The organism is Achromobacter sp. 10T422 (assembly GCF_056394065.1).
In genome coordinates, this window is record NZ_JBFTHD010000014.1 from 1 (window position 1) to 57,671 (window position 57,671).

Genomic DNA, 57,671 nt, shown 5'->3' on the forward strand with positions numbered 1-57,671 from the left:
TCGTTGCCACCGGCAAGATTCGTTGCCACCGGCAAGATTGATGTCGCTGATGTTGATACGACTGACACGCACACCTGGACCGTAAACAACGACGGCAAGGGTGCTTATGGTTCGTTCTCGGTCGATGGGTCGGGCAACTGGACGTACAACCTCGACAACGCCAACAAGGCTGTTCAAGGCCTGAAGTCCGGCGAGACCTTTACCGAAACGTTTACCGTGACCGTCAACGATGGCAACGGCGGAATCGTCGACAAACAAGTCACGGTCACCATCAATGGCACCGATGACGGCGCCATCATCAACCCGGCTCAACCCGGCGATGACAAGGGTTCGGTCACCGAAGACGGGACGCTCACGACCGGCGGCAAGCTGGAAGTCACCGATCCGGATGCGGGCCAAGCGGTCTTCCAAACGCAGACCAATGCCGCCGGTCAGCACGGCACCTTCTCCATCGATGCCGATGGCAAGTGGACCTACACCCTGACCAATAACGACCCGGCCGTTCAAGGCCTGGGCGCTGGCAAGACCTTGACCGAGACCTTCACCGTCACGACGGCTGATGGCACGACGGGCCAGGTCGTGGTCACGATCGTCGGYACSAAYGACATCCCSGTTCTGACKGGYAAGGCTGACGGYGCGGTTRCCGAAGACGGCACGCTCGTTGCCACCGGCAAGATTGATGTTGCTGATGTTGATACCACCGACACGCACACTTGGACCGTCAACAACGACGGCAAGGGTACGTATGGTTCGTTCTCGGTAGATGGTTCGGGCAACTGGACGTACAACCTCGACAACGCCAACAAGACCGTTCAAGGTCTGAAGTCCGGCGAATCGATCACCGAAACTTTCACCGTGACCGTCAACGACGGCAACGGCGGAATCGTCGACAAGGCGATCACGGTCACCATCAATGGCACCGATGACGGCGCCATCATCAACCCGGTTCAACCGGGTGATGACAAAGGTTCGGTCACCGAAGACGGCACGCTCACGACAGGCGGCAAGCTCGAAGTGACCGACCCGGATGCCGGTCAAGCCGTCTTCCAAACGCAGACCAACGCAGCCGGTCAGCACGGCACSTTCTCCATCGACGCCGATGGCAAGTGGAACTACACCCTGACCAACAACGACCCGGCCGTTCAAGGCCTGGGCGCTGGCAAGACCTTGACCGAGACCTTCACCGTCACGACGGCTGATGGCACGACAGGTCAAGTGGTCGTCACGATCGTCGGCACCAACGACATCCCCGTTCTGACTGGCAAGGCTGACGGTGCGGTTGCCGAAGACGGCACGCTSGTTGCCACCGGCAAGATCGACGTCACTGATGTCGACACGACCGATACCCATACCTGGACCGTCAACAATGATGGCAAGGGTACGTATGGCTCGTTCTCGGTCGATGGTTCGGGTAACTGGACCTACAACCTGGACAACGCCAACAAGACTGTTCAAGGCCTGAAGTCCGGCGAGACCTTTACCGAAACGTTTACCGTGACCGTCAACGACGGCAACGGCGGAATCGTCGACAAGCAAGTCACGGTCACCATCAACGGCACGGACGACGGCGCGACCATCAATCCGGCTCAACCGGGCGATGACAAGGGTTCGGTTACCGAAGACGGTACGCTCACGACCGGCGGCAAGCTGGAAGTGACCGACCCGGATGCGGGCCAGGCGGTCTTCCAAACGCAGACCAATGCTGCCGGCCAGCACGGCACGTTCTCCATCGACGCCGATGGCAAGTGGAACTACACCCTGACCAACAATGACCCGGCTGTTCAAGGCTTGGGCGCGGGCAAGACGCTGACCGAGACGTTCACCGTTACGACGGCGGATGGCACCACCGGTCAGGTGGTTGTCACCATCGTTGGTACGAATGATGTTCCGGTTCTGACCGGCAAGGCTGACGGCGCGGTCACGGAAGACGGCACGCTCGTCGCCACCGGCAAGATCGATGTCGCTGACATTGACACGACCGATACGCACACCTGGACCGTCAACAATGACGGCAAGGGTACGTATGGTTCGTTCTCCGTCGATGGTTCGGGCAACTGGACGTACAACCTGGACAACGCCAACAAGGCTGTTCAGGGCCTGAAGTCCGGCGACACCTTTACCGAAACCTTCACTGTGACGGTGAACGACGGCAACGGCGGAATCGTCGACAAGCAAGTCACGGTCACCATCAATGGCACCGATGACGGCGCCATCATCAACCCGGCTCAACCCGGCGATGACAAGGGTTCGGTCACCGAAGACGTGACGCTTACGACCGGCGGCAAGCTCGAAGTCACCGATCCCGACGCTGGCCAAGCGGTCTTCCAAACGCAAACCAATGCAGCCGGTCAGCACGGCACCTTCTCCATCGACGCCAATGGCAAGTGGGCCTACACACTGACCAACAACGATCCGGCCGTCCAAGGCCTGGGCGCGGGCAAGACCCTGACCGAGACCTTCACCGTCACGACGGCTGATGGCACCACCGGCCAAGTCGTCGTCACGATCGTCGGCACTAACGACATTCCGACCATTTCCGGCGCGGCGACGGGTGCGGTGACTGAAGACGTCGCAACGACCATCAATGGCCAACTGAAGGCCATCGACGTCGACATGACCGACACGCACACCTGGTCCGTCAACAACGACGGCAAGGGTACGTACGGCAACTTCTCGGTCGACGCGATCGGCAAGTGGACGTACAACCTGGACAACACCAGCACCAAGGTGCAAGCCCTGGCCGCCGGCCAGCAAGTGACCGACACCATCACCGTGACCGTCAACGACGGCCATGGCGGCACGGCTACGCAGGTCATTACGATCACCGTCACCGGCTCCAACGACCTGCCGTCCGTCACGGGCGCGGCAACGGGCAATGTCACCGAAGACCTGGCCAAGACGACTTCGGGCCAACTGACTGCCGTGGATGTTGACGCCACCGACAGCCACACCTGGTCGGTTCCGGGCGACGGCAAGGCCGCGTACGGTTCGTTCTCGGTCGATGCGACCGGCAAGTGGACGTACAACCTGGACAACGCCAGCACCAAGGTCCAAGCCCTGGCTGCCGGTCAGCAAGTAACCGACACCATCACCGTGACCGTCAACGACGGCCATGGCGGGACGGCGCAGCAGGTCATCACCGTGACCATCACGGGTGCCAACGACGCCCCCACCATCACGGGCGCATCGACCGGCGCAGTCGTTGAAGACGGCGTCAAGACGATCAATGGCCAACTGACTGCCGTTGACGTCGATACCACCGACACCCACACGTGGTCGGTTCCGGGCGACGGCAAGGGCACGTACGGTTCCTTCGTGGTCGATGCCACCGGCAAGTGGACGTACAACCTGGACAACGCCAGCGCCAAGGTCCAAGCCCTGGCTGCCGGTCAGCAAGTAACCGACACCATCACCGTGACCGTCGACGACGGCCATGGCGGGACGGCTCAGCAGGTCATCACCATCACCGTCACTGGCTCCAACGACGCCCCGACCATCTCGGGCGCGTCGACTGGCGCGGTTACGGAAGATGCCGCGCAGAGCAGCATCTCGGGCCAGCTGTCCAAGACCGACGTTGATGCCACGGACACGCATACTTGGTCCGTCAACAACGCGGGTAAGGGTACGTACGGCACCTTCGCCGTCGATGCCACCGGCAAGTGGACTTACAACCTGGACAACACCAGCACCAAGGTGCAAGCCCTGGCTGCCGGCCAGCAAGTGACCGACTCCATCACCGTGACCGTCGACGACGGCCACGGCGGGACGGCGCAGCAGGTGATTACCATCACCGTTACCGGCACGAACGATGCCCCGACCATCTCAGGTGCATCGACTGGAGCGGTTACGGAAGATGCGGCACAAAGCAGCATCTCGGGTCAGTTGTCCAAGACCGATGTTGACGCCACTGACACGCACACCTGGTCCGTCAACAACGCGGGCAAGGGTACGTACGGCACCTTCTCGGTCGACGCGACCGGCAAGTGGACTTACAACCTGGACAACACCAGCACCAAGGTGCAAGCCCTGGCTGCCGGCCAACAAGTGACCGACACCATCACCGTGACCGTCAACGACGGCCATGGCGGGACGGCGCAGCAGGTCATCACCATCACCGTCACCGGCTCCAACGACGCCCCGACCATTTCGGGCGCGTCGACTGGCGCGGTTACAGAAGATGCCACGCAGAGCAGCATCTCGGGCCAGCTGTCCAAGACCGACGTTGATGCCACCGACACGCACACCTGGTCCGTCAACAACGCTGGCAAGGGTACGTACGGCAACTTCTCGGTCGACGCGACCGGCAAGTGGACGTACAACCTGGACAACACCAGCACCAAGGTGCAAGCCCTGGCTGCCGGTCAGCAAGTGACCGACACCATCACCGTGACCGTCGACGACGGCCACGGCGGGACGGCGCAGCAAGTCATCACCATCACCGTCACTGGCTCCAACGATGCCCCGACCATTTCGGGCGCGGCGACTGGCGCGGTTACGGAAGATGCCGCACAAAGCAGCATCTCGGGCCAGCTGTCCAAAACCGACGTTGATGCCACGGACACGCATACTTGGTCGGTCAACAACGCCGGCAAGGGCCAATATGGTTCCTTCGCCGTCGATGCCACCGGCAAGTGGACGTACAACCTGGACAACACCAGCACCAAGGTCCAAGCCCTGGCTGCCGGCCAGCAAGTGACCGACACCATCACCGTGACCGTCGACGACGGCCATGGCGGGACGGCGCAGCAGGTGATTACCATCACCGTTACCGGCACGAACGATGCCCCGACTATTGGCGGCGTGACGACCGGTGCAGTGAAGGAAGATGGCACGCAAGTCATTACCGGCCAGTTGACCAAGACCGATGTCGACGCAACCGACACGCACACCTGGTCCGTCAACAATGCTGGCAAGGGCACGTACGGCACGCTGGCGGTGGATAGCACTGGCAAGTGGACGTACACGCTGGACAACGCCAACGCCAAGGTGCAAGCCCTGGCCGATGGCCAGCAAGTGACCGACACCATCACCGTCACTGTCGACGACGGCCACGGCGGGACGGCGCAGCAAGTCGTCACCATCACCGTCACTGGCACCAACGATGCCCCGACGATCGGCGGCGTTGTCAGTGGTGGCGTGACCGAAGACGGCACGCAAGTGGTCAGCGGCCAGTTGACCAAGGCGGATGTCGACACCACCGACACCCACACGTGGACGCTGAACAACGCCGGCAAGGGCACGTACGGTTCCTTCGTGGTGGATGCGGCCGGCAAGTGGACGTACACGCTGGACAACGCCAACGCCAAGGTTCAGGCGCTGGCCGATGGCCAGAAGGTGACCGACACCATCACCGTGACCATCAATGACGGCCACGGCGGCACGGCCACGCAGGTCATCACCGTGACCGTCACCGGGTCCAACGATGCGCCTACCATGGCCGGCGTGACGACGGGCGCGGTGAAGGAAGATGGCACGTTGACTACCACCGGCCAACTGACCAAGACCGACATCGATACGACCGATACGCACACGTGGTCGGTCAGCAACGGCGGGGCCGGCACGTACGGGACGTTTACGGTCGACAGCTCGGGCAAGTGGACCTACACGCTGAACAACAACAGCGCCAATGTCCAAGGCCTGAAGGAAGGCCAGCAGGTGACGGACACCATCACTGTGACCGTCAACGACGGCCATGGCGGCACGGCACAGTTGCCGGTCACGGTCACCATCACGGGCACGAACGACGCGCCGGTGATCACCGGCCAGACGTCCGGCACGGTGACCGAGGACTACACCCTGTCCACCAGCGGCAAGCTGAACGTAGTGGATGCGGACGTGGGCCAGAGCGGCGTGGTGGCGCAGACCAATGTGGTTGGCAAGTACGGCACGTTCTCGATCGACGCCAACGGGAACTGGACGTACACGCTGAACAACAGCCTGCCGGCGGTGCAGAACCTGCCTGCTGGCGCCACGCTTTCCGAGTCGTTCAACGTGGTCGCGGGCGACGGCACGACGGTTCAACCGATCTCGGTGTCGATTGTGGGCACGAACGACGCGCCGGTTGCTGCGGATAACTCTGCCAATGTGGAAATTGGCACCAGCCATGTCTTCACGGTGGCCGAGTTCAATTTCAGCGACGGCGCCGAAAGCAACGCCCTGCAAAGCGTGATCATCTCGCGCCTGCCCACCGATGGCACGTTGACGCTGAACGGCAGCCCCGTCGCGCTGAACACGGCGGTGTCGGCGGCGGATATCGCGGCTGGCAAGCTGGTCTTCACGCCGTCGGCCAATGGCCTGGATACCTCGATCGGGTTCCAGGTGCGCGATGGCGGTGGCACCGACCATGGCGGCCAGAACACCTCGGGCACGTACAACTTCGTCTTGAACACCAACAATGTGGTGACGGGCGAAAACGTCGGCAGCGGCACGGGCACCACGCCGGTGCTGAACGGCGGTTCGGGCGACGACATCATCCTGGGCGACAAGGGCGGCACGGTCGTGACCGTAGAGCCGGGCAAGAACTACAACATTGCCCTGGTCGTGGATACGTCGGGCAGTATGGCGTACAAGCTGGACGGTTCGACCTCGGGTTCGGGCCAGTCGCGCATTGCGCTCGTCAAAGACGCACTGACGAACCTGGCCAACCAATTGGTGGGCCATGACGGCATCGTCAACGTCACGCTGATTGGTTTTGCGACGTCGGCGGGTACGCCGGTTACGTTGCAGAATCTGACGTCGTCGAACGTCCAGACCTTGCTGAACGCCATCAATAATCTGTCGGCAACCGGCGGCACGAACTACGAAGCGGCCTTCAACAGCGCCGTGTCGTGGTTCAACGGCCAGACGGCGGCAGGAAAATCGGTGGCGAACGGGTATGAAAACGTCACGTTCTTCCTGACTGACGGCGACCCAACCTACTACATCAAGAGCAACGGCACGACGGGTGGCGATGGCAGCACGACCGACCAGACCACGGTGCAGGAATCCGTGAATGCGTTCACGCCGCTGTCCAACATGAGCACCGTGCACGGTATTGGCATCGGCAACGGCGTCAATGAAGACTACCTGCGCCTGTTCGACAACACGGGCAGCACGGGCGGCGCGGTGACGACCTATGCCAGTTTCGGCAGCGGTTCCAGCACCAGCACCATTGCCAACTTCAACTCGAGCTCGGGCTGGGGCAACGTTGGCACCTGGACGGTTTCCGGTACGGGCAATGGCGGGTCAGTGAGCCGCGTCAGCAGCGACTACATCCGCATCATTGATACGGCTGGCGGCACCAGCACCAACGCCATCACGCCGACGTTCAACTACTCCGGCTACGGCAAGATGAGCTTCTCGGCAGCCACGGGCAGCTTCAACACGGGCGACGTGTTCACGTGGTCGTTGCAGTTGCAGAAGGCGGACGGCAGCTGGATCACCATCGACAAGGGCAGCATCACCAGCGCCATGTCAAACTGGACCACCATCACCACCAATACGTACGCGGGCGGCACCTATCGCTTTGTGTTCGATGTGGCCGACAACACCTCGGGCAGCGGCAACGCTACGGTGTATATCGACGACATCATGCGTACGAATTACACGGCCAGCAACGTCATCGCAGCCCCTGGCGGCGATGTGGACATCGTGCTTAAGGGTGAAGACCTGGCCGCCGCGCTGCAAAGCGGCAGCTCCAGCCTGGACCCGGCTGTGGTGGGTAACGACGTCATCAACGGCGGCGCGGGCAACGACATCATCTTTGGCGACACGATCAATACCGATCACCTTGCCTGGGGCACCGTCGCCGCCGGTTCGCACGATGGCCAAGGCCTGAAGGCGTTGCAGGACTTCCTGGCTTACCAGAACGGCCATGCCGCGACCAGCACGGAGATCTACGACTACCTGAAGGCCAACCACGCGCAGTTCAACCTGACGGATGATCTGCGCGGCGGGGACGACACCGTCCACGGCGGCACGGGCGACGACATCATCTACGGCCAGGGCGGCAACGACACCCTGTACGGCGATGACGGCAACGACATTCTCTACGGCGGCTCGGGCAACGACTACCTGCATGGTGGCGCGGGCAACGACGTGCTGGATGGCGGGTCGGGCACTGACACGCTGATTGGCGGCAAGGGCGACGACACGTTGTACGGCGGCGCCGGCAGCGACACGTTCAAGTGGGAGTTGAACGATCAGGGCGCCGTGGGCGCGCCGTCGGTCGACACGATCAAGGACTTCTCCGCCGACACCATCGCCAATGGCGGCGACGTTCTGGATCTGAAGGATCTGCTGATTGGCGAGAAGGACGGCACGCTGACGCAGTACCTGAACATTCACAAGGAAGGCAACAACACGGTCATCGACATCAACACCAAGGGCCAGATTGCCCAAGGCGCTGACCAGAAGATCGTGCTGGAGAACGTGGACCTGACGAACAACGGTGCGCTCAGCAACCAGGCCATCATCAATGACCTGCTGCAAAAGGGGAAGCTGAACGTCGACCACAGCTAAGCACCACGGCGATACCTTAGTGTGGCAAGGGGCGGGCCGGCCGCGGCCCGCCCCTTGTTCGCCAGCATTTTTTCCTCTGGCATGTCTGCGACAGTCGGAAAAATGTGAAAATCCGTTTCATGTCCTCGACTCACCGTTTCCGCGGCTTGGTGACCCTGTGCCGATTGGTGCTGCTATGCCTGGCTTGCGTCTGGGGCGGCAGCTTTGCGCTCGAGGTAAATTCCGATCGTCTGCAAAGCCTGGCCGCCAGCCGCTATGGCGCCAAGGGTGCAAAGTCGGTCGGGAACTGGCTACAGTTGTTGCGCGCCCCGCCGCCAGCGCTGGAACGCGACCGTCTCACGACGGCGAATGATTTTTGGAATCGCGCGCTGCTGTCTGGCGAAGACGCGACCATCTGGGGGCAGGCCGATTATTGGGCCACGCCGCTGGAATCGCTGGGCAAAGGCGCGGGCGACTGCGAAGACTATGTCATCGGCAAGTACTTCACGCTGCTGGCCATGGGCGTACCCGCCAACAAGCTGCGCTTCATCTATGTTCGCGCGCGCGTCGGCGGACCGGCCAGCAGCAGCCAGGTCGCCCACATGGTGCTGGGCTATTACGAAACGCCGAATGCAGTCCCGCTGGTGCTGGACAGCCTGATTTCAACCATCCTGCCCGCCACGCAGCGCCGCGATCTGACGCCGGTGTTCAGCTTTAATGCCGACGGGGTCTACGTGGATGGCAAACCCGCCGCGCCGGTTGATCGGCTCAGCCGCTGGCGTGATCTACTTCAACGCATGGATCGGGAAGGCATCCGCCCCTGATCGCCGGAAACAAGACTATGTCCATACTTCGACAGCTACTGCTCAGCGTGACCTTGGCGATTGGCGTCATCTTGCTGGGTACCTTGGCGCTCAGCGTGAACTCGGCGCGTGAATACCTGTCGGGCCAATTGCAGGTGCAAAGCACCGACGCGGCGGTATCGCTGGCGCTGTCCTTGTCGCAGCCCGCCAATAACGACCCGGTGCTTCAGGAACTGCTGCTGTCCGCGTTGTATGACGGCGGCCATTTTTCGCTGGTGCGATTGACGGACCCCGATGGCAAGGTGCTGATCGAACGCAAGTCCACCGCCACGCCCAACGCGGTGCCCGCCTGGTTCCAGAAGCTGGCGCCGCTGGACACGCAATCGGCCAGCCACGCGGTCAGCGACGGCTGGCGCCAGATTGGTGAAGTGACGCTCACCGCCAACGACGCCTACGCCTGGGAAGCCCTGTGGCGCAGCAGCTTGAAGATGATTGCGCTGGTGGTGGGCGCGGGCGTGCTGTGGGCCGTGTTCGCGTTCGTGCTGGTGGGCTGGATCAAGAACCGCCTGCTGCGGGAAATCAGCGACCACGTGCGCAGCATTGGCCAGGACTCGCCGCCCGAACAAGTTGAAGCGCGCGTGCCCGAGCTGTCGGGCGTGGTGCAGGCCCTGAATCAAACGCGCGAACGCGTGTACGCCAGCGTCGAGGAACAAAACGCCAAGATCGAATCGCTGGAGCTGGAGCTTAACCAGGACCCGGTGACGGGCCTGCCCAACCGCAAGTACTTCGTCAACGAGTTCCGGCGCGCGCTGGAAGATCCGGCCGCCAAGCGCGGCGGGCATGTGCTGGTGTTCCGCCAACGTGATCTGGCCGACCTGAACCGACACATGCCGCGCGAATTCATCGACCAGTGGCTGCGCGCCGCGTGCGAACGCATTCAAGGCACGCTGAAGTCCTTGAACGTGGCCGCCCCCATGCTGGCTCGTCTGAATGGATCTGACTTTGCGTTGCTGCTGCCGAATTGCGCAGCGCCCCAGGCGATGATGGTTGCCGAACGGCTGCGCGCGGACCTGCACGCCTCGCGCATCCCGGTGGGCGAAGGCCATCTCTGCCGCTGGGCGTCGGCCATGACGGATTACAGCCAGGGCAATCAGGCCGGCCCCGTGCTGGCGCGCCTGGACTTCGGGCTGATGCGCGCCGAAAGCGCCAACAACGATCACGTCGTGATTGCGGGCGCGACCGACATGCAGTCGCCGTCGGAATCGGGCGAGCGGGCGTGGAAGGACGCGATTCTGACCGCGCTGGAAGACAAGCATTTCGAGCTGGCGACGGAGCCTTTGCTGGCTGCTGACGGCGGCACGGTGCGCACCGAAGCCATGCTGATGCTGCGCACGGCCCCCGACCAGGAGGCCATTCCCGCCACGCTTTTCATTCCGCCCGCGGTGCGGCTCGACCTGGTGGCCGATTGCGATCTGGAATCCGTGCGTTTGGGATTGGATTGGCTGGCAAGCCACGACGGCGAATTGGCAGTGCGCGTTGCCCTGCCCTCATTGCGTGGCCAGAAGTTCTTCCGCCAGTTGGCGCTGCTGCTGACGGAACGCCGCCCGCTGGCGCATCGCCTGTTCCTGGAAATCGATGCGCACGGTTTGGTGGAATGCCACGAACAGATCGCGACGCTCGCCCGCGTGGCGTCGGAATTCGGCGCGCATATCGGCGTGCGCCGGCTGGCGCAGCAGTTTGGCGCAGTGGCCCAACTGCATACGCTGCCGCTGTCCTACGTGAAGCTGGGGGGTGGTTTTGTGGGCGGCATGTCGCAAAGCCCGGGCAGCCAGCAGTTGACGGCCTCGGTGCTTGAGACCGCCCGCACGCTGAACATTGCGGTGTATGCCGAAGACGTGCCGGATGCCGAAACGCGGCGCATCCTGGCCAGCCTGGGTATCACCATCATGCGCGGGCCGGGTGTCAAGCCAGCGCCAAGCGCTACTTCTTGACCTGCTGATACAGCGGCATCACCTGCTGCGCGGCGGCCTGCAAGTCGGTAATACGCGAGGCCGCCGACGGGTGCGTAGACAGGATTTCGGGCGGCGCATTGCCGCTGTCCGCCGCGCCCATCTTCTGCCACAGCGTGACGGCGGCGCGCGGGTCAAAGCCCGCGCGGGCCGCCAGTTCCACGCCCATGCGATCCGCTTCGGTCTCGTGCGTGCGGCTGTTCGGCAAGGTGAACATCACATTGGTGAGTTCCCCGCCCAGATCACCTGCCGCACTGGAACCGGTGGCAATCGACAAGACCTGCAAGCCCAGGTTCGTGGCCATCTGCTGCGATACGCGTTCGCGCGCGTGCTCGCGCAAGGCATGGGCAATTTCGTGGCCCAGCACGGCGGCCAGCTCGTCATCGGTGGGTTTGATCTTCGAAATCAGGCCGGTATAGACCGCGATTTTGCCGCCCGGCATGCACCAGGCGTTGACCTCGTCGCTGGACAGCACATGCACTTCCCACTTCCAGGCGCTGGCGTCGGGGCGGAACACCCCCGCTTGCGCGATCAGCCGCTGGGAAATGGCGCGCACGCGTGCCACCTGCTGCGCATCGCGATCCAGCAGCCCCTTGGCTTGGGCCTGCTTGAGGATGTCGGTGTATTGCTGGCTGGCTTCTTGCTCCAGCGCCTGCGAGGGCACCAGGCTGGACATGTACTGCGTGCGGTTCACGCCGATGGCGCCGGACTGCGTGGTGTTCATGCCGGTGCAACCGGCTAGCGCAGTCAGCGCCAGCGCGACGGCCGTGCCGCGCAACAGATGACGTTTACGGTTCAAATCGGCCTCCTGGAGACGATGGGCAAGACTGCCGGGGATAGATCAGATGGGGTCGCCGCACTGCCCGCGATGACGCAGGGCGTGGTCGATCAGCACCAGAGCAAGCATCGCTTCGGCAATCGGGGTTGCGCGGATGCCCACGCACGGATCATGGCGGCCCAGCGTCTGCACGACGGTGGGTTCATTGGCGCGATTGACCGAACGGCGCTCGACACGAATGCTGGACGTGGGTTTGATGGCCAGCGACACGGTGATCGGCTGGCCGGTCGAGATACCGCCCAGCACGCCGCCCGCGTGGTTGGTCAGGAAACCGTCTGGCGTGATTTCGTCGCCGTGCTCGGAGCCGCGCTGCGCAATGCTGGCAAAGCCCGCGCCAATCGACACGCCCTTGACGGCGTTCAAGCCCATCATCACGTGAGCGATGTCGGCGTCCAGGCGGTCGTAAATGGGTTCGCCCCAGCCCGCTGGCAGGTTTTCGGCGACGACTTCAATGCGCGCGCCGATGGAATCGCCGTCGCGGCGCAACTGGTCCATGTAGGCTTCCAGCTCAGGTACGACGTCGGCATTGGGTGCGTAAAACGCGTTGTTCGGAACTTCGTCCCACGTCACGAAAGGAATCTCGATGGGACCCAGCTGGCTCATGTAGCCACGCACTTTCACGCCGTATTGTTCGGCCAGCCATTTCTTGGCGATGGCGCCGGCGGCAACCGTGGGCGCCGTCAGGCGGGCCGACGACCGGCCGCCGCCGCGCGGATCGCGCACGCCGAACTTGCGCCAGTAGGCGTAATCGGCATGGCCGGGGCGGAACGTGTCGGCGATGTTGGAATAGTCTTTGCTACGCGCATCCGTGTTGCGGATCAGCAGACCAATGGGGGTGCCCGTGGTCACGCCTTCGTACACACCCGACAGGATTTCGACTTGGTCGGCTTCCTGGCGCTGCGTCACGTGACGCGAGGTGCCAGGGCGGCGGCGATCCAATTCAAGCTGGATATCGGCGGCGTCCAGGCTCAGCCCCGGAGGACAGCCATCCACGACGCAACCGATGGCCGGCCCGTGGGATTCGCCGAAATTCGTGACGGTAAAAAGGGTACCTAGGGTATTGCCGGGCATAGGAGGTCAACAGGTCGGGTTTGCGAGCAACCCAGATTATGACACCGCCGCGGCCAAAGCCTGGATTTCGGCGGCAGGCGCCGGCCGTCCCAGCAGGAATCCCTGCATGACGCGGCAACCCAAGGACTTCAGGATTTCGCGCTGACCTTCGGTTTCAACGCCTTCGGCCACGACGGGCAGGCGCATCGCCTGGCACAGGCCGAACAGCGCAGAGACGACTTCGCGGCTGCCGGCATCGGATTCCAGCGCCGAGATGAAACTGCGATCGATCTTCACCCAATCAATGGGCAGGTGGCGAAGGTGGTTCAGGCTGGAATAGCCGCAGCCAAAATCGTCAAGCGCAACGCCGATGCCTTGCGCGCGCAGGATGTTCAGAATCTTGACGTGCCGCTCGTAATGCAGGATGAAGATCGATTCCGTGATCTCAAGCACCAGCTTGCGGGGTGACAGTTCCGTAGCGGCCAGCACATCAGACACGAGTTGCACCAGGCCGTCCTCGTTCATCTGCTTGACCGACAAATTCACATGCACGCGCCAGGCCGCGGGCCACTGCGCGGCTTGGGAGCAGGCGCGTTCCAGAATCCATGCGCCCAGCGGCACGATCAGGCCGCTGCGTTCCGCCAGCTCGATGGTGACGGCGGGCGACACACTGCCCAGCGTGGGGTGATGCCAACGCAGCAGCGCCTCGCACCCTTGCACCACTCCGGTGCCGCTGTCGCAGACCGGCTGGTAGAACAATTCGAACTGTTCCATGGCGGGCGTGGTCAGCGCCAGACGCAGGTCGTTTTCCAGGCCTTGCTCGTCCCGATGGCGGGCTAACAGCCTGAAATCAAACAGATTCCATCCCGGGCCGCCACGCTCTTTCAAGGGAACCATGGCTACCTGGACGCAGCGTTGCAGCTCTTCCACAGTGCGGCCGTGCTCGGGGTACAACGCCGCTCCGATGCGGAAGACCGCAATCAGCGGGCGGCCACCCAGTTCATAAGGCACGCTCAGATCTTCCAGCAGTTTGGCCGACACCTGCGCCGCTCCGGGCTCATCCACCTCGGGCACACAGAGCGTGAAGGCGTCGGTACCGGTACGCGCCACCAAGCCCCCCAGCGTGCGGGCCAGCAAACCCAACCGATTGGCCACTTGCACCAGCAGGGCCTGCTCTTCGCCGGCGCGCAGCATCGCGCTGATCTCGGCGTATTGCTCAAAGCTGACCAGGAAAAAGGCGCCCCGGCGCGCCGGCCCTTCTTTCTGGGCCAGCAACAAACGCGCGCGACGATGCAGCTCCTGCTGGCTAAGGACGCCGGTCAATTCATCGCGCGTCAGCCGGTGACGCAATGCGCGTTCCCTGCGAACAAAGAACACGCTTATCGCCGCAAGTGCGCCCGCGAGCGTCAGGCACAGTGCGAGCAGGTAACTCTCACGCACGGAGCCCCCTATCTAGAAACCCCTGGCGTTGCGGTCCAAGAAAGAACCCAAGGGCTGTAACATTTTTTAAATTATGCATTATTTTCGCAAAAAAACGCCACACTTCAGAGGCAACGCGCCTCTTTTCCTTGAAATCCTAAGGCTCTCAGGTTGCTCGTGGATGGTCATGTGGTCCTTGGGTAGCATGTGCTGGCCGGTCCAAAGATCCATGCCCTACCCTTACTACGACAGCCAACGCCCAAAAATTAATACGCCCTGTCTCAATAGTTCTCAATCGGGCAATTATCACGATCGAAATAATTGCACAGGTTGTCAGATATGGTGGCGATTTTCGTAATATTCTGTACGTTCTGTGACATACCGAATTACAGTGTCCGAGGCGCCACTGCGGTATTAGTAACGTGTGTCACGTTTCTTATCCAGGTTTTTTTCCGTCGGGCACACTCGTAGCCCGACGCCCCCTTTAACCGGCGGCCCGCCAGTGTTGCGATGAACTGGCTCACTGCCCGCGAAGGGAATCCCACACCCATGTCGACATTACGCCGGATCCTTCTTTGCACTGCCCTCTTGATCGGCTTCATCCTGCTCGGCGCTCAGGCGCTGGGGATGTTGGCTGCTCACCGCTATCTGAACACGCAGCTGACGCAACAAAGTGAAGGCGGCGCCAGCGCCCTGACCTGGGCGCTGTCCCACTCTCCGTCCAGCGCTGGGGACCGGGCCGTCTTGGCGGATGAGCTGTTTGGGCAGGGCTTGTATGCGCTGGTGCGTATCACAAACGAAGGGGGCACCCCGGTCGTCGAACGGCAAAAGCAGCCGGGCGCTTCGACGCGAGACGGGGACTGGCGCAACGCGTGGCTGAACGTGCAGGCACCCGCGATATCACGCCCGTATGTGTCGGCGGACGGCCGTGTCCGAGGCACCGTCACGGTACAGGCCGACACGCGATTGGCGCGCGATACGCTGTGGCAAGGCGGCGTGCGCGTGCTGGGCTTGGTGTTGGCCGCGGGCGTCTTCTGGTCATTGTTCGCCGTGAACCTGGTGCGATGGATTGAGACGCGAACGTCGCGCGACATCTGCGAACGCGTTCGCGCATTGGCCCCCGGCAACAGTACGGCGCCTGCCGGATCGTGCGAGCTGGCGGGGGTGGACCAAGCGCTGGTCGACGCCCAGCGCCGCGTGGCCGCGACGGTCGAAGAACAGAACGCAAAGATCGAGTCCCTGCAAAGCGAGATCTATCGGGACCCCATCACCCGCCTGCACAACCGCAAGTATTTCGTTGACCAGTTCAGGTCGGCGCTGGCTGACAAGTCGTCTGAATCGGCAGGCCATATCCTGATGTTCCGGCAGCGTGACCTGGCGCAGATCAATCGCCATTTGTCGCGGGCGTTTACGGACCAGTGGCTGCKTTCATCCTCGGACCGGCTACGCAAGCTGATTGCCGAGTTCGGCGGGCCGGACGCGCAAATCGCACGCATCAGCGGTTCGGACTTCGCTCTCCTCATGCCCCGCACGTCCGCACCGCAAGCCAGCCTGCTGGCCGAACGCGTGCGCCGTGAGCTGCGGTCGCTGCGGGTGCCGATGGATAAGTACGGGTGGTGCCGCTGGGCGCTGGCCATGACGGCGTTCGCGCCGGGCGACAACATGAGCGATACGCTGGCGCGGCTGGACCATGCGCTGATGTGCGCGGAAAGTGCCGACGATGACCAGATTGCGCCCGCCAGCCAAGCGGCCGACAGCACGCGTATTGGTGAATACAGCTGGCACGACGCCTTGGCGACGGCGCTGGAGCAGCACCGCTTTTCGCTATCGGTATTGCCGCTCTATGACGTGTCGGGCGCCCTGCTGCATTACGAAGCCAGCTTGACCCTGCACGACACCTCTGGCGGCGATCCCGTTCCAGCTTCGATTTTCATGCCGCCTGCCGTCCGGCTGGGCCTGTCAGCCGAATGCGATATTCAGGCTATCCGCCTGGGCATGGATTGGCTGTTCACGCATTCCGAATCGCTGACGGTGCCCGTGTCACTGGCCTCGCTCGCGCAGACGTCCTTTCTTTCCCGATTGGAGCGCATGCTGGCAGACCGGCCGGCGCTGACGGCGCGCCTGATCATTGAAGTGGACGCCGCCGGCCTCGTCGAGCAAGGCAGCGACCTGCGCCAGCTGTGCGACATCGTCACCGCCGCCGGCGCACGTGTCGGGGTGTCGMGGCTGTCACAGCAATTCGGCGCGATGGAACGGCTGCATGAGTACCCGGTGTCGTATCTGAAACTGTGCGGCGGCTTTATTACCGGCTTGCTTCACAGCCCTGGCAGCCAACATCTGGCCGCAACGGTCGTGGCCACGGCCACGACATTGGACATGGCGGTTTACGCCGAAGATGTGCCCGATTCCGCCACCCAAGAGATTTTGGAAGACCTTGGCGTCCGCGCAATCCGCGGGGCTGTCGTAAACTTCGCCCATACGCGCGGCCTCGCGCCGGATCACCAATGGGTTCCTAGTTGACGGAAGGATTGTTTCTTCGCACCCGCTGGCGTTTTCGCCAACAACGTGTGCATCGTGCCCTCGCCGGATCGCAAGCCTCGCTGTCGCGATTCGGCATGCTGCTGTGCGTGTTGCTCTGGCCGGGTGTGGTGTGGGCGTATGGCTTGAATGGCTCCTACGACGACATGCAACTTGGCCTGACGGCCGGGGTCGCGATGGCTTGCGGCCTGGCGTGCGTGGTGGCGTGGGGCTACACCCGTGACGCCCTCTTCGGCGCGGGACTGGCCTTCATGCTGCTGGAAGGCCTGTTCCGGTCGCTGCCCGCCTTCTTGCCTCCCGGCGCATTGCAAGCCGGTTCCTTTGCTGCCTTGCTGGCGCTGACCGCGCCACTGCTTGCCACGCGGTTTGCCGATACCCCGCAAGCTTCCTTGCTGGCGAGCGCTTGCCGCGGACTTGCCATCGTGCTGGCGGGCGTGGCTGCGCTGGCGCTGATCTTCGTCTATGAAACCGAGAACGGCCTGATCCCCGCCTTGATCGCCGGCGTCTGTGCGGGCATCAGCGTGCCGCTTTGCCTGTGGTTCGGCGCACGCACATTGCTGCGCAAGACGGATCGCCTGCTGTCGCTCGTCTTGACCGGTGTGTATATAGCGTCAGCGTGGATGCTGGGGCATGACGCATGGTTGTCCGATGGCGCCGACAACGCCGGCACCGTGGCCGAACTGGTCCGGTTGCTATTGGTTTTTGGCGCCTTGCTCAGTGTGGCTCTGGCGCGGCAGAGCCGCCCGCCCCGCAGCGCAGAACAGCCAGCACACGATTACGCCGATGCCGAACATGTCGCCCAAGGCGAGCTGCGCCTGGCCGAGTTGGCGGGCGCGCTGGACACCCAGCGGCAGATGAATGCGTTGATCTCCCACGAATTGCGCGCGCCGCTGGCGACGATCAGCGCGGCGGCGCAATCGCTGGACATGATTCTGTCTGACAGTGGCGAAGCCGTTGACAATCGCTTGGGCCGCATTCATCGCTCGGTTGCCCGCATGACAGAGCTGATGGACCAACTGCTGAATCAGGACCGACTTGAAGAGCAGGCCTGGACGCCGCGTGGTGAATACACCGATCTGGCCGAACTGGCCCGCGACGTCGTAACCGCCATGCAGCCCGACACCGCGCACGCGCTCGTGGTACAGGCCGATGATCAATTGCCTGTTTATTGCGACCGCCCGCTGACCAGCGTGGTCGTGCGTAACCTGATCCACAACGCCATCAAATATTCGCCCGCCAACGAACCGGTCAAGATCGAAGCCGGCCAGGTTCGCGTTAATGACGTGCCGATGGCGTGGATTGCCGTGGTTGACCGCGGCCCGGGCATTGGCGAGGAAGAACAAACTCGAATTTTCGAGCCGCATTTCCGGCGCTCCGCGCACCGGGAAACGCAGGGCATGGGGATCGGGCTATATCTGGCGCGCCGCATTTGCCAGAACCAAGGTGGGTCTCTGACCATGCAGAGCACGGTCGGCGTGGGGACCCGGTTTGTGATTACGCTGCCAGTGAAGGCAAATTCGGCAAACTCGCCAGACCAGGTAAACGCAGCGAGCTCGGAAAATCCGGCAAATCCCGCCAGCGCAGCCGATTCGTCAGATTCGCCAGACGCTCAGGCCGCGAACACGTAACCCTGGCCGCGCACAGACAGCACCGGCAATTTGAGCCCCGCGCTTTGCGCCTTGGCGCGCAGACGGCTCACCAGCACGTCGATGCGGCGCAGTTCAAAACCACCGGGGCTGTCCGGCAGGAATAGTTCCGCCAAGACCTGGCGGCTGACCGCGCTGCCGGCGGCATCCATCAAGGCCATCAGGAAGGTTCGCTCCTGCGCGCTCAGATGCAGCGACGCACCGTCGGGGGCCACCAGAATCCAGCCTCCGTCTTGCAATGACCACGTGCTGTCTGCCGAGGCCCGCGTTTCGGTATCCGCGGGGCGCGGGGCTTTGGCCAGACGCATGCGTCGGGCCAGGCTGCGAATGACCGAGCTCAGCTCCAGCAAATCCACGGGCTTCGTCATATAGACGTCCGCCCCGCCTTCCAGCCCCCGCACGCGATCCTCAAGCGCACTGCGCCCCGTCAGCATGACGATGCCAACCGGACTCAACGCGCGCAGGCGGGTGGCGACGGAGAATCCGTCTTCGCCGGGCAGGTGAGCATCCAAAATGACGATATCGCACGGCTGCTCCTGCAATCGGCGATAAAACGCCGCAGCATTGTCGCAAGCAAATGCCACCCGAAAACCATATCCGCCCAAGCCTAACGCCAACTCCTCCCGGAAGTCGGCATCATCCTCGAGCAGACCGATACATAGCAAACCATCTGCGCCAGGCATATTCAGAGTGCTTTATATTGAAAATTGTCGACAAATGCCCCAAGGATGCGGCATACCATCCTGAGTGTCCCGCAGGCGACAATCTTACGAGATTTACAATGGAAACGAATGATTGCAGTGAAAAAAAACGCCATATTTCACTGCCTATCACCGCTTTTTCTCGTAAAAGCACAAGAATTGGTTAGTTTATTTTCGGAAACGAACGCATTTTGCGTCAAGACGAGCAACTGACTTCCAAACTGCCCGCCCAATCCGGCGGCAGCCCGGCATACCTTTCATAGCCCGCTTGAGCCACATACGGATTGCGCAACAGCGTCATCAGCGTATCGATCTCGCTGACATCGCCCGTCTTCGCCGCGCGAATGGCCTCTTCGGCCAAATGATTACGCAAGACATAGAGCGGGTTGACGCGGTTCATGGCGTCTGCCACGTCTTGCGCCGACCGCCCATCTTCCTGATGGCGCGCCAGCAGCCGGTCCAGCCAGGCTACGGCCGAGGCTCGGTCAATGAATAAATCCTCAAACGCGCTGCGCTGCCCCAGCACGGCATCCGCCAGCCTGCGCCAAGACAAGGTGAAATCCGCCTGGTTGGCGTCCATCAGCTTGAGCAGGTCGTCCAACAAGGGTTCGTCAGCCGGCCGCCATGCCGCCAAGCCCAGCTTGGCGCCCATCCGGTCATGAAAGGCACGGGTGAACACCGCTTCGTACTCGTCCAACACCGCGCGCAGCCCTTCCACGTCTTGAACGAGCGTATGCAGGCTGCCGCCCAGGCGATACAGATTCCACAGCGCCACTGACGGCTGCCGGTTCCAGGAATAGCGCCCTTCCGTGTCGGAATGGTTGCAGACATGGCCCAGACGGAATCCATCCATGAAGCCATACGGACCGTAGTCCAGCGTCAGGCCCAGGATCGACATATTGTCGGTATTCATCACCCCGTGGCAAAACCCCACCGCCTGCCAATCGGCCATCAGCAAGGCGGTACGCCGCGTGACGGCGCGCAGCAGATTCATATAGACGGCCGCATCAGTCCGCGGCTCGCCCGCTGACGCCTCGCGGCATTCCGGATAGAAGCGGTCAACGACATAATCGGCCAGCGTTTTGAGCATGTCTGGCTGGCGGCGAGACGACCAATGCTCGAACGAGCCGAAACGCACAAAACTAGGCGACATACGCGTCACGATGGCGGCGGTTTCGACGGTTTCACGCATGACCGGATCATCGGACACCACCAGCGCCAGCGCTCGCGTGGTGGGAATGCCCAGCCCATGCATGGCTTCGCTGGCCAGATATTCGCGCACCGACGACCGCAAGACGGCGCGGCCGTCACCCATGCGCGAATACGGCGTCATGCCCGCGCCCTTCAATTGCAATTCCCAGCCGCCCGCCGGGCCCTTGATTTCACCCAGCAGATGGGCGCGCCCATCCCCCAGTTGCCCCGCCCACACCCCAAACTGATGGCCGCTATAAACGGCCGCTAGCGTGTCCCCGCCAGGCAAGGGCTGCGCACCGGAAAATACTTGCAGGAATTCAGGCGTGGAAAACGCCGACGGGTCCAGGCCGATCAGCGCCGCGGCGTCCGCGTTGGCATGCAGCAGGCGTGGATTATTCAGCCCTTGGGGCGTCAAACGGGTATAGAACGCCGCGGGCAGCGCCGCGAATGAATTGTCTGCCTGGAGATCTGACAGGGAATGGACGCTCGAAGGGACGCTCATGCGCGTTGGCTCCTGGCAGCCCGTTTGGCGGGCCGCACATAGAAAATGGCGCTAAGAAAGAAGGTCGCCGAAAGGATGATCTCGCCCCATGCCATCAGCACGGAAAGCGGAGCGGGATCGGACATCGCGCGCACGGCCCCTTCCATCAAATACAGCAACGACAACATCGACGCCCACTGATAGGTATAGAGATTTCCGCGCAGGATGCCGCGCAAGGGAAACGCCAGCGGCAGCGCCTTCAGCAGCATCCAGGAACCGCCCGGCCGCACCGGCGCCACCACGGTTTCCCAGGTGACGCACAAGACGATCAGGGCGAACAGTGAAACCGAGGCCACGAGGCGCAAGCGGGKGTTGAGTTCAGGGTTCATGCTGCTATTATCGCCTGATGAATCGCCCCGCCGAGCCCGACGCCGCAACCCCGGCGGCTACCGACCCCTCGACTTCGCGCTCTTCATGGGTCGCGAGGGCCGGACGCGTCTTCCGATTCACCGCGCAACGCGCGAACGAAGAAAAGCTGCTTCAAGTCGCCTCCAGCCTCACGTTCACCACGGTGCTGGCCATCGTGCCCATGCTGGCCGTGGTGCTGTCGTTATTCACTGCCTTCCCGGTGTTCCAGGAATTCCGCGTTGCCCTGGAAGACTTCCTGACCAACAGCCTGATGCCGCCGTCCGTCTCGGACAACATCATGGAATACCTGAACCAGTTCGCCCGGCAGGCCTCGCGCCTGACCGCGATCGGCGGCGCGTTCCTGCTGGTGACCTCCCTGTTGCTGATCATGACGATCGACCAGGCTTTCAACGACATCTGGCACGTGACGCGCCAGCGCCCCCTGCCGCAACGGGCGCTGGTCTATTGGGCCATCATCACGCTCGGGCCAGTGCTGGCGGGGGCCAGTTTGTGGGCCACGTCGTTCGTGGCGCGCGAATCGCTGGGGCTGGTGGCGGATGTGCCCGAAGTCATCAGCATCGCCATTTCCTTCATCCCTCTAATACTGACTGCGCTGGGTTTCGCCGCCCTGTTCGTCGTCGTGCCCAACCGCGAAGTGCTGTGGCGCGACGCGCTGGTGGGCGGCTGCGTGACGGCCATCGTGCTTGAGGTCATGAAGTCGGGGTTCGCGTATTACCTGACCCGGTTTCCCACGTACACCATCATTTATGGCGCGTTCGCAACGCTGCCGATCTTCCTGCTGTGGATCTATTTGTCCTGGTTGGCAGTGCTGCTGGGCGCCACCCTGGCCTCGAGCGCCCCGCTGATCCGCCTGGGCCGCTGKGAAATAAACCGTTATCCGGGCGCGCAGTTTGTTGATGCGCTGGATGCGTTGCGCGCGCTGCGCCGCGTCCAGTCCGCCAACCCGCCCGGCATGCCGGCCAATGTGCTGGCGTCTGAGCTGCACCTGCACCAGGACGAACTGAACGAGGTGCTTGAAACGCTGAATGCCATGGGGCTGGCCACGCGCACCCCCGACGACAACTGGGTGCTGACGTGCGACGCACGCGAAACGTCGATGGCGCCCGTGGTGGACAATTTCCTGCTTGACCGCAATCAGCCCAGGGTCCGCGACGACCCGGAGATATTGCGAGTCGCTTCAGCCGTAATTTCCCAGCAAAATACGCCCACGCTGGAAGAACTGTGCGGAGAAGCGCAGAATACCGAAAATGGAATCGCTCCCTTGCTGCAATTGGAAGCGAATAAGAAATAGCAATGCATTCGGGCGTAGTCCGCCCAGGAGGAACCGATGTTGAAGGTCAGCGAGATTTTGCGCGTCAAGGGCGATACGCTCTATACGGCGTCGCCCGACATGCCTGTATCCCAGGCCGTGCAAACCATGAGCGAGCAGGACATAGGCTCGCTGGTGATCATGGAATTCGGCACGCTGACCGGCATGCTGACGTTCCGCGAAATCATCCGTCACATGCATGCCCATGGCGGCGCCGGTGAAACCACCATCCGCTCGATCATGGATGACGCCCCGGTAAGCGTGTCGCCCAACACCAGCGCCGACGAAGTACAGCGCCTGATGCTGGAAAAGCACGCGCGCTACATCCCGGTCATGGACGGCCCGACCCTGATGGGCGTGATTTCGTTCTATGACATGGCGCAGGCCATCGTTGCCGCCCAGCAGTTCGAAAACAACATGCTAAAGGCGTATATCCGCGATTGGCCCGCGGAAACCGCCGAACCGGCCAAGTCATAACTGCCAGGGGGTCAGACTGCGGTCCCCCGCAGTCTTCTGGCGGCAACGGCTGGCAATTACCCACCCACTGCTCGCTACCACCCCCTGCTTGCTACACCCCCGCCGGCGCCGCTTGAAATGCGGCGCCGCGCATTTCCGGCGCCTGCCGCTGGCTGCGCCAGGCGTCGTAGATCAGGTCAGGGTTGTTGGCGGCCAGCAGCGCCGGGTCCGACAACATGCGGCGCCAGCGGCGCGCGCCTGACTGACCATTCACCAACCCCAGCATCGGCCGCGTCATCACACGCAGCGGCACGCCCTTGGCGACTTGCCGGGCGGCGTATTCGGTCATGGCGTCCACGACCTGCGCATCGCTGGGCAGGCGCACCGACGGCCACAGCCGCAACGACACTTCCGACAGCACGCGCGGGGTATGCCAGGCCGCGCGACCCAGCATCACGCCATCAAACTCGTCCGCAGCCTGGACGGATTGCTCCGCATCAGCCAGCCCGCCATTCAGCACGAACGTGCAGTCGGGGAAGTCTTGCTTCAGCTGCTTGACCACGTCATAGCGCAACGGCGGAATTTCGCGGTTGTCCTTGGGTGACAGGCCCTTGAGCACCGCGTTCCGGGCGTGGGCAATGAAAATCCGGCATCCCGTGTCGTAGATTTTGCCAACGAAGTCTCGGACGAATGCGTAGGATTCTTCGTAATCCAAGCCCAGGCGATGCTTGACGGTGACGGGGATATCGACGGCGTCCTGCATGGCTTTCATGCAATCCGCCACCAACGCCGGCTCCGCCATCAGGCAGGCGCCGAATGCGCCCTTTTGCACACGTTCCGACGGGCAGCCGCAATTCAGGTTGATTTCGTCATAGCCCCATTGGCGGCCCAGCTTGGCCGCTTGCGCCAAGGCGTCAGGCTCGCTGCCGCCCAGCTGCAACGCCACAGGATGCTCGGCTTCGTCGAAATCCAGATGACGCGGGACATTGCCGTGCAGCAGCGCGCCCGTCGTGATCATTTCCGTATACAAGCGTGCGCGGGGGGCCAGCAGCCGGTGGAAATAGCGGCAATGGCGGTCGGTCACGTCAATCATCGGGGCGACACACAGCCGCCAGTCGGGGGAGTCCAAGAATCACTCTACAAAACAAGGGGATGCGGTATTTTACGGGCTTAGCGGCATTATGTCCGGCGTGCGTGCGCGGCCGGGCCTTCGGGCTCTGCGCAACCCCACCCGCTATGTGGTCTAAAATTGCGCCGCCGCCGCCGCACAGGCATGTCCGAGCGTCCGTTAACCCATCACCTTTGCATATCAATGGCCGTATTCACTCCCGTATCCGACGACGACGCGCGCGCCCTTCTGGCGCAATTCGACCTGGGCGAGTTTGTCTCGCTTCGAGGGATTACGGCGGGTATCGAGAACACCAACTACTTCCTCTACACCACGCGGGGCGAATACGTCCTGACGCTGTTCGAAGTGTTGACGCACGCCCAACTGCCCTTCTACATCGAACTGATGTATCACCTGGCAGAGCGCGGCATCCCGGTGCCGCAGCCCCAGACCCTGCGCGACGGCACGCGGCTGACCACGCTGCATGGCAAGCCCACCGCCATTGTTTCGCGCCTGCCCGGCGGCTATGAACCTGCCCCCGGGGCCGCGCACTGCGCCCTGGCTGGCGCCACCCTGGCCCGCGCCCATCTGGCCGCCCAGAACTTCCCGATTCACCAGCCCAATCTGCGTGGCCTGTCCTGGTGGGTGGAAACGGCGCCCAAGGTCATGCCGTTCCTGGAACCCGCGCAAGCCCTGTTGCTGAGCGCCGAGCTGGCTGCTCAGCAGGCCGCCGTCGCAACGCCCGCCTGGCAAGCGCTGCAGACCGGCCCGGCGCACTGCGATCTTTTCCGCGACAACGTGCTGTTCGCCGGCACCTTCGAAGACCCGCTCATGGGCGGCATCATCGACTTCTATTTCGCGGGCTGCGACACCTGGCTGTTCGACGTGGCAGTCAGCGTCAACGACTGGTGCATTGACCGCGATACGGGGGAGTTCATTCCGGAACTGGTGCAATCCTGGCTCGCCGCCTACGCCAGCGTCCGCCCGTTTACCGATGCGGAACGCGAAGTCTGGCCGTTGATGTTGCGCGCTGCCGCCCTGCGCTTCTGGGTGTCGCGCCTGTACGACTTTTTCCTGCCCCGGCCGGCGCAAACCCTGAAGCCACACGACCCGCGTCACTTCGAAAGAGTGTTGCAAGCACGCCACCGCCCCGGCTTGCCAATATTGCCGTAACCGTTACGCCCCCCATAATGGGGCTAGCGCGTCCAATTTTTGAGAGATCACACCCTTTAGAGAGCCATGCAAGCAGCATTCCTACCCGCGACATCCGGCTGGCAATGGGTTCGAGACGGCTTCCGTCTGTTCCGCAAACAACCTCTGGCCATGTTCACCTGGGCCATGTTCATCAGCCTTTTGGTGGTCTTCGCCAGCGCGACGCCGCCGGTGGGACCGATTCTGGTCGTGGCGCTCATGCCCATCATCACCCTCATGACGCTATCGGCGTGCAAGCACGTGGACGCCGACCGCGTCATGCTTCCATCGATGTGGGGCAAGCCCCTCAAGCAGCCCGGCGTATTCCGCAAACTCTTTCTGATGGGGTTGTTGTACGCGGGGCTGAGCATGGTGACTGGCCTGCTGACGTTCCTGCCGTTCATGGACTCAATGGCCGAAGCGTTCCGCATCGCCTCGGTTGAGCGCACGTTGGAACCCGTCCTGCTGGCCATGCGAGTGCCGCTGACCATCTTCGCGATCCTCTATGTGATCATTGCGGCGCTGTTCTGGCATGCCCCGGTCTTGGTTGCCTGGCATGGCCTGCGCTTGGTACAGGCGCTGTTCTTTTCTGGCATCGCCTGCTGGCGCAACAAGTGGCCGTTCCTGGTCTATGGCGCCACCTGGGCCTTGATATTCCTGTTCATCGATTTGTGCGCGGGTTTGCTGGTGTCGATGGGGCTGTCGCCCCAATTCGCCGGCACGTTGCAGATCCCGTTCAACATCGCGGCGGGTGGCGTGTTGTATTGCAGCTTCTATCCGGCCTATACCTCGGTGTTCGGCATCAATAACGCCAGCTCGCAGCTCGACAACAGCAATAGCGCCCAGGCATAAGGCGATGCGGCAGGGCGGCAGCGCCCTGCATACCCGCATCACGCTTAACTCGCGCGATACAAACGCCACGTCGATGGGGTAACGCATACCAAAGGTATGCACTGCCGCGCAGGGCATCAACAAGATGCCGGACCGCCCACCGGGCGGCCTTCTTCCCAGCAGCCCCCGCATCCGCCCCACCCAGCTGTTAACGCGCAGCAACCGCAGCCGATCCCTGGTCAGTGGAGGATGACGGCTCATTGCACGCTTTGAAGCAGTTGGATGGCAATCGGAAACGCCAGCACGATGAAAGTGCATGGAAAGATGCATCCGATCAGCGGCAACAGCATTTTCACAGGCGCCTGCATGGCCAGTTGCTCGGCGCGCAGGTGCCGGTCACTGCGGCATTGCGCGGCCTGGGCACGCAGCACCGGCCCCAGGCTGATGCCCAATGCTTCCGCCTGTGCCAGCGCCGCAGCCCATGTCCGGGCAAGCGGGCTGTTGCTGCGTTCCGCCAACGCCTTGATCGCGGCGGTGCGCGCCACCCCTGCGCGCATCTCGGCCAGGGCATCGGCCAGGGCGTCTCGCAAGGCGCCGGGCGGTCCGCTCTGCGCGGCGGTTTGTAATGCGCCTTGCACACTTAAACCGGCCTCCACGCACAGGGTCATCATGTCGAACACGAAAGGCAGATCGCGTTCGATACTGCGGCGGCGCTTTTCCGCCAGGCTGCGCAACCATAACCCTGGTGCGATGCCCGCGGCCAAAACCGGAATCGTCGCCCATGGCAACGCCAATCCCACCGGGTAATCGTTGAGCAACAAGAGCCCGGCCGCGGCCATGCCCGCGACAAGCGCAACACTGGCGGACAACGCGGCGATATGCGCATAGCCTACGCTGGCGGGTAACGCCGCCTGCTCAATCAGCCGGGTCAGGCGAACGCGCAATCGCCAGGAACACAGCGGCCCCACCAACGGCGCCACCGCCGACACCCAAGGCCAGGCAGCCCGCCACCACCACGGCACGTCGGCAGATACCCCCTGCTTACTCCACAGCAATGGCCGCAACGCCAACCACGTCAGCCCCCCGGCGCCTGCCGCTGCCGTCAACATTCCCAGAGTCAACCACATCATCGCCCCCGTCAGATATCAATCCGGATGATTCGCCGGATCAGCAGTACGCCAGCGGTTTCAAGCACCACTATGATCGCCAGCACGCCCCACCCCATCGGGGTGTGCCACAACAAACCCATGACTTCGGGCTCAAGTTGATCAAGCACCGCCAATAACACCAAGGGCAACGCCCCCACGATCCAGGCCTGTAATCGCCCTTGAGACGTCAGCGCCTGCAATTTCGCCTGCAACTGCAGCCGGGCGCGCAAGGTCTGCGCGATGCTCTCCAGCGCCTCGGCAAGATTGCCGCCCGTTTGCGCGGCGATACGCATGGCGGCAACCACCAAGGCGGTTGAATCCGCCGGCATACGCTGCTGCAGATTTTCCAGCGCGGCATCCCAGGTCACCCCCAGCCGTTGCTCGCGCAGCATCAGCCCGAATTCCTGCGCCAGCGGCGCGCCGCTCTGTTCCACCACATGACGCAAACCCGTAGGCAACGCGACGCCCGCCCGCAATGCCGACGCCAACATCAGCAACGCCATTGGCAACTGCTGTTCGAAACGGCATGCCCGCCTGCGGCGCAGCACATCGACCATCATGCGTGGCGCCCTTGACGCGACCCCGGCCGACAGGGCCGCCGCCACTGCGCTTGCCGTCACTGAAAACACCAGCGTGGCCGTCACGCCCGCGCAGGCAACGGCCGCCATCCATAGCTGGGCCGGATCAATAAAGAGAAACACTTCACTTAAGCGGACGCCAGCGTCTTGCGTGTAGAGCTCGCGATACTTGCGCAGCGCAGGCGCGAACCACACCTGGGCATGCCAAGCCAATAGTGCGACACAGCACATCGCGGCCGACGCCGCCAGCCAGATCACGGCGAACCTTGTGAAAACGTGGCGGCAATGGGACTGACCGCCCCCACCACTTCCGTAAACCAGCTGGGCTCTAACGTGGCCCCCTCGTCCGCCCACGTCTGCGCAAAGCCGGGCAACGCACCACAACCTATAAAGCCAGACTGGCGGTCAAACCGAAACAGATCCTGCAGTTGAATGCGGCCGCTTTCCATGCCCGCGACTTCCGCGATAGACGTCACAACGCGCCGCCCGTCCGCCAGCCGGGCCTGCTGCACGACCAGATCCACGCTGGCGGCAATGTGTTCACGCACTGCGCCCAGCGGTAAATCCAGGCCCGCCATCAGGATCATCGACTCCAGGCGGCCGAGCGCGTCACGCGGCGAATTCGCATGCAAGGTCGTCAATGACCCTTCGTGGCCAGTGTTCATCGCCGTCAACATATCGAACGCTTCCGCTCCCCGGCATTCGCCGACGACAATCCGATCCGGCCGCATGCGCAAGGCGTTGCGCACCAGTTCGCGGATATCGATATGCCCCCTGCCCTCTTGGTTGGCCGGCCGCGCCTCCAGCGCCACCAGATGATCGTGATTCAACCGCAACTCGGCGGCATCTTCGATGGTGACAATGCGCTCGCCATCTGGGATTTCATTGGATAAGATGTTCAGCAAGGTCGTCTTGCCCGAGCCTGTCCCGCCCGACACGACGAGGTTCTTGCGCATCTTCACGCACAACGAGAGAAACTGCGCCATCGCGTTGCTCAGCGATGCCGCCGCAATCAGATCGGGCATTTTGGGACGCCGCTGCGGGAACTTCCGTATCGTCAGGCTGGCGCCTTTCATCGCCACAGGCGGAATGATGGCGTGCACCCGCGACCCATCTGGCAGGCGCGCATCCACCATTGGCGAGCTTTCGTCGATACGGCGGCCCAACGGCGTGACAATGCGTTCGATCACCCAGCGCACCGACTGTTCGCTGGTGAATGCCGCCGGATGCCGCCACAGCCGTCCGCCGCGCTCGACATAGATCTCGTCATAGCGGTTGACCATGATTTCGGTAATTTCTGGCGCGGCCAGCAAAGGTTCGAGGGGACCCAAACCCACGGCCTCGTCCAGCACCTCTTGGCACAACGCCGCTCGGTCCGCCTCCGCGGGCACGTCAATATCGGTAGCCACGATATGCGTGAGCAGCCGCTCGGCTTCAGCACGCAACGTGTCATCGCTCATGCCAGCCACATCGCGCCTGCGCAAATCCAGCGCTTCCAGCAACGCCGCATGCAAACGCCGCCGTTCGTGCAACCGCTGCGGCGCCATTAGCGTAATGGCTGCCACCGTGCCCGTTGGCAGCGCCGCCTCGGGAAGGGGGTCGGCGGCTTCGGACGGCCCGTGCGGCGGCGCGCTCAATTGATTGGCGTCGCCGTTCGCAGCCCATCGCACCCTCAGGCGGCATGGGCCGATCAGGATGTCATCGTCAGGCAGCACCGGCGCATGCCGCGCCACCCTGACGCCGTTCACCAGGGTGCCGGCAAGCGTGCCCAGATCCTCCAGCACAATATCGGTATCTTCGCGCGACAACCTGGCGTGCTGACGCCCCACCCGCCAGTTCACGATACGCAAGTCGCATTGCGCGCCCCTGCCAATCAACACCGGCACGTGGGCAGTCTGGCGGCGAACGCCCGAGTCTTCAAACGTCATCTCGATATCCAGCATGTAAATTCCCCCGTTATCGCTTTTGCGTTGCGCTGTCCTGCGCAGTCCTGTCTTGTGCAGTCCTGTCTTGTGCAGTCCTGTCTTGTGCAATCCTGTCCTGCGCAGTCCTGTCTTGCCCAATCCATTGGGAACCATCGCCCGAATACGGATTCCATCCGTCGATGACGGCGGGCGTCGCCGTGCCTAGCCGAGGCGGCTCGGGAAACGAGGCGTCCAGCAGGTCGCGCCCGCGCCGCACCCGATCCAACATCGCAGGCTCGCTTTGCGTCACGATCTTCGGCGTGACGAAAATCGCCAGTTCCGTTTCCCGCTGCTGATATCGGCGCGACGAAAATAGCGCGCCCAAAATGGGGATGTTCTGCAACCATGGCAGACCGTTGACCTCTTGCCCCTGCTCCCGCGACAAAAAGCCACCGATGACCAGCGTGTTGCCCGAACGCACGTTGAATTCGGTCGATGCCCGCCGTGTTCGCAGGGCTGGGCCTCCTGCGACGCTGAGCGTCGTGTCCACCGAGCTGGCCTCGACTTCAATCAAAGAACGAATGACGCCGTTGCGGTCAATGCGCGGCGTGATGTTCAGCGACACGCCATAGGGCTTGAACAAGGTGGTGGGATTGCCTCGCGAATCTGTCGACGTATAAGGCACTTCCCCGCCCGCCAGGAACGTCGCGCTTGACCCGCTACGCGCCAGCAATTGCGGCTGAGCCAGCATGACGGCTTCGCCGCTTTGCGCCAGGGCCGCGATCCGCGCGGACAACAGCGCATTGATGCCGAAGTAGCCCGCTGCGGCGGAGGCCGGCCCAGCGGTTTCGATCACCGATTCCCCTGGCCGGGTCATGCGCCCCCGCGATCCCGCATCCCACGCCAAACCGGCATTCATCCCGCCTTGGGTCATGCCGTCCCAACGCACGCCGAACTCACGCAATCGGGAAGTCGGGATCTCGACAACCTGCACATCCAGCAAGACCATGCGGTCCCAGCCGACCTGTCCCGTGAAGTCCAGAATGGCGGGATAGCGCTCAGCCAACGCGGCGATACGTGCGCGATCGTCATCTGACAAATCGTCGCCTTCAATCAGGATGCGTCCGCCCACGTTTGCGCTGCGTGCGCCAGGGATGCGGGCAAGCAGCGCTTCTACCTCGGCCCGCAACCGAGGCGCGCCGGCAGGCACCACTCGAAACTCATACGCATTGCTGCGCCCCGCCGCCGTCCAGACATGCACGGAGGACACGCCCTCGGCACGTGCGAAGACCACGACATCGCGCCCCTCAGCGGTAACGGCGCTAAGCACCTGTCCGTTGCCGATCGCCACTCGTTTCACACCGGGGTGCGGTAGAACGCGCGTCTCGCCCACTTGCAACTCGAGTTCTACCGACGCAGACGCAGCCGCCCGCAGAGGCAAACTCAAGACGATGACGCCAACAACGCATGCGAGTCGCTTCATGGTTGCTCCGATTCCAGGCGAAATCGCGACGCCGCATTCGATGACGGCATGGCGGAATGCGCGTCCACGCGGTCCCCGTACAGAATGGAGACGCCCGGGGCGGGCAACGGGTCGGGGTCCAGCCCGATCAGCGAGGCCAGATCCGTTTGCTTGGATGCCGCCACCGCCGCCACGTCGTCGCGATGCCGCACCATTGCCGTCAACGTGCCGGCCTGCCGGGCCGCAACGAATTTCATGGCTTGTGCTGGGTCGGCGGCCAGGGTGATGGTTCCCACGCCCATCCCACCTTTGTCGCCGTCGGCCTCGTCGTCGACGGTCAAAACCCGCATGCTCTGCAATAACGGCACGGTGAGCTCCCGCTGACGATGAGGGAACGTCACGTAGATGTCGATCAAATCGCCAGCCCGCAACTGGCTGGCCAGACCGCCCAAGTCTGCCGCCGATACCGTCAACGCCCGCTGCCCCGTCTGCAACCGTGATGCCAGGGCGGGCTTGGGGGCATTGAAGCTCAGTTGCGTTTTCAGCAATGGTTCGCCGGGCCCCACATCGGCAACCAGAATGCCCCCCAGCAAGCTGCTCATGGCTAACGGGTCCACGCTGGCGCTGGGCGCCCACTGCTCTGGAATTTCGCGCACGGCCAAATGAACGTCTTCCAGCATCGTCCCGGCTGCAAGGGGATAAGCGGCGACCAGGCGCTCGACCACGGGAGTGCGCGCCTCGGCCTCTAGCGCCTCGACCCGCTTCTGGACGTGTTCGCGCACCGCCCACGCCGATACCAAGCCGGCAAGCAAGGCCAGTCCATATATGCTGACTCGACGCAATCGCTTTGCACTTTGGATTAGCAAGTTCTTCATGATGCCCATCCCATCACGCGAATGCCGCTGCCGGTCTCAAGCGGCATCACCGATATCTGCATACGATCATTTCGCCTTGCCCACGACTGAACGGCGCCTTCTTCGGATTGCCGGCGCCAACCGTCGCGCAGCAAGCCCGCCTGGACAAGCGGCGCCAATCGCGCAGGCGGCAACGCATGCCGCCAAATACGTTCAGACACCCTGACACCTGCGTCCATGACCACGACATCAAGGTGCAGCCGCGCCCCAGCCGGCAGCCATGATGGCGTAGGCAAGGACGCAGGCAGATTGGAGGCAGGCGCCAGACGCATTGATGAGATGCTGCCGACAGTGCGCCCGTCGCGCGTGCGCTGCATCTGCGCCACCCACTGCTCGTCACCGATACGCCCGGACAAAATCAACTGCCCCGGCAGCACATTCAAATCAGCCAGCGCCGGCTGTTGCGCAGAGAGCATGCGGATCAAATCAGGAGCAGTGGCTGGCGTATCAAACACCACCACCTGCGCGGGATAGCCGTGGAGCCAGAGTTGATCGGCCAGCAGAACGTGGCTGGAGCCTGGAGGGAAACGCAGTCGGCTCAACATCGCTTTTCCCGGGTCCCCATTCGGCAGCGCATGTGCAGCAAGATCGGCGGGCCCTGCGAAAGCGGGCATGGCGATTCCGGCCAGCCCGCTCATCAGCATCGGCAAACAGACATGGCGAACGACGGCTCGTTGGTCTCGACGAGACTTAGCCTGCGAATACGTGCTCATTTAGCTTGCCCTCTTTTCTGGTTCAGCCGATCCCCCGGCACCACATCCGCCCATGCAGAAAGCCAATCCGTCTGCATCGATGGCCTGCCCCAAGGGCCGTCCATGCGCGCGACAAGCGACTCAAATCGCCGCGCTTGCGCCACCGAGAGGCGTTCTGCCTGCCGCCATGCCGTCGGCGCGTTGGCGATGCGATACCTAGCGTCCTTATCCCCGTGCGCATAGCCCGCCCCCACCGCGACCCGGGTGTAGCGAGTGATCGGCGCCGCAAACGCAGAGACAAGATGGGGTGCGCGTGGGTTTGGGTTTGGGTTTGCGTGGGCGTGCACGGACAACAGCTGTAGCTCCCCGCCAAACCATTCGTCCTGCAACAAAGCTACGTGCTGCGCGGCCACATCCGTCAAGGCCTCGACGCGCCGGTTCAGGCCTATCGCCTTCATCGCATCACGCGGGCTGAGCGGTTGCCCCATTGCCCCTGCCATGGCAGCCTTGCGGCTGGCCTGAGACATCTGCTGCGCGGAAAACTGCAGGCCACCCACCCACGACACCGCCCAGATCAACACACCCATCAAAGGCATCATCAGCATTGCCTCGACAACAGCCTGCCCCCTTTGTTGACCGAGCGGCTCGGGTCTCTTTGCGATCTTCATCATGGTGTTCCCCTGGCATGCTGCCGTTCCTGAGAAGCAACGGCAGAGAGACGGGCCTGCCAGTAAGGGCGAAACAGCGTGGCCAGTTCGCCACGGCCGTCAGCACGCGACTCCGGGCGCAGGAAGTACGTTTCTGCGGCGCTGGTCACGCTTATTCCCCCTGACCGCCCCAAAGCGGCATAGCGGAAAATGCCCATCGGTGAGGCCACTGCGCTACCCGCATCCGTCGTCTTCAACAAGGCGCCTGCCATGCGCACGCTGACTGCGAAGCGCAAGGGCAAGTGGATGCGCGACGACGCGACTTCCCGGTAGGTCGGCAGGCCTCGGCCTGGCCACCGTTGCGCGGACGCCATCGCGTAGGAGTTGGCCATGGGATTCGTCACACCGTTGAATATGTCCCACGATGTCGACTGCTCTACCCAGCGCCAAAAATCCTCTTGAGAGAAATCAGCAGGCGGTTCATCCACATAATCAAGGCCGTCGGGTCCTTTGCTTTTCTGACCTTGCGTGGTCCCCCAACCCATGGCGTATTCACGAAAATAGCAACCGACCCAGCGGTTGGATCGCAGAGCATGGAACGACTGCGTATCCAATGCGCCCCACCGTCCATCCGGCCCAAGCCATGTCGAACCGCGGCGGCGCAGCTCATGACGCTTCAACGGGCAGCGATGGCTGACCGGCCAAGGATTGCGCCGCGTGGCATTCCGCGGTTTCAGAAAACCGTAGCGGCCTGCCGCTAGATCTATTGCTGGCCACAAGCCCGTTTTTCGGTTGGCGCGATGGCGTTCCACAAAGCCCGGCCATGCGTCCGACATCAGACGCACGCTAATAGTCCCCGCACGCTGATCCCCTGCTGAAGGCAGGTCATCCAGATTGGCGGCAAGCACTTTTTGCATGATGCGATCACGCGTTTTGGTCAACTCCGTCATTGCCGAATTGGCGGCAGTTTCCAACACTTGATGCACGACACGGTCATGCTGCGCGAATGCGCTTGCCAACTGCGCGTCAACAATCGGCGACGCTTGCCCGGCGCGGTACGCCAGCCCCATCTCTGGCCCGAACAACATGGCAATCAGGCTGGACGGAGGATTCCCCCGAGTGCGCTGCGCGTGCAATGCGCGGCCATACTGCGCCGACGCGGCAAGCGTGACCAAATGCGCCATCGCTACCTGATGCGCGATCTGTGTTCGATTGATATACGCGATGGCGTTAAGCACGCGTGCCTGCTCAAGCGCGCCGCTGTAGGCGGCCGCATCCGCCGCGTGCGTCAGGCGAATGCGGCCTGCCACCGTCTGGCCCAGGTTGTAGAGCACGACCAGAGAAGCCGCAGCCACGGACACGATCAACATGCCCAGCACCAAGGCTTGGCCGTGCTGTCGATGCGGTGGCAGTTGGCAATGGATGATCACTTCGCATCCGTGGCGTTGCCGGTAAAGGACTTGAGCGAACGCGCCTTGGTTTGCGCCGCCGCCTTCTGCGCCGCCTGCTGCGCGGCGCGCGTTTGCGTGCCGCCGTCTTCCCCTGCAAGTTCGCGCGCCATGGCCGCCGTCTGCGAGCGCACCACTTGCCCGAAGTACTGATACACGGCGATCGCCGCAACGGCCACCAAGGCCACGACCACGATGTACTCGGTCATGCCTTGGCCCAACTGACGTAAACGTATTGCCTGCATCTCTGCTCTCCGGTTCCTTGAAAGTAGGCTGCAGTGTCGGCTTGACGCGCAGGGGCCACAATTCGCAGATACCGAGGTGGGCAAATTGATCACGCCCCTTTTTTCAACGAAAAATCCATTGCGATGCACAAAGAAAAACCCCTCGCGCCAACGGCGGCGAGGGGTGATTCAGGCTCGATATTCGTGTCGCTACGAAATCATGTAAGCCGCTAATTTTCCAGGGTTTTCCCTATTGTCGACGCGATTGCCGAGCAGTAGATTTGAGTTGCCGGGCTGTCTGACACCCATCGCGTGCGAAGCCGGGCAGGAGCGCCTCAGACTCATCTAGAGCTGGGGCGCTCTTCCATTTCCGGCTCTCAGAAATAGTTAGCCAGCGGCTGGCCGGTTACCCGCCGGACGCCCCAATTGCGTCATATCCAGCCGCCGGAACACCCAGGCAGATAACAAGGTGATGACGCCCACGCACACGAAGCTCAATGTAAATGCGCGGCCCAAAGCGGCATTCGCCTCGCCCGAGAACATGCCGACCAACCCGCCCCCGATGGTCACGCCCAGGCCGATGGCGAGCATCTGGATCATTGAAAACAGACTGTTCCCGCTGGCGGCGTCCTGTTTGCTCAGTCCTTTCAACGTCACACTGTTCATCGCCGCAAATTGCATGGAGTTGGTCGCACCGAACAGGGCAAGCTGAAGCACCTGCAACGCGAGTGGCCACCCGGGTGAAATGGCGGCAAACGACACGATCGACGCACCGACCAACAGCGTATTGACCAACAGGAACGTGTCGTAGCCGAAACGCCGGACGAGCGGGGCGATCCACGGTTTGGATATCGTCCCCGCGATTGCAGCCGGCAGCATCATCAGCCCCGATTGCAGCGGGCTATAGCCCAACTGCAATTGCAGCAACAGCGGCAACAGGAACGGCACCGCGCTACTGCCGATCCGGCAAACCAGATTGCCCACCAAGCCGACGCTGAAATTAGGCTCGTTAAACAACCGCAATTGGAAAAGCGGATTCTGACGCCGGCGCGCATGCACCACATATAACAACACCGTCAGGGCGCTAAGCGCGAACAAGCCCGCCGACCACGCCATACGGCCGGCACCCGGCGGCAAGTCCAGGCCAAGCGAAAACGACACCATGCACAACGACAACAAGGCGCAACCCAGCACATCGAACGGCGCCACGTCCGGCAATGCGTCTTCAGGCAAGTAGCGGCGCACGGCAAACAGGCCTGCGATTCCGATCGGGACATTGATCATGAAAATCCAGTGCCAGCTTGCCACCTGCACCAGCAACCCGCCCAGGGTCGGACCAAAAATAGGACCGATCTGACCCGCGATCGACACGAAGGCCAACGCCGATATGTATTGGTCACCCGGCACCGTGCGCAGGACCGCCAAGCGCCCGATCGGCAACAGCATGGAGCCGCCCACGCCCTGCACCACCCGCGCAATCGTCAACTGCGTCAGCGTCTGAGCCACGGCGCAAAACACCGAGCCCACGGCAAATATCAAAATGGCCGCCAAGTACACGCGACGCGTGCCGTAGCGATCCGCCAGCCAGCCGGATGCCGGCGTGAACATTGCCATGGTCAGCGTGTACGCGACCACCACAGGCTTTAACGCCAGCACGTCCTCGCCCAAGCTGCGTGCAATCGACGGCAAGGCGGTGTTGACGATCGTGGTGTCCAGCGTCTGCATGAAAAAGCAGGCCGCGACTACCCAGAGTAGGGCCTGCTGTGATGAAGGTTTTTCCATGGAATAAATCGTACTCTCAGGATGCCAACGGAAGGCTGACAGACACCCGTATACTGATTTCGCCGCTTCCCAATGACGAGGCATGCATGTGTTCGCACTATCAGACGTTGAAGGATGCCGAATTGCTGCTACAGAAGTTCGGCGTGCGCACGAAACCCGCTGCCGGCCCCTATGACATGTGGCCTCGATATCAGGGAGTATTCGTGCGCAGGCCGGTGGAACACGACGCCGGAGACGACGCCGTTCCCGAGCGCGAAGCCGTCACCGGCCGCTGGGGTTTGATCTCTGCGTTAACTCGTGCCGACGGGCAGGACAAGGCGGGCAAACTCTCTACGTTCAATGCACGCAGCGAGACCGCCGCCAAGTCGTTCACGTTCAGCAATGCCTGGCGCCGGGCGCAACGTTGCATCATTCCTGCGGATGCGATATTCGAACCGGATTGGCGATCGGGTTCGGCCATTTCCACGCGCTTTGCGCGAGCCGATGGGGCTCCGCTGGGGATCGCCGGCCTATGGGACCGATGGCGCGATGCCAGCGGCCAGCTCAATGAGAGCTACACCATGCTGACCATCAACGCCGACCACGACCCGCTGTTCCAGCGCTACCATCGGCCCGGCGAAGAAAAGCGCATGGTCGTCATCCTGCCGGAGGGCGCCTACGGTGACTGGCTGACGTCGTCCAGCGACCGGACCCGCGACTTCCTCGTTCCCTACCCCGCCGAAAAATTGATTGCCACGCCGATGAAATGACCCCGTTTATCGCGGACTATACTGGATATATAAACAGTATTTTCCGCTATGCCGTTCAAATCCCCCCTCACCCACGCCGACCTGCGCACCATCCGCGAGCGTCAGCCCTGGAACCCCGACGTGATCTCCCTGCTCTGGGAGGTCAAACGGCTAAGGTCCGTCCTGCTGCGCGCCTATCAGCTGTCGGGTGACTTCAAGCGTCCCGCCGGTCTGACCGGCGAGCTCTACGACGACTTCATGAAAGCCTTGCGCGACGAACCCTGTGTGCAGGAACGCGACGACATGACGACGTCGCTGATGGAAGCGCCGAACCGGCTACGAAAGGGAATGGCGCCGCGGTGACAACGGTGTCACTAGCGTCAACCGCGCGCTGGGCTGGCGGTCTAGCACCGGCTCCAGCCAGCGTTCGCGTCTTTCTTGTCGTGCAAGTGATCCCACTCGGTATTGCAGACCGAGCAAATGAATGCTTCGTGCCTGGCGCCCCGCGTGACCGACGCCAAACTTCTGACGACTTCCAGGCATATCAACCGATCGTGACCGGGCGCGCCACGTTTATTCTGAACAATGCCCTCGCAATCATTACAAGCCGGCATTTCTCCACCTTTCTAATTGCTTTCAGTGGAGATACTACAAAATGAAACCGGAGATAATGTTCAACAATTCTCACGAGACGGGGATCGGTTCATACACGTCCCGGGAATCATTGCAAGTAAGGCAGCGTCTTCTTGCAGGTCCGAATGGTGGTCAATGTGATCATCAATCGCCCTTTCCAACCGTGCCATTTCGCCATCATAGAAACACAGCGAATTGCTGATCGAGCTTTCCACCAACGCCAGCGCTGCGCTCGCGTCCGCTTTTTTTAGCCGATTCAGCGATCGCGTCCGGTCTTCGGACAACGCCTCCCATTGCGCCACCAAGTCACGAAGTGCACGGACGTGGGCAGGAGACGGCTGCCAAGTCGGCGGTTGCGCCGCGACACCGTAGCGAGCCAGCGTCAGACTATCGAGCCCATCGGTCCGAGATCGCATGTCCCGCGTTTGGCCAAAGTCATGAACATTTTCCGGGTTGACGAGCGAAACCGTCGCGCCTGTGTCGTGCAGCGTCGTGGCCGACTGCTCGTGGTAAAGCCCTGTGCCGTCCATCACGCCATGCACCTGATCCGACGACAGCCCGTGTTTGGCACACCATCGAATCAGCTCGTACACGCCTTGCCGATTATTGGCCACCACCTTGCGCTTGCACTTGTCGTTCTTCGGTCCGAGCAGCAGGGTGCAGCGCAGTTTCAGTTCGGACACGTCGATACCCAGATAAGACATCGTTCATACCTCCCCATGCGAAGAAAGTATGCCAACTGCGCCCACTTGCCTGACTCATGCAGGGTCAATCCAGCACCAGGCGTCCAGTGTCCGCAATGGCCTCAGAAGTGAATGAGAGTCCGCACCATACCATCCAGAGGGTGTTGAAGTCGACCACAATAGTGATATTTTTAAACCACAAAAAATCACTTCTTAAAAAAATGCGGCGATGGTGTGAAACATCACGCAAGCTGCGCGAATACTGGGCAGCAATAGTAGGAGTCAACGTGGGCGTACGAATTGAGTCGATCAATATGCGTCAATTGCGCCGGGTTGCGCCGGGTTGCGCCCTCTTTTGCGCTTGGCGTTCTATTAACCTGGCATCACGGATACGCCGAAAGTGGCGAAGCAAGGAGACGCCACCGCGCTAAACCGATCAGTGCTTGGCCGGAAAATCGGCGGGCCAGCGCATGCGTCGTGGCGCATCGCTCTTCTCTTTCGGCGTGTCGACAGGATCGGTAGGCGGGTCCGTTTTCTGTGAGGGATCAGGCTTCTTGCTGGGATTTTCCTGCTGCGTATCGTTCATTGAAAACCTCGCATTCGGCCGCACGAACTTAGCGCGGTGATGGGCCATCGTCGCACGGGCTGCTTCCAAGCCCTAGACCCTTTCAGACTAGTGAACATGGACGATGTTACGCGTGGTGGCGAGGTCGCGGACGGGACCCAAGGTGTCATTCTGAAACTTTGAGCCTCAACCAATTAGCATCGTGAATGTCGTCGTGACGAAGTATGTTTTCCGAGTCTGAACAATTCGAGCTTTGACTAGCGAAGACGGGTAATTCACGTGCCAGGCGTACCCAACCTTTACATCTTTTTCAGACGAAGTCCCGATACGCCGAATCGGCAGTTTTAGAATCACGACAACGCATTCGCGCCACTTCTGGAGGTCTTCTCATGTATCGCCCAACTCGCAAGCTCCTTGTGATCGCCGCCACATGCTGTATGGCTTGGGCCAGCGCGACTTCCGCAGCCCCGCCTGAAGGCAAAGGAAAGCCCGACAACGCGGGACAAGGCCAAGGCAACAACGGCAATGGCAATGGCAATGGCAATGGCAATGGCAACAATAAGGGCAAGAGCGACAAGGGCCAATCGTCCAAGAGTAAAGGCGGAGATAACCATGGCGACAGCGGGAGCGTCACGCTACGGCACGCCGGCATAACCATCTCAATCGCCCAAGGCTACGCTCGCGAGTACGGGTTATCTGGCTATAGCTCGCTTCCGCCCGGCATCCGGAAAAACCTCGCCCGAGGAAAGCCACTACCCCCTGGGATAGCCAAGAAGATGGTCCCCGCCCCCATGCTGGCGAGGCTGCCTGTCTACCCCGGCTACGAGTGGCAAGTGGCAGGCACCGACCTTATTCTTGTCGCCGTAGCGACCGCAGTGGTGGCAGACGTGCTTTTGAATGTGTTCGACTGACGCATCGGATCGGACAACCTCTAGACGGTCGGCACCGTGCTTGGCCACAAGTCGGCCGCCAGTACCCGACGCTATGCGCACTTGGCAACCGAGTCGATCAAATTGGCATTGTGAGAGATTGGCAAAAAATCCCCCACGCAAAAGAAAACGGGCCTCGGATTGCTCCGAGACCCGCGTCTTTCTTTGGTAGGCCCCCCGAGAGTCGAACTCGGCACCAACGGATTATGAGTCCGCTGCTCTAACCAGGCATGAGCTAGAGGCCCAGGAAAAAATTACTGCCCTTCCAGGAAGCTCTTCAGCTTATCGGCCCGGCTGGGGTGACGCAGCTTGCGCAGCGCTTTAGCCTCTATTTGGCGGATGCGCTCGCGAGTCACGTCGAATTGCTTGCCCACTTCTTCCAGGGTCTGGTCGGTGCTCATTTCGATACCGAAACGCATACGCAGAACCTTGGCTTCACGCGGGGTGAGAGAGTCTAGCACTTCCTTGACCACATCACGCATGGAACCGTGCAAAGCCGCATCCGAAGGCGCCAGGGTCGACGTGTCTTCGATGAAATCGCCCAAGTGCGAATCATCGTCGTCACCGATCGGCGTTTCCATGGAGATCGGCTCTTTCGCGATCTTCAGGATCTTGCGGATCTTGTCCTCGGGCATGTCCATCTTCTGCGCCAGGGTCGCGGGATCGGGCTCAGCGCCGGTTTCCTGCAGAATCTGACGGCTGATCCGGTTCATCTTGTTGATCGTTTCGATCATGTGAACGGGGATACGGATGGTGCGTGCCTGGTCGGCGATCGAACGCGTGATGGCCTGACGAATCCACCACGTGGCGTACGTCGAGAACTTGTAGCCGCGACGGTATTCGAACTTGTCCACGGCCTTCATCAAGCCGATGTTGCCTTCCTGAATCAGATCCAGGAATTGCAGGCCACGGTTCGTGTACTTCTTGGCGATCGAGATCACCAGACGCAGGTTGGCCTCGGTCATTTCGCGCTTGGCCTTGCGAGCCTTGGCTTCGCCGGTGGCCATGCGCTTGTTGACGTCCTTCAAGTCTTTCAGCGGCAGCACGACGCGCGTTTGCAGGTCGATCAGCTTTTGCTGGAGTTCTTGCACGGCGGGAATCTGGCGCTCAAGCGTCTCGGCGTACGGATGACCAGCCGCGACTTCGTCCACCACCCACTGCAGGTTGGTTTCGTTGCCCGGGAAGACCTTGATGAAGTGCGTGCGCGACATGCCGGCACGGTCCACACACGTGTGCAGAACGGCGCGCTCGAGCTGGCGCACTTCTTCAACCTGGTTGCGCAACGTGTCAGCCAGCTTCTCGACCATCTTGGCGGTGAAGCGGATGCCCATCAGCTCGTTCTGGATGGATTCCTGGGCGCGCACGTAGATGTCCGACTTGTAGCCGTCCTTCTCGTACGACAGGCGCATCTTGTCGAACTGCTTGTTGACTTCGTCGAACTTGGCCAGCGCCTTCACGCGCAGGTCTTCCAGCTGCTTGCTGGACATGCCGCCCGCGGGGCCGTCATCGCTTTCGTCTTCGTCGGCAGTGACACCGGCGCCGGCGTATTCTTCGCCGTCTTCCGGATCAACCAGGCCGTCGACCACTTCGTCGATCTGCGCCTGGCCTTCCCGCACGCGCAGGATGTGGGCCAGGATTTCGTTGATCGTGGTCGGGCAGGCCGAGATGGCCATGACCATGTGCTTCAAGCCGTCTTCGATGCGCTTGGCGATTTCGATTTCGCCTTCGCGCGTCAGCAGCTCAACCGAGCCCATTTCGCGCATGTACATACGCACGGGGTCGGTGGTGCGGCCGAAGTCGGAATCCACCGTGGTCAATGCAGCTTCGGCTTCGTCTTCAACGTCGTCGTCGTTGGACGCAACCGGGGCGTTTTCGCTCATCAGCAGCGTTTCAGCGTCGGGGGCTTGGTCGTAGACCGCGATCCCCATGTCGCTAAACGTGCTGATGATGCCGTCGATGGCTTCGGCGTCGACCAGATCGTCAGGCAGATGGTCGTTGATTTCGCCGTAGGTCAGGTAGCCGCGGTCCTTGCCCAGCTTGATCAGCTGCTTCAGGCGGTTGCGGCGAGCTTCGTATTCTTCCGGCGTCACGGGGCCGCGGGCGATCAGATCCTTGGGATCAGCCTTGCCACGCTTGCCGCCGCGCTTGGGCGGCTTCAGATCGGGCAGGACTTCGCCTTCGCCGTCCATCGTGTCGTCGAAACCGTCGGAATCGTTATTGGCGTTCTTGGCGGGTCGGCCCGGGCGGCGGCCGCTCGGAACCGGGCCCGAACGCGGTGCGCTGCCACCCACCAAGTCGGCGAGCTTGTCCTCAGCCTTCTTGGCGCGTGCCTTCGTCACTTTTTCGGGCTTGTCAGCCGCAGCCGTCTTGGTTGCCTTCTTGGCAGCCGTCTTGGCAGCGGGCTTGGCGACCTTCACCGCCGTCTTGGCGGGCGCTTTTTCCGCCGCCATGCTTACGGCGCGCTTGGCCGCAGGGGCCTTGAGTTCAGCCGCATCAATTGCAGAGGAGGATTTGCCGGTGGATTTGGTCATAGTCGCTTCCGTGGTCGTCGCAACCCGTTTGGGCATGTTGCACCGCATAAAGCCGCCCTGGACGGTGGCCCAGCGCGGCGCAAATACGGGTAAAACTGGTGAATCGGCCAAGGCCACGCGGCTGCGTTGTTCGCAGCGCCAACTCTTTCGAGCTCGCTTGGCGCCATTCAGGTGCAGTACCTGTTGGGCGCTTGACGTGCATGACCTCATTCCGCGGCGGATTCCGGGCGTCGGGGGGGCTGTCTGCCTATAAATAGGCTTTGCTTGCTTATGGGGTCGTTGCCCCTAGCAGCTTATGTAGACACAGCACCCAGACCACTAACGCTACGCAAAAATGCTCGCCGCTGAACTGCCTGATTCACCGCTCAGCCTTCAGCCATACGCTGTCAGCATAATAATTAACGAAGTAACGTTTAAGCGTTGGTGTTTAACTTAAACATCAACTTAAATCCCAACGCTTAAACCTAAAATTTTGTCTTCACTGATCGTTCGAAAGGCTTGCTTCAAAAGTCTTACTTCAAAAGTCTTACTTCAAAAGGCCGACTTCGACGGGTTCCTATGGGGTTCCCTTCTATAGGTTTCCCCCGCCGCCCTTCGAATGGCGTTCTTCAATCCGCGTTCTTCAATCCGCTTTCTTCAATCCGTCTTTCTTAGATTCCAACAGCCAGAATTGATTCCAGCTTTCCGCACACTTTTACTGAAACAGCCGCAAGTTCCGGCCCCGTCCATCCAGATCAGGGCTGCCATCATTCAGGATCACCAGCAAATTCAGGAAAAATTAAGCTAAATTCAACTGCAAATGAATCGAATGGCGGTCAAAAAATCAAATGGAGGCCAAGAACCTAAAGCTTCCGGCAAGCGGACAACCTTTGATTTTAGCGCATTTAACGTATCCCGGCACCCTTCAGCACGGCCAATCGGCTGGAAAGTTCCAGGTAGCGCTTGCGGGCCTCGTCAGTCGCCAATCCCTCTGCCGCCAGCTTCGCCACTTCGAGCTTGGCTGAGTCGAACTCAATCCGCCGCAAGGCGTCATCCCACTCGGTCTGGGGATCGGGCAAGTCTTCCTGCGACAGGATATCGGCCCGCAAGCCCTTCAGCACCGTGGCCAAGTCCGAATCAGGTTCCGCGGCCTCGAGCAACGCGCCCACATGGCGCGCACCGCTGGACTGCGCCAGCATGATCAAGTCTCTTACTAATCCTAGATGAGGGCCATGGTCGATAACTTCAAGCTGTTGATCCCCCATGGAATCCACTAATTCCGGGTGCGCCAGCAACAATCCCAGCAAGCGTTTTGCCAACGACGGCATCGTACGGCGCCCTTCGAAACCGCCAACGTCGTTATCGCGGCGTCCTTTCCAGTTGCCCTTGCTGCCCTTCCAGTCGCTTTTGCCCTTCCAATCGCTCTTGCCTTTCCATTCCGGCTTGCCACCCGCGCGCTGACCGCCGCCTGCGCCTGCAGATGGCCCGCCTTGAGACGGGAAGTGGCCATAGTCGGCGTAATCTGGCTCGTCGGCAGGGATGTCGCTGAAGTCATGCCCGGCAAAGTCGTAGCCCATGTCTGCGTAACCGCCGTCATGATCCGACCCTGTCGAACCCGTGGCGGGCGCCGCATCACCCTGCGCAGGCTTGGCCGCAGGCGCCGGCGCAAAGGGCTTGGCCGGTTGTTGGGCCAAAATCTGCGACATTTCTTCGGGCGTCAGTTGGACCAGCTTAGCCATCTCCCGCTCGATCTGCACGCGCAACGCGCACTCGGGAATGGCAGCCAACAGGGGTTTGGCTTCGTGCAGACAGCTTGCCCGCCCTTCGGCCTCGTTCATGTTGTGCCGCGACGCCAATTCATCCAGCAAGAAGCGCGACAGCGCGACCGCATCGCCCAGACAGGCCCGGAACGCTTCGGCGCCCAACTCGCGCACATAAGAATCCGGGTCATGTTCCGAGGGCAAAAACAGGAAGCGGATCGCGATGTCATCGCGCAACACGGGAAGGCAAGCCTGCAAGGCACGCCAGGCCGCTCGCCGCCCGGCTCCGTCCCCATCGAAACTGAAGATCACCTTGTCGCTTGTGCGAAGCAGCTTCTTCACGTGGTCAGGGGTGGTGGCGGTGCCCAGCGTGGCGACAGCATTGGCAATGCCTTGCTGCGCCAGCCCAACGACGTCCATATAGCCTTCGACCACGATCACCTGCCCTTCCTGCCGGATGGACTGGCGGGCCTCCCACAAACCATAGAGTTCGTGGCCCTTGGAGAACAGAGGCGTTTCGGGGGAATTCAGGTACTTGGGCTCGCCCTTGCCGATGATACGTCCGCCGAACCCGATCAGGCTTCCTCGCGCATTGCGGATCGGAAACATGACACGTTCACGGAAACGGTCGTAACGACGCCCGTCTTCGGACTCAATGACAAGGCCGGACTCCACCAAAGTGGGGTCTTCGTAATTTGGGAAAACTTGCGATAAGCCGTGGCGGTCGGTGCCCGACCAACCCAGGCCGAAATGCGCCGCAATTTCGCCAGTCAGGCCACGCTGTTTCAGATAGCGGATCGCCGCGGGCGACGCACGCAACTGCTTCAGGTAATGCGCCTGAGCGGCATCCAATACCTGCGTATGACGAGACTCCTCGGCCTTGCGGCGCGCGGATTCCTGTTGCTGGCGTGGACTACGATTTTCTTCGGGAACCGTCATTCCCGCCGAAGCCGCGAGCGTACGCACGGCTTCGGGGAAACTGGTACCCGTATGTTCCATCAGAAAAGTGATGGCACTGCCGTGTGCTCCACAGCCGAAGCAGTGATAGAACTGCTTGGTGGGGCTGACAGTAAATGACGGACTTTTTTCGTTATGAAAGGGGCATAGGCCAAGCAAGTTGGCCCCACCCTTTCGCAACTGCACATATCGCCCGACTACGTCGACGACGTCGACTCGGGCGAGTAGATCCTGGATGAATGATTCTGGAATCAATAGATTCGGGAATCAAAAATCAATACAGGCGCGGGGGCAGTTGTTGGCTACGGATGCGCTTGTAGTGGCGCTTCACAGCGGCAGCATGCTTGCGCTTGCGCTCAGCCGTGGGCTTCTCATAGAACTCGCGCGAACGCAGCTCGGTGAGCAAACCGGTCTTTTCGATGGTGCGCTTGAAGCGACGCAGAGCGGCTTCAAACGGTTCGTTTTCCTTCAGTCGAACGATAGGCATAAAGTGATTGGCCTGCTTGTAGGGTAACAAAAGTTGATGACAAACCTGGCTTGCTTACCAGCAACGCCGCGCTAGGTTAGACCCAGGTCCGCGATGATCGCGGAACGGGGACCTTGGGCGGCGCAACGAATTGCGCTGGCTGTTTCCGTTACCCAAAGACTACCCAAAGAGTAACAAGCCAAGTTCGGTTTAGCGATAACCAGCGATTCTAGCATGGTCATGCATAGTTTGACTACTGGGAGGGACACTTGGCGCCTAGGCGGCCAAACTCCCCTCCCTTAACCCGCCGGACTCAGCTCTGCGAGCCCTTGCGAATCCAGGCTTCCAGCTGATGCGGACGCAGGCTGTCGTAGTCTTCAAACGGCTGGTGAATCCAAGGATTCGTGGGCAGCTTCTCGACGTAGTAGTCGGGCGTTGCCTGGGAATGCCCCTTCCACCACAACACGGCGCTGCGCAGCTCCGTGATGTCGGCAAACTGGCGCTTCAGGTGGTCATAGACCTTGCTGAAGGTTTTACCGGTATCGACCATGTCGTCCACCAGCAACACCCGCCCGGACAACGTGCCGCGCGTGATAGTGATGAACTGGGCGATATCCATGTCGCCCTGCTTGGTGCCGGCTGCTTCGCGATAGCTGCTCGTGGCCAAGATACCCAGCGGCACATCAAAAATACGGGACATCACATCGCCGACGCGCATACCGCCGCGCGCCAGACACAGAATCTTGTCGAACTTCCATCCCGACTGATGCACCTGCAACGTCAGGCGTTCGATCAAGCGGTTGTAATCGTCCCACGTCACCCACAGATGGCTGTCATCATTGGTCGGCGTGCTCATACGCAAGCATCTCCTGCTTAAAGATACGAAAAGGCCGCCGCCGGTATGAGACCGGCGGCGGCCTTTGGAATAATAACCCGATCAGCCCTTCAGGGGATGACGCAGGACAATGGTTTCGTTACGGTCAGGGCCAGTCGACACCAGGTCGATCGGCACGCCGCAAACTTCGGCCACGCGCTCCAGGTAACGGCGAGCCGCTTCGGGCAGCTTGTCGTACTCGGTGATGCCAACGGTCGATTCCGACCAGCCCGGCAGCTCTTCCAGCACCGGCTGAGCCTGAGCCACAGCGTGGGCGCCGTAAGGCAGCACGTCGCGGAACTCACCGTTCACACGGTAGCCAACGCCCAACTGGATGGTTTCCAGACCGTCCAGCACGTCCAGCTTGGTGATGCACAGACCGGAAATGCCGTTCAGGCGAACCGAACGCTTCAGGGCAGCGCCATCAAACCAGCCGCAACGACGCGGACGGCCCGTGACCGAACCGAATTCCTTGCCGATGGTGGCCAGACGGGTGCCGATTTCGTCGACCAGTTCCGTCGGGAACGGGCCCGAACCGACGCGAGTCGTGTAGGCCTTGGTGATACCCAGGACGTAGTCCAGTTGCTGCGGACCCACGCCAGCACCGGCCGACGCCGCGCCAGCCACGCAATTGCTGCTGGTGACGAAGGGGTACGTGCCGTGATCGACATCCAGCAAAGCGCCCTGCGCACCTTCGAACAGGATGCGTTTGCCTTCCTGCTGCATGGCGTACAGATTGCTCGACACGTCCTTGACCATCGGCGCAATGGCCGGAGCCAAGGCCATGGCCTGGTCGCGCACTTCGTTGGCCGAAACCGCTTCGGCGCCCAGATACTGGGTCAGCACGAAGTTGTGGTAATCCAGCACTTCGGCGAGCTTCTCGTCGAACAGCTCGGGATTGAACAGATCTTGCACGCGCAGCGCGCGGCGGGCGACCTTGTCCTCGTATGCCGGGCCGATGCCACGACCGGTCGTGCCGATCTTGCCGTCGCCCTTGCGAGCTTCGCGCGCCTTGTCGATGGCGACGTGGTAAGGCAGGATCAGCGGGCAGATTTCAGAAATCTGCAGGCGCGAGCGCACGTCCAGACCGGCAGCTTCCAGCTCTTCGATTTCCTTGAGCAGGGCTTCCGGGGACAGCACAACGCCGTTGCCGATAAAGCAGGTGACACCGGGATGCATGATGCCCGACGGGATCAGGCGAAGAATCGTCTTCTTGCCATTGATCCACAGCGTATGGCCGGCATTGTGACCGCCTTGGAAGCGCACCACGCCCTGGACGGATTCCGCCAGCCAGTCGACGATCTTGCCTTTGCCCTCGTCACCCCATTGGGTGCCGATTACGACTACGTTCTTGCTCATGTTACGAATCAATATCGAGTTTCTCGGGAAATCCGGAAATCTCCCCGCGGCCCTCTCGTTTCCAAGAGGGAGTTAGTCACAGCGTTCTGACCGTCCAGGCGCCATCTTGCAGCGCCAGCTCGCGATCGCAAACGAATTCGTCCTGATCCTGCTCGTGACCGGGCAATACCTGAACGACAATTTCCCCTGACCGGCGCAGACGGCGAACCGCCTCGGTCAAGGCGGGGGCCTGCCCCCAGGGCGCACGAACTGCACGCGCCCGTTCCGCTGGCGGCAAACCTGCCGCCAGTTTGCGTAAATCCAGACTGAAGCCGGTGGCGGGACGCGCCCGGCCGAATGCACGGCTGACGTCGTCATAGCGGCCACCACTGACCAGGGCGTCGTGCCAGCCTTCCGCGTACAGCGCGAACTTCACGCCAGAATGGTAGCCATAGCCACCCACGTCGGCCAGATCGACACCGAACGCGACATTCGGCATCGCATCCACCACCACCTGCAAGGCGTCCAGCGCCGCCGCCACACCCGGCAGCAACGGCAGGTCGCGCCGAGCATTCTTCAGCACTTCAGGGCCGCCATACAAATTCGGCAGCAACTGCAGCGCCTTCAGCGTTTCTGCGCGCATGCCAGGTGCACGCGCGGCCAATTCACCCAGCCCCGGCACGTCTTTCTCGCGCAACAGGCGGATGACGTCTTCAGCCAGGGCCACAGCCGCCGGGTCGGATTCGACGATGGCGCGAACCACACCCGGATGGCACAAGTCCAGACGGGGGTTACGAACACCAGCAATCGCCACCGTTTCCAGCACGAGCTGGATGATTTCCAGATCGGCTTCAAAACCGGCATGACCGTAAATCTCGGCACCGATCTGCAACAGCTCACGGCTGGACAGCAAGTCCGCCGGGCGGGCGTGCAGCACGTTGCCGCAATAGCACAGGCGGGTCACGCCAGCGCGGTTCAACAAGTGCGCATCAATGCGCGTGACCTGAGGAGTCATGTCCGCCCGCACGCCAAGCGTGCGGCCGGTCAGCTGGTCGACCAGCTTGCACGTGCGCAGATCCAGATCGCTACCGGTGCCGGACAGCAATGAATCGATGTATTCGACCAGGGGCGGCGCGACCAGCTCGAAGCCGTAAGTACGGTACAAATCGAGAAGTTCGCGGCGCAATTCCTCGATGCGCCGGGCCTCTGCCGGAAGTACGTCGGCAAGGCTCTCGGGCAGCAACCAGTTACCCATGAATGTTTACCTGAATAACGCCAAGTGATGCGTGGGCGTCGCCCAAACGAAAAAGCGGCTGAGGGGGCGTAAGCCCGCTCAGCCGCTGCGGAATGTTTTCTAGCTTACGCGGTATTGTACATGAGTCAGCGGCCAGCGCCAGCCGGGATTATGGTGGCGGAGAACTGTCCCTGGTTGCCCTGACAGGGGCACCGCATCCGTCGCCGCACCAGTAAAAAGCCCCTTGGATATCCAAGGGGCTTTTTGTCCTGCTACACGCGCGGCAATTACTTGGCCGGCACGGTAACGGGTGCCAGCGCATCGCCAGCCGGGTCCTTCATGAACTGGAAGAAGCTGGAGCTGGGGTCGACCACCAGCACGTCGCCCGGCTTCGAGAACGAAGCACGGTAGGCTTCCAGGCTCTTGTAGTACGTGTAGAACTGCGGGTTCTTGCCGTAGGCCTGAGCGTAGATTGCTGCCGCAGCGGCATCGCCCTCACCCATGATGCCCTGGGCCTTGGCATAGGCCTGGGCCACGATCACTTCGCGTTGGCGGTCGGCTTCAGCGCGGATCTTTTCGCCTTCGGCGGCACCGATGGAACGCAGTTCGTTAGCGACGCGCGTACGCTCCGCTTCCATACGGCGATACACCGACTCCGAAATCTCGGGCGCGAACTCGATACGGCGCAGACGCACATCAACGATCTGCACGCCCAGAGGCTCGGCGCGCTTGGCTACGTTGGTGAGAATCTCGGCCATGATCTTGTCGCGTTCGGTCGAGACCACGTCACGCACGGTACGCACGTTGACCGAGGCGTTCAGCGCGTCGCGGATCAGCGCTTGCAGGCGCTCTTGCGCCACGCGCTCGTTGCCGCCCGTCGAAACGTAGTATTGGCGGGGGTCCGCAATACGCCATTTCACGTAGGAATCGATCAGCAGGTTCTTCTTTTCAGAAGTCTGGATGCGTTCGGCTTCGTTGGTTTCGATGGTCAGAATGCGCTTGTCGAGCGTCACGACATTCTGGAACGGCGGCGGGGCCTTGAAATACAGGCCGGGTTCACTAATGGTCTTGCGCACTTCACCCAGCGAGAACACCAGGGCGTAGTCGCGCTCGCGCACGACGAAGACGCAGGAAGACAGGGCAGCCAGCACAATGAGCAGGCCGACCAGGATGGGCATAAAACGTTGCATGATCAGGACTCCTCCGGGTTAGCGCGACGTACGGTCGCGAGGCAGCGTGTTGCTATTGCTGCTGCCGGAAGACTGAGGCGCCGGAACGGCATTGCCACGCAACGGCGGCTGAACCGGCGGACTGATCAACGCAGGCGAACCCGGGTTGCCGACATTGGACTTGCTGGCGTCTTGAGCGGCCAGATGCATGATCTTGTCCAAGGGCAGGTACAACATGTTGTTGTTGCTCTTGGTGTCAACCATGACCTTGCTGGCGCGCGTGAAGATGTCCTGCATGCTTTCCAGGTACATACGCTGGCGCATGACTTGCGGCGCCTTTTCGTATTCGCCCAGGATGCTGGTGAAGCGCGACGTATTACCTTGCGCGTCACCCACGACCTTGGCCTTGTAACCTTCAGCTTGTTCGGTCATGCGGGAAGCCTGACCACTGGCCAGCGGCACAACCTGGTTGGCGTAAGCCTGGCCTTCGTTGATCTGGCGCTCGCGGTCTTGACCGGCCTTGACGGCGTCATCGAACGCGGCTTGCACCTGTTCGGGCGGCTGCACGTTCTGGATGGCGACGGTGCTGACCTGCACGCCACTTTGGTAGCGGTCCAGAATCTGCTGCATCAGCGCCTGCACTTGGGTGGCCACCGTCGTACGGCCTTCGTACAGCACGAAGTCCATCGACTGCTTGCCCACGACTTCGCGCATTGCCGTTTCAGAGGCCTGGCGGACGGATTCGTCCGGGTCGCGCGTCATGAACAGGTAGTCCGGCGCGCCATCGGCACGCAGACGATACTGAACGACGAACTGCATATCGACGATGTTCTCGTCCGTCGTGAGCATCAGCGACTCGGGCAGCACCTTGTTGCGCGAACCGCCACGGAAACCGACTTCAAACGTGCGCAGTTGCGACACGTTGACGATTTCCTGGCTTTGAATGGGGTACGGCAAGCGCCACTGGAAACCGGCTTGCGACGTGCTCTTGTATTTGCCGAATTGGGTCACAACCGCGACCTGGCCTTCTTGCACGATATAGAAGCCGCTTGCCAGCCAGACACCCGCCGCGACCAGAGCGATGACGCCCAGACCGATGCGCGCGCCACGCGGCGAAGGCGGCGTCATGCCGCCACGGTTGTTGGGGCGGTTATTGCCACCGCCACCGCCCTTGCGACCGAACAGCGATCCGATGCGATTATTGAAATCGCGCCAGACTTCGTCCAGGTCAGGTGGGCCGTCTCCATTGCCTTGAGGCCGCTTCGGCGGCGGCTCGGAGCCATTGTTATTCCCACGACCCCAGCCGGGGTCATTCAGATTGAAGAGTTTGATAATTCGCGGCATTGTTTCCCACAATCTGTCCGGTCTCCGCAATTGCCCCGCGCAACGCGTCCAAACCGGCGCGCTCGGTGGCGCTTACAAATACTCGCGCAATCGTACCATGTGCATCGCGCTCCACTCGGGGTTCCAATCCAGCCCGGTCAATCTTGTTGTAGACCAGGATGGTTGGAATCGCGGAGGCGCCGATTTCAGCGAGGACCTTGTTGACTTCGAAAATCTGCTCGTCGCGTTGGGGGCTGGCCGCGTCGACCACATGCAGCAGCAAATCCGCATGCACGGTTTCTTCCAGCGTCGCCCGGAATGCGGCGATCAGGCCGTGAGGCAGATCGCGGATGAATCCTACCGTATCCGACACCACGACGGACCCGGCTCCTTCGATCCAGATGCGGCGAGTGGTCGTGTCCAGCGTCGCGAAAAGCTGGTCGGCGGCGTAGCTGTCCGCGCGGGTCAGCGCATTGAACAGCGTTGACTTGCCGGCGTTGGTGTAACCCACCAGCGATACCGACAGCGCACCACCACGCGCTCGCGCGCGGCGCTGGGTCGTGCGCTGGCGCTCGACGCGATCCAGCCGCTCGCGCAGCGTCTTGACCTTGGCGCCGATCATGCGGCGGTCCATTTCAAGCTGAGATTCACCCGGGCCGCGCATGCCGATACCGCCGCGCTGACGCTCCAAGTGACTCCACATGCGCGTCAGACGCGTGGCCAGATGCTGCAATTGCGCCAGCTCGACCTGCAACTTGCCTTCATGGCTTTTTGCACGCAGCGCGAAGATATCCAGAATGAGCGCGACACGATCCACCACACGCAGATTGAAGACGCGTTCAAGGTTGCGTTGCTGGGCCGGCGACAAGGGTTGATCGAACAGAACGATGTCGGCCAGCAAGGCTTGCGCCATTGCCACGCCCTCGTCTGCCTTGCCGGAGCCGATGAAGAACTTGGCGTCGGGACGGTCTCGACGGGCAGTCAGGGTGCCGACGACTTCCGCGCCAGCGCCCTTGGCCAGCATGGCGAATTCTTCGGCATGGGCCGCGAAGTCTGGATCACCCAGATCAACGCTGATAATCAGAGCGCGCATACATGCACCATATTGGAGCCAAAGCGAAAATGCCCGCCGACGTTTACCGTCTGGCGGGCAATAAAAGGTACATCTGGAGCGAGATTACTCAGCAGGGACTTCCACCTGAAAGTTAACGGCGCGGGCGGGAACGACGGTGGAAATGGCGTGCTTGTAAACCATTTGCGTGACCGTGTTGCGCAACAGCACGACGTACTGATCAAAAGATTCGATTTGCCCTTGAAGCTTGATACCGTTCACCAAGTAAATCGACACGGGCACATGATCCTTGCGCAGCGTGTTCAGGAACGGATCTTGCAGAGTTTGCCCTTTATTGCTCATTGGCCAGGCTCCATTTGTTTGTTATTGAGTGGTGGTGTGCTTTTTTGTACTGGTGGAGCACACCGAAACACGTACTCTACAGGGTTTTCCCGGGCCGTGCTACTTGACCCGGAAGCAAAAGTGACACCAGAGATTTCAAGCTGAAAAGCCCCTGAAGCTTACCCTTGCAGGACCTCCGCGAGCCCCTTCAACAGCAGGTCAACCTGCTCATCCGTGCCCACGGTAATGCGGAGAAACTGATCGATGCGCGCATGACGGAAATGGCGCACGATGATGCTGCGCTCGCGCAAGGCGGCGGCCAAACCTGCAGCGTCTTCGGAGGGGTGCCGCGCGAACACGAAATTCGCAGCCGACGGCAACACCTCAAACCCCAACGACTCCAAGCCTGCCGTCATCCGCGATCGGGTTTCGATCACGGCTTGGCGAGTCTTCTCAAAGTACTCTGTATCTTCCAGCGCCGCCACTGCGCCGGCCGATGCCAGGCGATCAATGGGGTAGGAGTTGAAACTGTTCTTTACCCGCTCGAGCCCATCAATGAGCTCAGCGCTGCCTACCGCGAAACCCACGCGCAGCCCGGCCAGCGAGCGCGACTTCGACAAGGTCTGCACAACCAGCAGATTGTCGTAACGGGCGACCAGGCCCACCGCCGATTCGCCGCCGAAGTCCACATAGGCCTCGTCCACGACGACAACGGCGTCGGGGTTGCCGGCGACGATGCGCTCGACTTCCGCCAAGCTCAGCGCGCGGCCGGTGGGCGCATTGGGATTCGGGAAGATGATGGCGCCCGCCGCGCCGTTTGCGCCCGGCAGGTAGTCATCAACGTTGATGCGGAAATCTGCGGCCAGCGGCAGCGTTTCGTACTGCACGCCGTACAGGCCGCAGTAGACCGGATAGAAGCTGTATGTGATGTCCGGGAATCGCAGCGGACGATCGTGCTTCAACAACGCCAGGAAGACGTGCGCCAGCACCTCGTCCGAACCGTTGCCCACAAACACCTGGCCCGGCTCAACGCCAACCGTCGACGCAATCGCTTGGCGCAGACGGTCTGACGACGGATCGGGATACAGCTTGAGCGTATCGTCGCAAGCTGCACGGATCGCATCGAGCACCTTGGGCGACGGCCCGTAAGGATGCTCGTTGGTGTTCAGCTTGACCAGGTTCTGAAGCTTGGGCTGCTCGCCCGGCACATACGGACTGAGCGTCCCGACCACGGGACTCCAGAAACGGCTCATGGATCAGCTTTCCTGCGCGTAGGGGTTGTGCGAAGACTTGAATTCGATGCGCAACGGCGTGCCGGCCAGATCGAACGCATTGCGGAAACGCGTTTCCAGATAACGGCGATACGAATCGGGGATGGCGTCCAGCGCGTTGCCGTGAATGACGACCAGCGGCGGATTTTGCCCGCCTTGGTGCGCATAGCGCATCTTCGGACGGAAAATGCCCTTGCGCGGCGGCTGCTGCTGCTCGATGGCGGCTTGCAGTTCGCGCGTCAGCTTCGGCGTGGACAGCTTGGCGAATGCCGCGGCGTGCGCCGAATTGATCGACTTCAACAGCGGCTTGATGCCCTGCCCGCGCAGCGCCGAAATGGTGTGCATGCGTGCGAACGACAGGAAGCGCAGCTTGCGCTGGAATTCGCGTTCGATGCGTTCCTTTGCTTCGCCGTCCAGGCCGTCCCATTTGTTGATGGCGACCACCACGGCACGGCCCGTTTCCAGCACGAAGCCCGCGATGTGGGCGTCTTGTTCGGAAATTTCGGTGTGCGCGTCCAGCATCAGCAGCACAACGTTACTGGCCTCGATGGCCTGCAAGGTCTTGATGACGGAGAATTTCTCGACGGCTTCAAACACCTTGCCGCGCTTGCGCAGGCCGGCGGTGTCGATCAGCGTGTAGCGGCGGCCATCGCGGTCGAAATCGATTTCGATGGCGTCGCGCGTCGTGCCGGGCAAGTCGAACGCAATCACGCGCTCTTCGCCCATCAACGTGTTGATGAGCGTCGACTTGCCGACGTTCGGGCGGCCCACAATCGCCAGCTTGATGCGGTGATCGTGTTCGCCTTCAGCGTGATCTTCGTCAAACGGCTCTTCTTCGGCGGGCGGCTCGGCCAGATCTTTCAGGGCCAGTTCGATCAGGTCGACAATACCGTCGCCGTGCGCGGCCGAAATCGGATAGGGCTGACCCAAACCAAGTTCGTGGAACTCGGAGATGGCGGGGCCAAGACCCATGCCTTCCGCCTTGTTCACCGCCAGCAGCACGCGTTGCTGGCCAGACTTGCGCAGCAACTGGGCGATCTCGTGGTCATGCGCGTTCAGGCCGGCGCGGGCGTCCACCAGGAACACCACGACATCGGCTTCGGCAATGGCCTGCCGCGTTTGGCGGGCCATTTCGAGCAGGATGCCGTCTTTCGCGACCGGCTCGAAACCGCCGGTATCGATTGCGATGAACGGGATATCGCCTACCCTGCCCTCACCGTAATGGCGATCGCGGGTCAGGCCGGAAAAATCGGCCACCAACGCGGCGCGCGATCGCGTCAGGCGGTTGAAAAGGGTCGACTTCCCCACATTGGGGCGACCGACCAGGGCAACGACAGGCTTGAAAGACACGGTGTAAGGCTTTGTTCTATAGGTTTTAGTTGGCGCCGATCATGACGAGATTGCCATTGCCCGTCTGGACCAGCACACCTTGGGGGGTGGTTTGCGGCGGCGAAACGACGGCGCCTCCACCCACGGACAGCCGCGCCATCAGGCTGCCATCACTACGCGACAGGAAGTGCAAATAGCCTTCCAGGTCGCCGACTGCAAGCGCACCACCGAGCATAGCCGGTGCGGTGACCTGGCGGTTCTTCAGCGCCGCCTGCTTCCAGACATTGCCGCCATTATCCAGTGCAAACGCGTTGACGACGCTGTTCTGGTCGGCCGAGTAGGCGAAACGATCGTCCAGCGTCAAACCGCTGACGCTGGAGAAGTCTTTCGCCCACAGGGGACGGCCGCCAGCGGTGACGTCAAAGCAGACGATACGCCCTTGGTAGGCCACCCCGCAAAGGAGGTTACCCGCAATGCGCGGCACGCCGACAACGTCCGTCAGACGCTCAAGATCGCTGGCGCCGCGCGGGGTCGCCACGGTGCCTTCCCATTGCACGTTGCCGCTGTCGGACGCAATCGCCATCAGCTTGCCGCCCGGCAGGCCGGTGATGACCAGCCCTTCGGCCAGCACCATCTGCGACACGCTGCGCAGGGCGAGCGAGGGGCCGGGACGCTGCACGTTCCAGACACGCTCGCCGCTGTTGGCGTCAAACGCCTGGATGCGGTAGTCGCCGCTGCGGACCACGACGATGCCGTAGCCCACCACCGGCGGGATCGTGACGTCGCTGGTAGCGCGAACCTTCCACTTCACCTTGCCGTTGTCGTCAAAGGCGATCACGTCGCCGTCGGGCGATGCGACGGCGGTCGTGGTGCCGTCGCTGCCGGCGCCGGCGGACAGCTTGCCGTCGGTCTTGGCCTTCCACAGGGGACGGCCGCTTTGCAGATCAAACTTGCCGACCGAGCCATCCGGCGTCGCGGCATAGACGGCACTGCCCAGCACGGTGGGTGCAAAACCCAGGCCGGAACCGCTGCCAACCGATGCGGACCAGACCTGGCGCACGGACATGCCAGCCTTGTACTCGGTCAGGGGAGCGGGATCGTAACGGCCGTCATCATGGGAAAACAGGCCGCATCCGCCCAAGGCAAGCAAGCTTGCCAGGCAAACGGCGCCACGCCACGTACGACCAGGTGCAAATTTACGCATTACAGTCACGCTCCGCTCAGGGCAT

General features: G+C 61.9%; 45 protein-coding genes, 1 tRNA gene and 1 pseudogene (1 of these 47 running past the window's edge). 12 read left to right on the forward strand and 35 right to left on the reverse strand.

Annotation, left to right across the window (positions count from 1 at the left end; genetic code table 11):
* Positions 1 to 3: 3 nt before the first annotated feature.
* The 3 genes from AC1DB0_RS28415 to AC1DB0_RS28425 all read left to right on the forward strand — a co-directional run bounded on the left by AC1DB0_RS28415 (position 4) and on the right by AC1DB0_RS28425 (position 11,272).
* On the forward strand, positions 4 to 8,499 hold the full coding sequence (locus AC1DB0_RS28415) for a VCBS domain-containing protein (protein WP_476758808.1): 8,496 nt from the start codon (positions 4 to 6) through the stop codon (positions 8,497 to 8,499).
* A 119-nt stretch (positions 8,500 to 8,618) separates the two neighbouring features.
* On the forward strand, positions 8,619 to 9,302 hold the full coding sequence (locus AC1DB0_RS28420; RefSeq protein WP_054427494.1) for a transglutaminase-like cysteine peptidase: 684 nt from the start codon (positions 8,619 to 8,621) through the stop codon (positions 9,300 to 9,302).
* A gap of 17 nt (positions 9,303 to 9,319) precedes the next feature.
* Positions 9,320 to 11,272 (forward strand): bifunctional diguanylate cyclase/phosphodiesterase, encoded by a 1,953-nt coding sequence (locus AC1DB0_RS28425; protein WP_175169820.1) that lies wholly within the window; start codon positions 9,320 to 9,322, stop codon positions 11,270 to 11,272.
* Here the strand turns inward: AC1DB0_RS28425 and AC1DB0_RS28430 are convergent.
* From AC1DB0_RS28430 to AC1DB0_RS28440, 3 genes are read right to left on the reverse strand one after another with little or no spacing between them, the layout of a single operon-like run.
* Complete coding sequence (locus tag AC1DB0_RS28430) at positions 11,262 to 12,089, reverse strand: M48 family metallopeptidase (protein WP_175169819.1); 828 nt, start codon at positions 12,087 to 12,089, stop codon at positions 11,262 to 11,264. The two genes, AC1DB0_RS28425 and AC1DB0_RS28430, sit on opposite strands and share 11 nt — an antisense overlap.
* Before the next feature lie 42 nt (positions 12,090 to 12,131).
* Positions 12,132 to 13,199, reverse strand: a complete 1,068-nt coding sequence (gene aroC / locus AC1DB0_RS28435) for a chorismate synthase (protein WP_054427479.1) — start codon at positions 13,197 to 13,199, stop codon at positions 12,132 to 12,134.
* Between the two features lie 36 nt (positions 13,200 to 13,235).
* Positions 13,236 to 14,618, reverse strand: coding sequence for a putative bifunctional diguanylate cyclase/phosphodiesterase (locus AC1DB0_RS28440; protein ID WP_054427478.1), 1,383 nt, complete (start codon positions 14,616 to 14,618; stop codon positions 13,236 to 13,238).
* 606 nt (positions 14,619 to 15,224) lie between these two features.
* Between AC1DB0_RS28440 and AC1DB0_RS28445 the strand changes: the two genes are divergently transcribed.
* Positions 15,225 to 17,117, forward strand: a complete 1,893-nt coding sequence (locus AC1DB0_RS28445; protein ID WP_476758803.1) for a bifunctional diguanylate cyclase/phosphodiesterase — start codon at positions 15,225 to 15,227, stop codon at positions 17,115 to 17,117.
* A gap of 47 nt (positions 17,118 to 17,164) precedes the next feature.
* Positions 17,165 to 18,763: a sensor histidine kinase gene (locus tag AC1DB0_RS28450; RefSeq protein WP_476757057.1), complete on the forward strand. Its 1,599-nt coding sequence runs from the start codon at positions 17,165 to 17,167 to the stop codon at positions 18,761 to 18,763.
* Here AC1DB0_RS28450 and AC1DB0_RS28455 read toward each other — a convergent pair.
* The 3 genes from AC1DB0_RS28455 to AC1DB0_RS28465 all read right to left on the reverse strand — a co-directional run bounded on the left by AC1DB0_RS28455 (position 18,745) and on the right by AC1DB0_RS28465 (position 21,546).
* Entirely contained in the window at positions 18,745 to 19,464 is a 720-nt protein-coding gene (locus AC1DB0_RS28455) for a response regulator transcription factor (protein WP_054427477.1), read from the reverse strand. The genes AC1DB0_RS28450 and AC1DB0_RS28455 overlap by 19 nt on opposite strands.
* A 214-nt stretch (positions 19,465 to 19,678) precedes the next feature.
* On the reverse strand, positions 19,679 to 21,178 hold the full coding sequence (locus AC1DB0_RS28460; RefSeq protein WP_476757058.1) for a protein adenylyltransferase SelO: 1,500 nt from the start codon (positions 21,176 to 21,178) through the stop codon (positions 19,679 to 19,681).
* Entirely contained in the window at positions 21,175 to 21,546 is a 372-nt protein-coding gene (locus AC1DB0_RS28465; RefSeq protein WP_476758804.1) for a DUF2069 domain-containing protein, read from the reverse strand. The genes AC1DB0_RS28460 and AC1DB0_RS28465 overlap by 4 nt, the downstream gene beginning before the upstream one ends.
* Before the next feature lie 17 nt (positions 21,547 to 21,563).
* On the opposite strand from AC1DB0_RS28465, the gene AC1DB0_RS28470 reads away from it, so the two are divergent.
* Positions 21,564 to 22,877: a YihY family inner membrane protein gene (locus AC1DB0_RS28470; protein ID WP_476758805.1), complete on the forward strand. Its 1,314-nt coding sequence runs from the start codon at positions 21,564 to 21,566 to the stop codon at positions 22,875 to 22,877.
* A gap of 36 nt (positions 22,878 to 22,913) precedes the next feature.
* Positions 22,914 to 23,372, forward strand: coding sequence for a CBS domain-containing protein (locus AC1DB0_RS28475; protein WP_006218678.1), 459 nt, complete (start codon positions 22,914 to 22,916; stop codon positions 23,370 to 23,372).
* A gap of 91 nt (positions 23,373 to 23,463) precedes the next feature.
* Here AC1DB0_RS28475 and dusA read toward each other — a convergent pair whose 3' ends face one another.
* Entirely contained in the window at positions 23,464 to 24,480 is a 1,017-nt protein-coding gene (gene dusA, locus AC1DB0_RS28480; protein ID WP_082387277.1) for a tRNA dihydrouridine(20/20a) synthase DusA, read from the reverse strand.
* A 183-nt stretch (positions 24,481 to 24,663) separates the two neighbouring features.
* Here dusA and AC1DB0_RS28485 point away from each other — a divergent pair, with 183 nt between their 5' ends.
* Complete coding sequence (locus AC1DB0_RS28485; RefSeq protein WP_175169815.1) at positions 24,664 to 25,632, forward strand: homoserine kinase; 969 nt, start codon at positions 24,664 to 24,666, stop codon at positions 25,630 to 25,632.
* 66 nt (positions 25,633 to 25,698) lie between these two features.
* Complete coding sequence (locus tag AC1DB0_RS28490; RefSeq protein WP_054427471.1) at positions 25,699 to 26,502, forward strand: BPSS1780 family membrane protein; 804 nt, start codon at positions 25,699 to 25,701, stop codon at positions 26,500 to 26,502.
* A 6-nt stretch (positions 26,503 to 26,508) separates the two neighbouring features.
* Here the strand turns inward: AC1DB0_RS28490 and AC1DB0_RS28495 are convergent.
* The 11 genes and pseudogenes from AC1DB0_RS28495 to mdtD all read right to left on the reverse strand — a co-directional run.
* Positions 26,509 to 26,811 (reverse strand): annotated as a pseudogene (locus AC1DB0_RS28495) (DUF192 domain-containing protein); the annotation flags it as partial.
* Positions 26,739 to 27,608 (reverse strand): type II secretion system F family protein, encoded by an 870-nt coding sequence (locus tag AC1DB0_RS28500; protein WP_476757095.1) that lies wholly within the window; start codon positions 27,606 to 27,608, stop codon positions 26,739 to 26,741. The gene AC1DB0_RS28500 and the pseudogene AC1DB0_RS28495, both read right to left, overlap by 73 nt.
* An 11-nt stretch (positions 27,609 to 27,619) precedes the next feature.
* Positions 27,620 to 28,465 carry a type II secretion system F family protein gene (locus AC1DB0_RS28505; protein ID WP_054427470.1) on the reverse strand — a complete coding sequence of 282 codons (846 nt, stop codon included), beginning with the start codon at positions 28,463 to 28,465 and terminating at the stop codon, positions 27,620 to 27,622.
* Complete coding sequence (locus tag AC1DB0_RS28510) at positions 28,462 to 30,150, reverse strand: ATPase, T2SS/T4P/T4SS family (RefSeq protein ID WP_476758806.1); 1,689 nt, start codon at positions 30,148 to 30,150, stop codon at positions 28,462 to 28,464. The genes AC1DB0_RS28505 and AC1DB0_RS28510 overlap by 4 nt, the downstream gene beginning before the upstream one ends.
* Positions 30,151 to 30,163: 13 nt before the next feature.
* On the reverse strand, positions 30,164 to 31,594 hold the full coding sequence (locus tag AC1DB0_RS28515; RefSeq protein WP_476757060.1) for a type II and III secretion system protein family protein: 1,431 nt from the start codon (positions 31,592 to 31,594) through the stop codon (positions 30,164 to 30,166).
* The gene (gene cpaB / locus AC1DB0_RS28520) at positions 31,591 to 32,448 is read right to left on the reverse strand and encodes a Flp pilus assembly protein CpaB (RefSeq protein ID WP_476757061.1); all 858 of its coding nucleotides are present in this window, start codon (positions 32,446 to 32,448) and stop codon (positions 31,591 to 31,593) included. The genes AC1DB0_RS28515 and cpaB overlap by 4 nt, the downstream gene beginning before the upstream one ends.
* Positions 32,445 to 33,200: a hypothetical protein gene (locus AC1DB0_RS28525; protein ID WP_476757062.1), complete on the reverse strand. Its 756-nt coding sequence runs from the start codon at positions 33,198 to 33,200 to the stop codon at positions 32,445 to 32,447. The genes cpaB and AC1DB0_RS28525 overlap by 4 nt, the downstream gene beginning before the upstream one ends.
* Positions 33,197 to 33,850 (reverse strand): TadE family protein, encoded by a 654-nt coding sequence (locus AC1DB0_RS28530; RefSeq protein ID WP_476757063.1) that lies wholly within the window; start codon positions 33,848 to 33,850, stop codon positions 33,197 to 33,199. Before AC1DB0_RS28530 ends, AC1DB0_RS28525 begins: the two co-directional genes overlap by 4 nt.
* The gene (locus tag AC1DB0_RS28535) at positions 33,847 to 35,064 is read right to left on the reverse strand and encodes a hypothetical protein (RefSeq protein WP_338060105.1); all 1,218 of its coding nucleotides are present in this window, start codon (positions 35,062 to 35,064) and stop codon (positions 33,847 to 33,849) included. The genes AC1DB0_RS28530 and AC1DB0_RS28535 overlap by 4 nt, the downstream gene beginning before the upstream one ends.
* 188 nt (positions 35,065 to 35,252) lie before the next feature.
* Positions 35,253 to 35,519 carry a hypothetical protein gene (locus tag AC1DB0_RS28540; protein WP_054427464.1) on the reverse strand — a complete coding sequence of 89 codons (267 nt, stop codon included), beginning with the start codon at positions 35,517 to 35,519 and terminating at the stop codon, positions 35,253 to 35,255.
* A gap of 366 nt (positions 35,520 to 35,885) precedes the next feature.
* A complete protein-coding gene (mdtD, locus tag AC1DB0_RS28545; RefSeq protein WP_476757064.1) occupies positions 35,886 to 37,280 on the reverse strand; it encodes a multidrug transporter subunit MdtD in 1,395 nt (464 codons plus the stop codon).
* An 86-nt stretch (positions 37,281 to 37,366) separates the two neighbouring features.
* Between mdtD and AC1DB0_RS28550 the strand changes: the two genes are divergently transcribed.
* Both AC1DB0_RS28550 and AC1DB0_RS28555 read left to right on the forward strand, forming a co-directional pair.
* Positions 37,367 to 38,029 carry an SOS response-associated peptidase gene (locus AC1DB0_RS28550; protein ID WP_054427462.1) on the forward strand — a complete coding sequence of 221 codons (663 nt, stop codon included), beginning with the start codon at positions 37,367 to 37,369 and terminating at the stop codon, positions 38,027 to 38,029.
* A 48-nt stretch (positions 38,030 to 38,077) separates the two neighbouring features.
* A complete protein-coding gene (locus AC1DB0_RS28555) occupies positions 38,078 to 38,371 on the forward strand; it encodes a hypothetical protein (protein WP_054427461.1) in 294 nt (97 codons plus the stop codon).
* Positions 38,372 to 38,682: 311 nt separating this feature from the next.
* Here the strand turns inward: AC1DB0_RS28555 and AC1DB0_RS28560 are convergent, their stop codons facing one another.
* Positions 38,683 to 39,345 carry an IS110 family transposase gene (locus AC1DB0_RS28560; protein WP_447577388.1) on the reverse strand — a complete coding sequence of 221 codons (663 nt, stop codon included), beginning with the start codon at positions 39,343 to 39,345 and terminating at the stop codon, positions 38,683 to 38,685.
* A 415-nt stretch (positions 39,346 to 39,760) separates the two neighbouring features.
* Positions 39,761 to 39,910, reverse strand: coding sequence for a hypothetical protein (locus tag AC1DB0_RS28565; RefSeq protein WP_156337015.1), 150 nt, complete (start codon positions 39,908 to 39,910; stop codon positions 39,761 to 39,763).
* A 368-nt stretch (positions 39,911 to 40,278) separates the two neighbouring features.
* Here AC1DB0_RS28565 and AC1DB0_RS28570 point away from each other — a divergent pair, with 368 nt between their 5' ends.
* On the forward strand, positions 40,279 to 40,800 hold the full coding sequence (locus AC1DB0_RS28570) for an anti-virulence regulator CigR family protein (protein WP_054427459.1): 522 nt from the start codon (positions 40,279 to 40,281) through the stop codon (positions 40,798 to 40,800).
* Positions 40,801 to 40,984: 184 nt separating this feature from the next.
* Here the strand turns inward: AC1DB0_RS28570 and AC1DB0_RS28575 are convergent.
* The 15 genes from AC1DB0_RS28575 to AC1DB0_RS28645 form a co-directional block, all read right to left on the reverse strand.
* Positions 40,985 to 41,063: transfer RNA gene (locus AC1DB0_RS28575), tRNA-Ile, on the reverse strand.
* 9 nt (positions 41,064 to 41,072) lie between these two features.
* Positions 41,073 to 43,349 (reverse strand): RNA polymerase sigma factor RpoD, encoded by a 2,277-nt coding sequence (gene rpoD / locus AC1DB0_RS28580; protein ID WP_054427458.1) that lies wholly within the window; start codon positions 43,347 to 43,349, stop codon positions 41,073 to 41,075.
* 884 nt (positions 43,350 to 44,233) lie between these two features.
* A complete protein-coding gene (dnaG, locus tag AC1DB0_RS28585; RefSeq protein WP_054427457.1) occupies positions 44,234 to 46,300 on the reverse strand; it encodes a DNA primase in 2,067 nt (688 codons plus the stop codon).
* Between the two features lie 19 nt (positions 46,301 to 46,319).
* A complete protein-coding gene (gene rpsU, locus AC1DB0_RS28590; RefSeq protein WP_006218592.1) occupies positions 46,320 to 46,532 on the reverse strand; it encodes a 30S ribosomal protein S21 in 213 nt (70 codons plus the stop codon).
* A gap of 292 nt (positions 46,533 to 46,824) precedes the next feature.
* Positions 46,825 to 47,367, reverse strand: a complete 543-nt coding sequence (locus AC1DB0_RS28595; protein WP_054427456.1) for a phosphoribosyltransferase — start codon at positions 47,365 to 47,367, stop codon at positions 46,825 to 46,827.
* Between the two features lie 81 nt (positions 47,368 to 47,448).
* Positions 47,449 to 48,744, reverse strand: coding sequence for an adenylosuccinate synthase (locus tag AC1DB0_RS28600; protein WP_054427455.1), 1,296 nt, complete (start codon positions 48,742 to 48,744; stop codon positions 47,449 to 47,451).
* 76 nt (positions 48,745 to 48,820) lie between these two features.
* Positions 48,821 to 49,978 carry an ATP phosphoribosyltransferase regulatory subunit gene (locus AC1DB0_RS28605; protein ID WP_054427454.1) on the reverse strand — a complete coding sequence of 386 codons (1,158 nt, stop codon included), beginning with the start codon at positions 49,976 to 49,978 and terminating at the stop codon, positions 48,821 to 48,823.
* A gap of 266 nt (positions 49,979 to 50,244) precedes the next feature.
* Entirely contained in the window at positions 50,245 to 51,147 is a 903-nt protein-coding gene (gene hflC, locus AC1DB0_RS28610) for a protease modulator HflC (RefSeq protein ID WP_054427453.1), read from the reverse strand.
* Positions 51,148 to 51,165: 18 nt separating this feature from the next.
* Positions 51,166 to 52,470, reverse strand: coding sequence for an FtsH protease activity modulator HflK (gene hflK, locus AC1DB0_RS28615; protein WP_054427452.1), 1,305 nt, complete (start codon positions 52,468 to 52,470; stop codon positions 51,166 to 51,168).
* Positions 52,436 to 53,542: a GTPase HflX gene (gene hflX, locus AC1DB0_RS28620; protein WP_054427451.1), complete on the reverse strand. Its 1,107-nt coding sequence runs from the start codon at positions 53,540 to 53,542 to the stop codon at positions 52,436 to 52,438. The genes hflK and hflX overlap by 35 nt, the downstream gene beginning before the upstream one ends.
* An 84-nt stretch (positions 53,543 to 53,626) precedes the next feature.
* Positions 53,627 to 53,863, reverse strand: coding sequence for an RNA chaperone Hfq (gene hfq, locus AC1DB0_RS28625; RefSeq protein ID WP_006218585.1), 237 nt, complete (start codon positions 53,861 to 53,863; stop codon positions 53,627 to 53,629).
* Between the two features lie 158 nt (positions 53,864 to 54,021).
* Positions 54,022 to 55,095 carry a histidinol-phosphate transaminase gene (hisC, locus tag AC1DB0_RS28630; protein ID WP_346552662.1) on the reverse strand — a complete coding sequence of 358 codons (1,074 nt, stop codon included), beginning with the start codon at positions 55,093 to 55,095 and terminating at the stop codon, positions 54,022 to 54,024.
* Between the two features lie 3 nt (positions 55,096 to 55,098).
* Entirely contained in the window at positions 55,099 to 56,463 is a 1,365-nt protein-coding gene (gene der / locus AC1DB0_RS28635; RefSeq protein WP_054427449.1) for a ribosome biogenesis GTPase Der, read from the reverse strand.
* Positions 56,464 to 56,488: 25 nt separating this feature from the next.
* Positions 56,489 to 57,646 carry an outer membrane protein assembly factor BamB gene (gene bamB, locus AC1DB0_RS28640; RefSeq protein ID WP_054427448.1) on the reverse strand — a complete coding sequence of 386 codons (1,158 nt, stop codon included), beginning with the start codon at positions 57,644 to 57,646 and terminating at the stop codon, positions 56,489 to 56,491.
* A 5-nt stretch (positions 57,647 to 57,651) separates the two neighbouring features.
* On the reverse strand, positions 57,652 to 57,671 hold the 3' portion of the coding sequence (locus AC1DB0_RS28645) for a YfgM family protein (protein WP_054427447.1). It continues 619 nt past the right edge of the window; only the last 20 of its 639 coding nucleotides appear in the window; the start codon falls outside the window, past its right edge — the gene reads right to left on this strand; it ends in the stop codon at positions 57,652 to 57,654.

Excerpts from the sequence above, each read along its gene's own strand:
- AC1DB0_RS28425 (WP_175169820.1), top strand. The coding sequence starts at position 9,320 with ATGTCCATACTTCGACAGCTACTGCTCAGCGTGACCTTGGCGATTGGC.
- AC1DB0_RS28500 (WP_476757095.1), bottom strand. The coding sequence starts at position 27,608 with ATGTGGTTGACTCTGGGAATGTTGACGGCAGCGGCAGGCGCCGGGGGG.
- AC1DB0_RS28605 (WP_054427454.1), bottom strand. The coding sequence starts at position 49,978 with ATGGGTAACTGGTTGCTGCCCGAGAGCCTTGCCGACGTACTTCCGGCA.
- cpaB (WP_476757061.1), bottom strand. The coding sequence starts at position 32,448 with ATGAAGAACTTGCTAATCCAAAGTGCAAAGCGATTGCGTCGAGTCAGC.
- AC1DB0_RS28540 (WP_054427464.1), bottom strand. The coding sequence starts at position 35,519 with ATGCAGGCAATACGTTTACGTCAGTTGGGCCAAGGCATGACCGAGTAC.
- AC1DB0_RS28550 (WP_054427462.1), top strand. The coding sequence starts at position 37,367 with ATGTGTTCGCACTATCAGACGTTGAAGGATGCCGAATTGCTGCTACAG.
- AC1DB0_RS28455 (WP_054427477.1), bottom strand. The coding sequence starts at position 19,464 with ATGCCTGGCGCAGATGGTTTGCTATGTATCGGTCTGCTCGAGGATGAT.
- bamB (WP_054427448.1), bottom strand. The coding sequence starts at position 57,646 with ATGCGTAAATTTGCACCTGGTCGTACGTGGCGTGGCGCCGTTTGCCTG.
- AC1DB0_RS28565 (WP_156337015.1), bottom strand. The coding sequence starts at position 39,910 with ATGAACGATACGCAGCAGGAAAATCCCAGCAAGAAGCCTGATCCCTCA.
- AC1DB0_RS28560 (WP_447577388.1), bottom strand. The coding sequence starts at position 39,345 with ATGTCTTATCTGGGTATCGACGTGTCCGAACTGAAACTGCGCTGCACC.
- AC1DB0_RS28490 (WP_054427471.1), top strand. The coding sequence starts at position 25,699 with ATGCAAGCAGCATTCCTACCCGCGACATCCGGCTGGCAATGGGTTCGA.
- AC1DB0_RS28595 (WP_054427456.1), bottom strand. The coding sequence starts at position 47,367 with ATGAGCACGCCGACCAATGATGACAGCCATCTGTGGGTGACGTGGGAC.
- hflC (WP_054427453.1), bottom strand. The coding sequence starts at position 51,147 with ATGCAACGTTTTATGCCCATCCTGGTCGGCCTGCTCATTGTGCTGGCT.
- AC1DB0_RS28420 (WP_054427494.1), top strand. The coding sequence starts at position 8,619 with ATGTCCTCGACTCACCGTTTCCGCGGCTTGGTGACCCTGTGCCGATTG.
- AC1DB0_RS28475 (WP_006218678.1), top strand. The coding sequence starts at position 22,914 with ATGTTGAAGGTCAGCGAGATTTTGCGCGTCAAGGGCGATACGCTCTAT.
- AC1DB0_RS28600 (WP_054427455.1), bottom strand. The coding sequence starts at position 48,744 with ATGAGCAAGAACGTAGTCGTAATCGGCACCCAATGGGGTGACGAGGGC.
- aroC (WP_054427479.1), bottom strand. The coding sequence starts at position 13,199 with ATGCCCGGCAATACCCTAGGTACCCTTTTTACCGTCACGAATTTCGGC.
- rpsU (WP_006218592.1), bottom strand. The coding sequence starts at position 46,532 with ATGCCTATCGTTCGACTGAAGGAAAACGAACCGTTTGAAGCCGCTCTG.
- hisC (WP_346552662.1), bottom strand. The coding sequence starts at position 55,095 with ATGAGCCGTTTCTGGAGTCCCGTGGTCGGGACGCTCAGTCCGTATGTG.
- rpoD (WP_054427458.1), bottom strand. The coding sequence starts at position 43,349 with ATGACCAAATCCACCGGCAAATCCTCCTCTGCAATTGATGCGGCTGAA.
- AC1DB0_RS28570 (WP_054427459.1), top strand. The coding sequence starts at position 40,279 with ATGTATCGCCCAACTCGCAAGCTCCTTGTGATCGCCGCCACATGCTGT.
- AC1DB0_RS28460 (WP_476757058.1), bottom strand. The coding sequence starts at position 21,178 with ATGAGCGTCCCTTCGAGCGTCCATTCCCTGTCAGATCTCCAGGCAGAC.
- hflX (WP_054427451.1), bottom strand. The coding sequence starts at position 53,542 with ATGCGCGCTCTGATTATCAGCGTTGATCTGGGTGATCCAGACTTCGCG.
- AC1DB0_RS28485 (WP_175169815.1), top strand. The coding sequence starts at position 24,664 with ATGGCCGTATTCACTCCCGTATCCGACGACGACGCGCGCGCCCTTCTG.
- hflK (WP_054427452.1), bottom strand. The coding sequence starts at position 52,470 with ATGCCGCGAATTATCAAACTCTTCAATCTGAATGACCCCGGCTGGGGT.
- AC1DB0_RS28555 (WP_054427461.1), top strand. The coding sequence starts at position 38,078 with ATGCCGTTCAAATCCCCCCTCACCCACGCCGACCTGCGCACCATCCGC.
- hfq (WP_006218585.1), bottom strand. The coding sequence starts at position 53,863 with ATGAGCAATAAAGGGCAAACTCTGCAAGATCCGTTCCTGAACACGCTG.
- AC1DB0_RS28530 (WP_476757063.1), bottom strand. The coding sequence starts at position 33,850 with ATGATGAAGATCGCAAAGAGACCCGAGCCGCTCGGTCAACAAAGGGGG.
- AC1DB0_RS28525 (WP_476757062.1), bottom strand. The coding sequence starts at position 33,200 with ATGAGCACGTATTCGCAGGCTAAGTCTCGTCGAGACCAACGAGCCGTC.
- AC1DB0_RS28515 (WP_476757060.1), bottom strand. The coding sequence starts at position 31,594 with ATGAAGCGACTCGCATGCGTTGTTGGCGTCATCGTCTTGAGTTTGCCT.
- mdtD (WP_476757064.1), bottom strand. The coding sequence starts at position 37,280 with ATGGAAAAACCTTCATCACAGCAGGCCCTACTCTGGGTAGTCGCGGCC.
- AC1DB0_RS28510 (WP_476758806.1), bottom strand. The coding sequence starts at position 30,150 with ATGCTGGATATCGAGATGACGTTTGAAGACTCGGGCGTTCGCCGCCAG.